General features: G+C 69.8%; 53 protein-coding genes and 2 pseudogenes (1 of these 55 cut by a window edge). 36 read left to right on the forward strand and 19 right to left on the reverse strand.

Translation table 11 applies throughout. From position 1 onward, the window contains the following. A pseudogene (locus tag J2P76_RS00005) lies at positions 1-603 on the forward strand (TRAP transporter large permease subunit); the annotation flags it as partial. On the opposite strand, the pseudogene J2P76_RS00010 reads toward J2P76_RS00005, so the two are convergent. Beyond that, positions 600-956 (reverse strand): annotated as a pseudogene (locus J2P76_RS00010) (VOC family protein); the annotation flags it as partial. The pseudogenes J2P76_RS00005 and J2P76_RS00010 overlap by 4 nt on opposite strands. A 330-nt stretch (positions 957-1,286) precedes the next feature. Here J2P76_RS00010 and J2P76_RS00015 point away from each other — a divergent pair. Next, a complete protein-coding gene (locus J2P76_RS00015; protein ID WP_207403566.1) occupies positions 1,287-2,768 on the forward strand; it encodes a SulP family inorganic anion transporter in 1,482 nt (493 codons plus the stop codon). Positions 2,769-2,813: 45 nt separating this feature from the next. On the opposite strand, the gene J2P76_RS00020 is transcribed toward J2P76_RS00015, so the two are convergent. Both J2P76_RS00020 and J2P76_RS00025 read right to left on the reverse strand, forming a co-directional pair. After that, positions 2,814-4,130: a M20/M25/M40 family metallo-hydrolase gene (locus J2P76_RS00020; protein WP_242697250.1), complete on the reverse strand. Its 1,317-nt coding sequence runs from the start codon at positions 4,128-4,130 to the stop codon at positions 2,814-2,816. A 131-nt stretch (positions 4,131-4,261) separates the two neighbouring features. Next, complete coding sequence (locus J2P76_RS00025; RefSeq protein ID WP_207403567.1) at positions 4,262-4,696, reverse strand: GNAT family acetyltransferase; 435 nt, start codon at positions 4,694-4,696, stop codon at positions 4,262-4,264. Between the two features lie 371 nt (positions 4,697-5,067). Between J2P76_RS00025 and J2P76_RS00030 the strand changes: the two genes are divergently transcribed. Together J2P76_RS00030 and J2P76_RS00035 are read left to right on the forward strand one after the other, a co-directional pair. Beyond that, positions 5,068-5,277 (forward strand): DUF3079 domain-containing protein, encoded by a 210-nt coding sequence (locus tag J2P76_RS00030; RefSeq protein WP_207403569.1) that lies wholly within the window; start codon positions 5,068-5,070, stop codon positions 5,275-5,277. A gap of 92 nt (positions 5,278-5,369) precedes the next feature. Beyond that, the gene (locus J2P76_RS00035) at positions 5,370-6,836 is read left to right on the forward strand and encodes an amidase (protein WP_207403571.1); all 1,467 of its coding nucleotides are present in this window, start codon (positions 5,370-5,372) and stop codon (positions 6,834-6,836) included. On the opposite strand, the gene J2P76_RS00040 is transcribed toward J2P76_RS00035, so the two are convergent. Beyond that, positions 6,833-7,552, reverse strand: a complete 720-nt coding sequence (locus tag J2P76_RS00040) for an aldolase (protein ID WP_207403573.1) — start codon at positions 7,550-7,552, stop codon at positions 6,833-6,835. The two genes, J2P76_RS00035 and J2P76_RS00040, sit on opposite strands and share 4 nt — an antisense overlap. 304 nt (positions 7,553-7,856) lie before the next feature. Between J2P76_RS00040 and kdpF the strand changes: the two genes are divergently transcribed. The 9 genes from kdpF (at position 7,857) to J2P76_RS00085 (ending at position 17,468) form a co-directional block, all read left to right on the forward strand. After that, positions 7,857-7,946 (forward strand): K(+)-transporting ATPase subunit F, encoded by a 90-nt coding sequence (gene kdpF, locus J2P76_RS00045; protein ID WP_207403575.1) that lies wholly within the window; start codon positions 7,857-7,859, stop codon positions 7,944-7,946. Next, the gene (kdpA, locus tag J2P76_RS00050; protein ID WP_207403577.1) at positions 7,946-9,673 is read left to right on the forward strand and encodes a potassium-transporting ATPase subunit KdpA; all 1,728 of its coding nucleotides are present in this window, start codon (positions 7,946-7,948) and stop codon (positions 9,671-9,673) included. The genes kdpF and kdpA overlap by 1 nt, the downstream gene beginning before the upstream one ends. Next, positions 9,670-11,784, forward strand: coding sequence for a potassium-transporting ATPase subunit KdpB (kdpB, locus tag J2P76_RS00055; RefSeq protein ID WP_431603369.1), 2,115 nt, complete (start codon positions 9,670-9,672; stop codon positions 11,782-11,784). Before kdpA ends, kdpB begins: the two co-directional genes overlap by 4 nt. A 22-nt stretch (positions 11,785-11,806) precedes the next feature. Beyond that, on the forward strand, positions 11,807-12,403 hold the full coding sequence (gene kdpC / locus J2P76_RS00060; RefSeq protein WP_207403581.1) for a potassium-transporting ATPase subunit KdpC: 597 nt from the start codon (positions 11,807-11,809) through the stop codon (positions 12,401-12,403). Between the two features lie 41 nt (positions 12,404-12,444). Continuing rightward, the gene (locus J2P76_RS00065) at positions 12,445-15,201 is read left to right on the forward strand and encodes a sensor histidine kinase (protein WP_207403584.1); all 2,757 of its coding nucleotides are present in this window, start codon (positions 12,445-12,447) and stop codon (positions 15,199-15,201) included. A gap of 9 nt (positions 15,202-15,210) precedes the next feature. After that, positions 15,211-15,903 carry a two-component system response regulator KdpE gene (kdpE, locus tag J2P76_RS00070; protein ID WP_207403586.1) on the forward strand — a complete coding sequence of 231 codons (693 nt, stop codon included), beginning with the start codon at positions 15,211-15,213 and terminating at the stop codon, positions 15,901-15,903. A 130-nt stretch (positions 15,904-16,033) separates the two neighbouring features. Continuing rightward, on the forward strand, positions 16,034-16,615 hold the full coding sequence (locus tag J2P76_RS00075) for a YceI family protein (RefSeq protein ID WP_207403587.1): 582 nt from the start codon (positions 16,034-16,036) through the stop codon (positions 16,613-16,615). 63 nt (positions 16,616-16,678) lie between these two features. Beyond that, on the forward strand, positions 16,679-17,071 hold the full coding sequence (locus J2P76_RS00080) for a phage holin family protein (protein ID WP_207403589.1): 393 nt from the start codon (positions 16,679-16,681) through the stop codon (positions 17,069-17,071). After that, positions 17,046-17,468 carry a hypothetical protein gene (locus J2P76_RS00085; RefSeq protein WP_207403591.1) on the forward strand — a complete coding sequence of 141 codons (423 nt, stop codon included), beginning with the start codon at positions 17,046-17,048 and terminating at the stop codon, positions 17,466-17,468. Before J2P76_RS00080 ends, J2P76_RS00085 begins: the two co-directional genes overlap by 26 nt. Here J2P76_RS00085 and J2P76_RS00090 read toward each other — a convergent pair. Next, entirely contained in the window at positions 17,465-18,076 is a 612-nt protein-coding gene (locus tag J2P76_RS00090; RefSeq protein WP_207403593.1) for a CGNR zinc finger domain-containing protein, read from the reverse strand. The two genes, J2P76_RS00085 and J2P76_RS00090, sit on opposite strands and share 4 nt — an antisense overlap. 80 nt (positions 18,077-18,156) lie before the next feature. Between J2P76_RS00090 and J2P76_RS00095 the strand changes: the two genes are divergently transcribed. The 7 genes from J2P76_RS00095 (at position 18,157) to J2P76_RS00125 (ending at position 22,097) form a co-directional block, all read left to right on the forward strand. Further along, complete coding sequence (locus J2P76_RS00095; protein WP_431603370.1) at positions 18,157-19,056, forward strand: alpha/beta fold hydrolase; 900 nt, start codon at positions 18,157-18,159, stop codon at positions 19,054-19,056. Positions 19,057-19,077: 21 nt separating this feature from the next. Next, on the forward strand, positions 19,078-19,752 hold the full coding sequence (locus J2P76_RS00100) for a thiopurine S-methyltransferase (protein ID WP_207403595.1): 675 nt from the start codon (positions 19,078-19,080) through the stop codon (positions 19,750-19,752). Further along, entirely contained in the window at positions 19,749-20,135 is a 387-nt protein-coding gene (locus J2P76_RS00105) for a DUF488 domain-containing protein (RefSeq protein WP_207403596.1), read from the forward strand. The genes J2P76_RS00100 and J2P76_RS00105 overlap by 4 nt, the downstream gene beginning before the upstream one ends. A gap of 71 nt (positions 20,136-20,206) precedes the next feature. Next, complete coding sequence (locus tag J2P76_RS00110) at positions 20,207-20,782, forward strand: helix-turn-helix domain-containing protein (RefSeq protein ID WP_207403597.1); 576 nt, start codon at positions 20,207-20,209, stop codon at positions 20,780-20,782. Positions 20,783-20,791: 9 nt separating this feature from the next. Next, the gene (locus J2P76_RS00115; RefSeq protein ID WP_207403598.1) at positions 20,792-21,328 is read left to right on the forward strand and encodes a GNAT family N-acetyltransferase; all 537 of its coding nucleotides are present in this window, start codon (positions 20,792-20,794) and stop codon (positions 21,326-21,328) included. A gap of 96 nt (positions 21,329-21,424) precedes the next feature. Continuing rightward, a complete protein-coding gene (locus J2P76_RS00120; protein WP_207403599.1) occupies positions 21,425-21,733 on the forward strand; it encodes a hypothetical protein in 309 nt (102 codons plus the stop codon). A gap of 13 nt (positions 21,734-21,746) precedes the next feature. After that, the gene (locus J2P76_RS00125; RefSeq protein WP_207403600.1) at positions 21,747-22,097 is read left to right on the forward strand and encodes a hypothetical protein; all 351 of its coding nucleotides are present in this window, start codon (positions 21,747-21,749) and stop codon (positions 22,095-22,097) included. On the opposite strand, the gene J2P76_RS00130 is transcribed toward J2P76_RS00125, so the two are convergent. The 3 genes from J2P76_RS00130 to J2P76_RS00140 all read right to left on the reverse strand — a co-directional run bounded on the left by J2P76_RS00130 (position 22,091) and on the right by J2P76_RS00140 (position 25,152). Beyond that, on the reverse strand, positions 22,091-22,990 hold the full coding sequence (locus J2P76_RS00130; protein WP_207403601.1) for a DMT family transporter: 900 nt from the start codon (positions 22,988-22,990) through the stop codon (positions 22,091-22,093). The genes J2P76_RS00125 and J2P76_RS00130 overlap by 7 nt on opposite strands. A 243-nt stretch (positions 22,991-23,233) precedes the next feature. Beyond that, positions 23,234-24,037: an AraC family transcriptional regulator gene (locus J2P76_RS00135; RefSeq protein ID WP_207403602.1), complete on the reverse strand. Its 804-nt coding sequence runs from the start codon at positions 24,035-24,037 to the stop codon at positions 23,234-23,236. Between the two features lie 2 nt (positions 24,038-24,039). Beyond that, positions 24,040-25,152, reverse strand: coding sequence for an NAD(P)H-dependent flavin oxidoreductase (locus tag J2P76_RS00140; RefSeq protein ID WP_207403603.1), 1,113 nt, complete (start codon positions 25,150-25,152; stop codon positions 24,040-24,042). 180 nt (positions 25,153-25,332) lie between these two features. On the opposite strand from J2P76_RS00140, the gene J2P76_RS00145 reads away from it, so the two are divergent. The 3 genes from J2P76_RS00145 to J2P76_RS00155 are packed head-to-tail and all read left to right on the forward strand — an operon-like array spanning position 25,333 to position 27,079. Then, positions 25,333-25,923: a hypothetical protein gene (locus tag J2P76_RS00145; protein ID WP_207403605.1), complete on the forward strand. Its 591-nt coding sequence runs from the start codon at positions 25,333-25,335 to the stop codon at positions 25,921-25,923. Then, complete coding sequence (locus tag J2P76_RS00150) at positions 25,920-26,507, forward strand: hypothetical protein (RefSeq protein WP_207403607.1); 588 nt, start codon at positions 25,920-25,922, stop codon at positions 26,505-26,507. The genes J2P76_RS00145 and J2P76_RS00150 overlap by 4 nt, the downstream gene beginning before the upstream one ends. After that, positions 26,504-27,079, forward strand: a complete 576-nt coding sequence (locus J2P76_RS00155) for a hypothetical protein (RefSeq protein WP_207403609.1) — start codon at positions 26,504-26,506, stop codon at positions 27,077-27,079. Before J2P76_RS00150 ends, J2P76_RS00155 begins: the two co-directional genes overlap by 4 nt. A gap of 13 nt (positions 27,080-27,092) precedes the next feature. Here the strand turns inward: J2P76_RS00155 and J2P76_RS00160 are convergent, their stop codons facing one another. The 5 genes from J2P76_RS00160 to J2P76_RS00180 form a co-directional block, all read right to left on the reverse strand. Beyond that, positions 27,093-28,376, reverse strand: coding sequence for a hypothetical protein (locus J2P76_RS00160; protein WP_207403611.1), 1,284 nt, complete (start codon positions 28,374-28,376; stop codon positions 27,093-27,095). Between the two features lie 78 nt (positions 28,377-28,454). Further along, positions 28,455-29,018: a GNAT family N-acetyltransferase gene (locus tag J2P76_RS00165; protein WP_207403613.1), complete on the reverse strand. Its 564-nt coding sequence runs from the start codon at positions 29,016-29,018 to the stop codon at positions 28,455-28,457. Between the two features lie 9 nt (positions 29,019-29,027). Next, positions 29,028-29,378 carry a VOC family protein gene (locus tag J2P76_RS00170; protein ID WP_207403615.1) on the reverse strand — a complete coding sequence of 117 codons (351 nt, stop codon included), beginning with the start codon at positions 29,376-29,378 and terminating at the stop codon, positions 29,028-29,030. A gap of 330 nt (positions 29,379-29,708) precedes the next feature. Next, a complete protein-coding gene (locus J2P76_RS00175; protein WP_207403617.1) occupies positions 29,709-32,258 on the reverse strand; it encodes a PEP/pyruvate-binding domain-containing protein in 2,550 nt (849 codons plus the stop codon). Further along, entirely contained in the window at positions 32,255-32,893 is a 639-nt protein-coding gene (locus J2P76_RS00180; protein WP_207403619.1) for a TetR/AcrR family transcriptional regulator, read from the reverse strand. The genes J2P76_RS00175 and J2P76_RS00180 overlap by 4 nt, the downstream gene beginning before the upstream one ends. A gap of 283 nt (positions 32,894-33,176) precedes the next feature. Between J2P76_RS00180 and J2P76_RS00185 the strand changes: the two genes are divergently transcribed. From J2P76_RS00185 to J2P76_RS00210, 6 genes are read left to right on the forward strand one after another with little or no spacing between them, the layout of a single operon-like run. After that, positions 33,177-36,935, forward strand: coding sequence for a nitrate reductase subunit alpha (locus J2P76_RS00185; RefSeq protein WP_207409062.1), 3,759 nt, complete (start codon positions 33,177-33,179; stop codon positions 36,933-36,935). Between the two features lie 9 nt (positions 36,936-36,944). Then, on the forward strand, positions 36,945-38,495 hold the full coding sequence (gene narH / locus J2P76_RS00190) for a nitrate reductase subunit beta (protein ID WP_207403621.1): 1,551 nt from the start codon (positions 36,945-36,947) through the stop codon (positions 38,493-38,495). A 4-nt stretch (positions 38,496-38,499) separates the two neighbouring features. Beyond that, a complete protein-coding gene (narJ, locus tag J2P76_RS00195) occupies positions 38,500-39,213 on the forward strand; it encodes a nitrate reductase molybdenum cofactor assembly chaperone (protein WP_207403623.1) in 714 nt (237 codons plus the stop codon). After that, positions 39,206-39,892: a respiratory nitrate reductase subunit gamma gene (gene narI / locus J2P76_RS00200; protein ID WP_207403625.1), complete on the forward strand. Its 687-nt coding sequence runs from the start codon at positions 39,206-39,208 to the stop codon at positions 39,890-39,892. Before narJ ends, narI begins: the two co-directional genes overlap by 8 nt. Before the next feature lie 14 nt (positions 39,893-39,906). Then, positions 39,907-40,653, forward strand: a complete 747-nt coding sequence (locus tag J2P76_RS00205) for a peptidylprolyl isomerase (protein ID WP_207403627.1) — start codon at positions 39,907-39,909, stop codon at positions 40,651-40,653. A gap of 33 nt (positions 40,654-40,686) precedes the next feature. Next, positions 40,687-41,928, forward strand: coding sequence for an MFS transporter (locus J2P76_RS00210; protein WP_207403629.1), 1,242 nt, complete (start codon positions 40,687-40,689; stop codon positions 41,926-41,928). A gap of 63 nt (positions 41,929-41,991) precedes the next feature. Here the strand turns inward: J2P76_RS00210 and J2P76_RS00215 are convergent, their stop codons facing one another. The 3 genes from J2P76_RS00215 to J2P76_RS00225 all read right to left on the reverse strand — a co-directional run bounded on the left by J2P76_RS00215 (position 41,992) and on the right by J2P76_RS00225 (position 45,121). Next, positions 41,992-43,068, reverse strand: coding sequence for an NADH:flavin oxidoreductase/NADH oxidase (locus J2P76_RS00215; RefSeq protein WP_207403631.1), 1,077 nt, complete (start codon positions 43,066-43,068; stop codon positions 41,992-41,994). A 2-nt stretch (positions 43,069-43,070) separates the two neighbouring features. Next, entirely contained in the window at positions 43,071-44,063 is a 993-nt protein-coding gene (locus J2P76_RS00220; protein WP_207403633.1) for a tripartite tricarboxylate transporter substrate binding protein, read from the reverse strand. 140 nt (positions 44,064-44,203) lie between these two features. After that, a complete protein-coding gene (locus tag J2P76_RS00225) occupies positions 44,204-45,121 on the reverse strand; it encodes a LysR family transcriptional regulator (protein WP_207403635.1) in 918 nt (305 codons plus the stop codon). A gap of 136 nt (positions 45,122-45,257) precedes the next feature. Here J2P76_RS00225 and J2P76_RS00230 point away from each other — a divergent pair, with 136 nt between their 5' ends. From J2P76_RS00230 to J2P76_RS00250, 5 genes are read left to right on the forward strand one after another with little or no spacing between them, the layout of a single operon-like run. After that, the gene (locus tag J2P76_RS00230; RefSeq protein ID WP_207403637.1) at positions 45,258-46,421 is read left to right on the forward strand and encodes an iron-containing alcohol dehydrogenase family protein; all 1,164 of its coding nucleotides are present in this window, start codon (positions 45,258-45,260) and stop codon (positions 46,419-46,421) included. Positions 46,422-46,453: 32 nt separating this feature from the next. Continuing rightward, positions 46,454-47,335 (forward strand): TauD/TfdA dioxygenase family protein, encoded by an 882-nt coding sequence (locus tag J2P76_RS00235; protein WP_207403644.1) that lies wholly within the window; start codon positions 46,454-46,456, stop codon positions 47,333-47,335. Beyond that, positions 47,332-48,255, forward strand: a complete 924-nt coding sequence (locus J2P76_RS00240) for a fumarylacetoacetate hydrolase family protein (protein WP_207403646.1) — start codon at positions 47,332-47,334, stop codon at positions 48,253-48,255. The genes J2P76_RS00235 and J2P76_RS00240 overlap by 4 nt, the downstream gene beginning before the upstream one ends. Before the next feature lie 45 nt (positions 48,256-48,300). Continuing rightward, on the forward strand, positions 48,301-49,284 hold the full coding sequence (locus tag J2P76_RS00245) for a tripartite tricarboxylate transporter substrate binding protein (RefSeq protein WP_207403649.1): 984 nt from the start codon (positions 48,301-48,303) through the stop codon (positions 49,282-49,284). A gap of 5 nt (positions 49,285-49,289) precedes the next feature. After that, entirely contained in the window at positions 49,290-50,441 is a 1,152-nt protein-coding gene (locus J2P76_RS00250; RefSeq protein ID WP_207403651.1) for an alpha-hydroxy acid oxidase, read from the forward strand. 179 nt (positions 50,442-50,620) lie between these two features. On the opposite strand, the gene J2P76_RS00255 is transcribed toward J2P76_RS00250, so the two are convergent. Further along, complete coding sequence (locus J2P76_RS00255) at positions 50,621-51,277, reverse strand: HD domain-containing protein (RefSeq protein WP_207403652.1); 657 nt, start codon at positions 51,275-51,277, stop codon at positions 50,621-50,623. Positions 51,278-51,415: 138 nt separating this feature from the next. On the opposite strand from J2P76_RS00255, the gene J2P76_RS00260 reads away from it, so the two are divergent. Next, complete coding sequence (locus J2P76_RS00260; protein ID WP_207403654.1) at positions 51,416-51,982, forward strand: TetR/AcrR family transcriptional regulator; 567 nt, start codon at positions 51,416-51,418, stop codon at positions 51,980-51,982. Positions 51,983-51,992: 10 nt separating this feature from the next. On the opposite strand, the gene J2P76_RS00265 is transcribed toward J2P76_RS00260, so the two are convergent. Both J2P76_RS00265 and J2P76_RS00270 read right to left on the reverse strand, forming a co-directional pair. Beyond that, entirely contained in the window at positions 51,993-53,492 is a 1,500-nt protein-coding gene (locus J2P76_RS00265) for a fumarate hydratase (protein WP_207403656.1), read from the reverse strand. Between the two features lie 25 nt (positions 53,493-53,517). Continuing rightward, positions 53,518-54,498 carry a tripartite tricarboxylate transporter substrate-binding protein gene (locus J2P76_RS00270; RefSeq protein WP_207403658.1) on the reverse strand — a complete coding sequence of 327 codons (981 nt, stop codon included), beginning with the start codon at positions 54,496-54,498 and terminating at the stop codon, positions 53,518-53,520. A 147-nt stretch (positions 54,499-54,645) separates the two neighbouring features. Between J2P76_RS00270 and J2P76_RS00275 the strand changes: the two genes are divergently transcribed. Beyond that, positions 54,646-54,736, forward strand: the 5' portion of a protein-coding gene (locus tag J2P76_RS00275; RefSeq protein ID WP_207403659.1) for a GntR family transcriptional regulator. 632 nt of this gene lie beyond the right edge of the window; the window shows 91 of its 723 coding nt (coding positions 1-91); it begins with the start codon at positions 54,646-54,648; the stop codon falls past the right edge of the window.

The following is a 54,736-nucleotide window of genomic DNA, read 5'->3' on the forward strand; positions in this document are numbered from 1 at the left end:
GACCTGCTCGAGACGATCGGGCAGGTGTTCGGTCCGCTGCGCGGGGGGCTGGCCATCGCGGTGGTGGTGGTGGGCGCGATGCTGGCGGCGACCACGGGGGTGGTGTCGGCCTCGGTGATCTCGATGGGGCTGATCTCGCTGCCGATCATGCTGCGCTACGGGTACGACAGGCGGCTGGCCTCGGGGGTGATCGCGGCCTCGGGCACGCTGTCGCAGATCATTCCGCCGTCGCTGGTGCTGATCATCCTGGCCGACCAGCTGGGCCGCTCGATCGGCGACATGTACCGCGCGGCGATGGTGCCGGGGTTTCTGCTGGCCGGGGCGTACATTCTGTACGTGGTGCTGGTGTCGATCATCCGGCCGTCGATGGCGCCGGCGCTGCCCGAAGAGGCGCGGGCGTTTCGCGAGCCCAACGGCTCGCGCGGGGGTCGCTCGCTGCTGGTGCTGATGCTGATCTCGGCGGGCTCGGCGTACGCGCTGACGCAGTGGCTGGAGAAGGCCTCGGCGCCGGTCGACGAGAAGGTGGTGCTCAGCCTGCTGCTGTGGGGGCTGACGGCGTTCGTGATCGCCATCGTCAACAAGGTGTTCAGGCTGGGGNTGTTGTAGCCATCGGGGTCGTACACAAACGCGCCGTAGTAATCGGCGTGGTACTCCGGGCGCAGCCCGGGCGCGCCGTTGTCGCGCGCGCCGGCCGCCAGGGCCGCCTGGTAGAAAGCCTGCACTTGTTCCACGCTTTGCGCGCGGAAAGCCACGTGTATGCGCGGGGTGGCGGGGTCTCCCTGGGCCAGCCAGAAATCGCCGCCGGGGTCGCCGCCGTCGTTCGGGTCGCCCGCGCCAAAACCGGCAACGCCGGGATGTTCTTTGCGGATGGCATAGCCCAGCGGGGCCAGGGCGGCCAGGTAGAACTTCCTGCTGGCTTCGAAGTTCGCGACAGTGATGCCGATGTGGTCGATCATGTGGGGCTCCTGGTGAAATCGCGCCAAGGCGGCAAGTTTCGTGCCCGCCCGCCGCAGGTGGGGCGCGGGGGGCAGTCATCTGGCGGAAACCCGGGCGCATGTACAATGCCGGCCTGCACTTTGCTTCCTTACGCCTCTACCCATGTGACATCGCCTGAATCTTCCACCTGAATAGCTATCGGGCGAAGGTTCGCGCGCCGGCTGTCGTCATGGCGCGCCGGGCAATGTCATGCTGCACAGGGTGCCGGGGCGCCCGGTGCGCCGCGGCAGGCCGGCTTCATCTCCGATGGTATCCGCTGCGCACAGGCAGCACCATCATCTTTCTATTCCATGACATTTTCCACATTGCGCCGGAATTGGCTCGGCAATGTCCGCGGCGACCTGCTGGCGGGCATCGTAGTGGCCTTGGCGCTGATTCCCGAGGCCTTGGCATTTTCGATCATTGCGGGGGTGGACCCCCAGGTGGGCCTGTACGCCGCCTTCAGTATCGCCGTGGTCTGCGCCATTGCCGGCGGACGGCCCGGCATGATCTCGGCCGCCACCGGCGCCGTGGCGCTGGTGATCGCCTCATTGGTAAAAGAGCACGGCGTGCAGTACGTATTCGCCACGGCGGTACTGGCCGGCCTGCTGCAGATCGGCGCGGGCCTGCTGAAGCTTGGGGTGCTGATGCGGTTTGTATCGCGCTCGGTGATTACCGGCTTCGTCAATGCGCTGGCCATCCTGATCTTCCTGGCGCAAATGCCGGAACTGATCGGCGCGCACTGGACGGTGTACGCCATGACCGCGGGCGGCCTGGCCATCATTTACCTGTTTCCGCGCCTGACCAGAAGCGTGCCGTCGCCACTGGTCTGCATTGTGGTGCTGACCGCCCTGTCCATGTGGCTGCAGCTGCCGATACGCACGGTGGGCGACATGGGCGTCTTTCCCGACCACCTGCCCGTGCTGGCGCTGCCCGCCGTGCCCATGACGTGGCAGACGCTGTCTATCATCTTTCCGTATGCCGTGACGGTGGCGGCGGTGGGCTTGCTGGAATCGCTGATGACAGCTTCCATCATCGACGACTACACCGACACTGCCAGCGACAAGAACCGCGAATGCCGGGGTCAGGGCCTGGCCAATATCGTGGCCGGCCTGCTGGGCGGCATGCCCGGCTGCGCCATGATCGGGCAGTCGGTCATCAATATGAAATCGGGCGGCCGCGGCCGGCTGTCCACTTTCGCCGCGGGCGCCGTGCTGCTGGTGCTGGTGGTGTTCCTGGGCCCGTGGGCCCGGCAGATCCCCATGGCCGCGCTGGTGGCCGTGATGATCATGGTGTCGATCAGTACCTTCAACTGGGCGTCGCTGCGCAATCTTGCCACCCATCCCAAGACCTCGTCGGCCGTGATGCTGGCCACCGTGGCCGTGGTGGTGGCCACGCACAACCTGGCGCTGGGCGTGCTGGTGGGGGTGCTGCTGAGCGCGGTGTTCTTCGCGTCCAAGGTGCGCGGCGTGCTAAGCGTCGATTCGCGCCTGTCCGGCGAGGACGGCTGCCGCGTCTATACCGTGCATGGGCAGGTGTTCTTCGCGTCGTCAGAGGCGCTGGTGTCCGAGTTCGATTTCAAGGAAGCCGTGCCGCGCGTGCGCATCGAGCTGGCCCGCGCGCATTTCTGGGACATTACCGCGGTCGAGTCGCTCGACCGCATCGTGCACAAGTTCAGGCGCAACGGCATCGACGTGCAGGTATCGGGCCTGAACCGCGCCAGCACCACCATGGTCGAGCGCTACGGTACCCATCACAGGACGGATGCCCCGGCGGACATGCCGGCCCATTAGCGGGGCCGGGCCCGCGCCGCCACGCGCGGGCCGGCGGCGGCGCTGTTACTGCATGCCCGTGGTGGCCAGGATGGTGCTCAGCGTGGTGCCCATGGCTTTCACCATCGGGCCTTTCTCGGCATCCAGCCATTCGTCCAGGGCATGGGCGCGGCCGTAGGTGCCGGGCGCCATGCGGCCCACGGTGATGGCGGGCACGCCCAGGCTCATGGGCAGGTTCGAATCGGTCGAGCTGCGGTTCAGGTTGGGTTCATAGCCGCCCGCCTTGATGGCCGATATGGCGTACTGCACGATGTCGGTATCGACCGCCGTGGTGCCGGCCGGGCGGTCGCCGATGGGGTCGAGCTTGAGCTTGATTTCGCCTTCCTTGGTCGAGCGCGCGAAGTTCTCGGTGGCCACCGCTTCGTTCACGATGGCCAGGAAGCGGTCTTCCACGCGCTTGAGCGCGCCGACATCTTCCGAACGCATGTCCACTTCCATCCAGGCGTCGACCGGAATCGAGTTGACCGAGGTGCCGCCGCCCAGGCGGCCGATGCTGTAGGTGGTCTTGGGGTGCGCGGGCACGGACATGGTCGAGAACGCGGTGGCGGCCTGCCCCAGCGCGTACATGGGGTTGACCAGGCCGAACGCGCCGAAACTGTGCCCGCCGGGCCCCTGGAAGGTAGCGCGGTAGCGCTTCGAGCCCACGCCGCCGTGGGTGACGCGCGCCACCGAGCCCGATTCGACCGAATAAAAAGCCTTGATCTTGCCCTGGTACTTGCCCTTGGTGAACAGGTAGCGCACGCCGCGCAGGTCGCCCGGGCCTTCTTCGCCCACGGTGCCCACGAACAGGATGTTGTCGCGGGTGCGAATGCCGGCGGCGTCCATGGCGCGCACATAGCCGGCCAGCACCGCCAGGCTCATGGTGTCGTCGCCGATGCCGGGCGCGGCCAGGCGGGTGCCGTCGCGCTTGACCTTGACGTCGGTGCCTTCCGGAAACACCGTATCCATGTGGGCCGACACAACCACGACCTGGTCGCCGCCCGCGGTGCCCGGGCGCAGGCCCAGCACGTTGCCTTCTTCGTCCTGCGTGACGTCTTTCAGGCCGCTGGCGCGCAGCAGTTCCGCGAACGCCTGGGCGCGCCTGGCTTCCTTGAAGGGCGGGGCGGGAATCTCGGTCAGGGTGATGCCGTCTTCGACAATGCGTCCGTGCTGCTCGTCGAGCACGGCCAGCGCTTTTTTATAGGCGTCGGACGACAGGATTTTCTGCACGGCCTGGTCGTGCGCCGCGCTGGATTGCACTGCTTCTTTGGCCAGCGCCGGCGGCGGCGCGAATGCCATCGATACCGCCCACACAACTGCAACACGCCGGATCTCTTGCAACATTGCTGTCTCTCCTCGGGTTGAAGGCGAGTTTGAACAGTGAGACAGTTTGTTTGTCTTGTCAATTATTTGCGGGGCGCGGGCGCGCAGCGGGCCGGCGCGCTACCGCTGTCCGGCCCGCCGCGCGGCACTCTCTAGCTATCGGGGATCAGGCGCTTGCCCAGGCTGATGACTTCGTCCTGCCGAAACGCCAGTTTCTGGTAGAACGCGATCACGGCCTCGTTGCCGCCGCGCACCAGCAGGTTGATCTTGGGGCAGCCCATCGCCACCAGCTGCCGTTCCACGGCCTGCATCAGCAGCGTGGCGTAGCCGCGCCGCTGGCAGCCGGGCGCCACGGCCAGGTAATTGACCCAGCCGCGGTGCCCGTCGTAGCCCGCCATTACCGCCGCCGCTACCGCGCCGTCAGCGGTGCCCACCAGGAACAGCTCGGGCTGCACCGTAAGCTTGCGGGCAATATCTTTGTAGGGGTCGTTCCAGGGGCGCGTCAGGCCGCAGTCGCGCCACAGCTGCACGACGGCGTGGGCATCCGATGGCTGGTACGGTCGGATGGAAAGCGCGGGTGGGTTCATGCTTCGTTCCTTTCAGGGGTCAGGGAAACGAAGGCCGGTCCGGATGCCTCGGGCACGGCGGAAACGCGCAACAAAAAGGCCACGAGGTATCGTGGCCTTCGGGATAAAACACCGCGGGGGTGTCTGGACAGCGCAAAGCCACTCAACGTCGACGTCGAAGGGTTCGTCGCGAAATCGCGCAGGCAAGCGGGGCAATGGCGTAATCCACGAGCAGCAGCATACAGGAATCGCAACGCTTTGCAACCTGCTTGACCGGCAACCCCGGCAAGGGGCGCACGTTCTTTCAGCAGATAACTATTGCGTTCGATCAAAGGGTAGCGGACCGGGCAGCAGTAATTTGATATCTGTTGTCGTAATTGGCGGGCCACGCCATGGCTAAGAAGTTTCCCCTGCACCCCAAGCACCCCGAGCGCGTCTGCTGGGGCTGTGACAAATACTGCCCGGCCGAGTCGCTGATGTGCGGCAACGGCTCCAGCCGCACCCTGCACCCCGCCGAACTGCTGGGCGACGACTGGTACACCGTGGGCGACTGGGGGCTGGAAGAACCCGCCAAGGCCGGCCAGGGCGAGCCGGCCGCGTAGCGCCGGCCCGGCAGCCGGCCGGGCGGCCGCCGCGATCCGGCGCCGGCCCGGCTCTATATACTGGGGCCTTCCGAACTCCGCGCAGGCCCGCCATGACCGCTTCCTTTGCTTCCCGCCAGCCGTCGGACATTATCGGCCTGGACGCCGTGGCATTGTCCGCGGCGATCAAGGCGCGCCAGGTATCGTGCGTGGAAGTTCTGCAGGCCAGCCTGGCGCAGATCGACCGCCTCAACCCCACGGTCAACGCGATCGTGGCCATGCAGGACCGCGACGCCCTGCGGGCGCAGGCCGGCGAGCTCGACGCGCAGCTGGCGCGCGGCGCCTGGCTGGGGCCGCTGCACGGGTTTCCGCAGGCGCCCAAAGACATCGCGCCGGCGCGCGGCATGGTCACCACCAAGGGTTCGCCCATTTACGCGGGGCAGGTCACGCAGGCCGACGCTATCGTGTACGAACGGATGCGGGCCGGCGGGGCGCTGTTCATCGGGCGCACCAACAGCCCCGAGTTCGGCCTGGGCGGCCATACCTACAACCCGGTCTACGGTATTACGTGCAATGCCTTCGATCCGGCCCGTTCGGCCGGCGGCAGCAGCGGCGGCGCGGGCGTGGCGGTGGCGCTGCGCATGCTGCCGGTGGCCGACGGGTCCGACATGATGGGGTCGCTGCGCACGCCGGCGGCCTTCAACAACGTGTACGGGCTGCGCACCACGCCGGGCTGCGTGCCGCACGGCCCCACCGAAGAAGTGTTCTTCCAGCAGTTCAGCGTCAGCGGCCCGATGGCGCGCAATGTGCCCGACCTGGCGCTGCTGCTGGCGGTACAGGCGGGTTTCGATGCGCGCCTGCCCCTGACGCGCCGGCGCGACGACCCGCGCGAATTCGTTACGGCGCTGGAACGCGATTGCAGCGGGCTGCGCATCGGCTGGCTGGGCGACCTGGGCGGCCATCTGGCCGCCGAGCCGGGCGTGCTGGACGTGTGCGCCGCCGCGCTGAAGCATTTCGAGGCCATCGGCTGCCGGGTCGAGGCGGCCGTGCCGGATTTCGACTTGCCGCGGCTGTGGCGGGCCTGGCTGGACCTGCGCAGTTTCACGTTTGCCGGCGGCAATGCCGGGCTGTATCACGACCCACGGACACGCCGCCTGCTCAAGCCCGAGGCCGTCTGGGAAATCGAGCGCGGGCTGGGCCTGTCGGGGCAGGACGTCTACCAGGCCGCGGTAGTGCGTAGCGCCTGGTACGGCGCCTTGCAGCAGTTGTTCGGGCAGTTCGATTTTCTGGTGCTGCCGGCGGCGCAGGTGTTTCCGTTCGAGGCCGGGCAGCACTGGCCCGCCAGCGTGGACGGCCGCGCCATGGATACCTACCACCGCTGGATGGAAGCCGTGGTGCCGGCCACCATGGCCGGGCTGCCGGCGCTGGCCGCGCCGGCGGGGTTCGGCGCGGGCGGCCTGCCGGCCGGCATCCAGATCATCGGGCCGGCGCAGCACGATCTGGATGTGCTGCAGATCGGCCTGGCCTATGACCGAGCCAGCGGCTACAGCAAGCTGGCCAGCCCGCTGCTTCAAGCTTAGCCCAGCTTGCGGCGCAACGCCTCGAAGAACAGGGTGGCCTGCAGCCGCTCGGACTGCATCTGCGCGGCCACCTTGGCGGCCATGGCCGCGCTGGCCGGCACCAGCGGCCGGCCGCTGGCCTGCGCCAGCACTTGCGCCTGGCAGGCGCGTTCCAGAAAGAACAGGTCGTCGTAGGCGTAGTCGATGCGTTCGGCACAGACCACCACGCCATGATTGCCCAGGAAGGCGATGTCGGCCGTGCCCATGGCGCGCGCGATGCGTTCGCCCTCGGCGCTGTCGAGCGCCAGGCCGTTGTACTGCGCGTCGATGGCCAGCCGGCCGTGGAACCGCATGGCGTTCTGCGACAGCGTGGTGTCCGGCGCGCGCGCGTCGGTCAGCGTCAGGGCCGTGGCGTGGGGCATGTGGGTATGCAGCACGCAGTGCTTGCCGGCGATGCGGTGGATGGCGGCGTGGATGAACATTGCCGTGGGTTCGACTTCGTGGCGCCCGGCCAGCTTGCGGCCCTGGGCATCGACCAGCACGATGTCGTCGGCCCGCACCTCGTCCCACATCAGGCCGCGCGGGTTCAGCAGGAACAGGCCGTCCTGGCCGGGCAGGGCCACGCTGAAGTGGTTGCACACGCCTTCGCCCAGGCCGTGATGGGCGGCCGCGCGCAGGGCCAGCGACAGGTCGGCGCGCAGGGCGGCCACGGCGGGGGAATGGAAAAGGTCGTTCATGGGGTGCGGGGCGGGGTTCGGGGTGGCGAGAGTCTACCAATTCCGCGGGCCCGCCGCGCCCGGCGCGGGCCGCCGGCCCATTTTTATATCTTGTTTATATCGGCCCCGCGAAACTTTATCCCGTTTTTATCCCCGCTTTTCTAAGCTGCGAAGCACATGCCGGCGCGGCGCCATCGCCGCCGCGCCGGCGGCTTTCCAGGGAGAAAAACGTGGATGTCTTGTACTTCGCCGTCTTTGCCGCCATGGCCGCCGCGCTGGCGGGCCTGCTGCAGTTCTGCGACGCGCTGCTGCCGGGAGACCGGCCATGAACGCCTTTTATAGCCTGGCCGGCGCGCTGGCCGCCTTCTTGTTCGTGTACCTGCTGGCGGCGTTGTTCAAGCCGGAGAAATTCTGATGAATAGCGGATTCGCCGGCCTGCTGGCCCTGTACCTGGGGCTGTTGCTGATCATCGCGCCATTCCTGGGGCGCTACATCCGCCTGGCCATGCAGGGCGGCACCCGGGCGACCGCATGGGGCGCGGCCGTCGAGCGGGGCATCTACCGGCTGGCGGGCGTGGACGCCGATGCCGGCATGGGGTGGAAGCGCTATGCCATGGCCGTGCTGCTGTTCAACGTGCTGGGCGTGCTGGCCGTGTATATCCTGCAGCGCGCGCAAGGCGTGCTGCCGCTGAACCCGCAGGGGCTGGGGGCGGTGGCGGTCGACTCGGCCTTCAACACTGCCATCAGTTTCGTCACCAACACCAACTGGCAGGGCTACGCGGGCGAAAGCACCATGAGCTACCTGACCCAGATGCTGGGCCTGACGGTGCAGAATTTCGTGTCGGCGGCCACCGGCATTTCGGTGCTGTTCGCGCTGGTGCGCGGGCTGGCCCGGCATGGCGGCGGCACGGTAGGTAATTTCTGGGCCGACCTGGTGCGCAGCACCTTGTACGTATTGCTGCCGCTGTCGCTGCTGCTGGCCCTGGCGCTGGCCAGCCAGGGGGTCATCCAGAACTTCGACGCGGCCCGCGACGTTTCTACGCTGGAGTCCCTGGCGGGCGCGGCCAATGCCGGCGCGCAGCACATCGCCATGGGGCCGGTGGCCTCGCAAGAGGCCATCAAGCTGCTGGGCACCAACGGGGGCGGGTTCTTCAATGCCAATTCCGCGCATCCGTATGAGAACCCCACGGCGCTGTCCAACCTGCTGCAGATGCTGGCCATTCTGCTGATCCCGGCCGCGCTGTGCTTCAGTTTTGGCGAAATGGTGGGAGACCGGCGCCAGGGCGCGGCCGTGCTGGCCGCGATGACCCTGCTGTTCGTGCTGTTTGCCGGCGCGACGGCGGGTTTCGAGCAGCAGGCCAATCCCATGCTGGCCCAGCCGGGCGTGGATGCCGGCGCGTCGGCGCTGGCGCCCGGGGGCAATATGGAAGGCAAGGAAGCCCGCTTCGGCATTGCCGCCAGCGCCCTGTTCGCCACGGTGACCACGGCGGCCTCGTGCGGCGCCGTGAACAGCATGCACGATTCGTACAACCCCCTGGGCGGGCTTGCGCCCATGCTGCTGATGCAGCTGGGCGAAGTGGTGTTCGGGGGCGTGGGCTCGGGCCTGTACGGCATGCTGGCCTTCGCCATTCTGGCGGTGTTCATCGCCGGCCTGATGATCGGCCGCACGCCCGAATACCTGGGCAAGAAGATCGAGGCCCATGAAATGAAGATGGTGTCGCTGGTGATCCTGGCGACGCCGCTGCTGGTGCTGCTGGGCACGGCGCTGGCCGTGCTGGCCGGGCCCGGCCGCGCCGGCGTGTTCAACCCCGGCGCGCATGGGTTTTCCGAGATCCTGTATGCCTTGTCGTCGGCGGCCAACAACAACGGCAGCGCCTTCGCGGGCTTGTCCGCCAACACGCCTTTCTACAACGTGCTGACCGGCCTGGCCATGTGGTTCGGGCGTTTCGTGGTGATCGTGGCGACGCTGTCGCTGGCCGGCTCGCTGGCGGCCAAGCGCCGCCTGGCCGCGGGCCCCGGCAGCATGCCCACCGCCGGCCCTCTGTTCGTGGTTCTGCTGGTGGGCGCGGTGCTGCTGGTGGGCGCGCTGACCTATGTGCCGGCCCTGGCCCTGGGGCCGGTGGCCGAGCAGCTGCAGCCTTGAATCCTTCATTCTGGAGAACAACGATGGCGATGCGCCACACTTCGGCCTGGCCGCTGCGCGCCGCCTTGCGCGACACCTTGCGCAAGCTGGCGCCGGCCGCCCAGTTCAGGAACCCGGTCATGTTCGTGGTGTACCTGGGCAGTATCCTGACCACCATGCTGGGCCTGGCGGCCCTGCGCGAACCCGGCGCCGGCGCCGGCGCCGGCTTCACCCTGGCGATCGCCGCCTGGCTGTGGTTTACCGTGCTGTTCGCCAATTTCGCCGAGGCGGTCGCCGAAGGCCGCGGCAAGCAGCAGGCGGCGGCGCTGCGGGACCTGCGTTCCACCGTGCCCGCCTATGTGCTGGAAGGCTGGAACGACGCCGGCGCGGCGGCGGCCGCGCCGGACGCCTGGCGCCGCGCGGCGGTCGAACGCGCCTCGGCGGATCTGCGCCGGCACGATGTGGTGCTGGTCGAGGCCGGCCAGGTCATTCCCGGCGATGGCCAGGTCGTGGCCGGTATCGCCTCGGTGGACGAAAGCGCCATCACCGGCGAATCGGCGCCCGTGATCCGCGAGTCGGGCGGCGATTTCTCGTCGGTGACAGGCGGCACGCGCGTGCTGTCGGACTGGCTGGTGGTACGCATCGCGGCCGACCCCGGACAGGGGTTTCTGGACCGCATGATCTCGATGGTGGAAGGCGCGCGGCGCCAGAAGACGCCCAACGAACTGGCGCTGACCATCCTGCTGGTGGGCCTGACGCTGGTATTCCTGCTGGTGGTGGCGACGCTGCTGCCGTTTTCCCTGTATTCGGTCGAGGCTGCCGGCGGCGGGGCGGTGGTGGGCCTGGCGGTGCTGGTGGCGCTGCTGGTGTGCCTGATCCCCACTACCATCGGCGGCCTGCTGTCGGCCATCGGCGTGGCGGGCATGAGCCGCATGATGCGCGCCAACGTGGTGGCAACCTCGGGGCGGGCCATCGAGGCGGCCGGCGACGTAGACGTGCTGCTGCTGGACAAGACCGGCACCATCACCTTTGGCAATCGCCAGGCGTCGGCCTTTCTGCCCGCGCCCGGCGTCGCGGCCGACGGGCTGGCCGCGGCGGCGCTGCTGGCCTCGCTGGCCGACGACACGCCCGAAGGCCGCAGCATCGTGGCGCTGGCGCAGCGTTCGCCGCACACCGCCCAGGCCGTGCCGGAAAACGTCGAGCGGGTGCCGTTCAGCGCCCACACGCGCATGAGCGGCGTGAACATCGGCGGCCGCCGCCTGCGCAAGGGCGCGGTCGACGCCATCGCGGCCTGGCTGGCGCAGCAGGGCGGGGCGCTGCCCGCCGCGGTGGCCCGCGCCGCAGACGACGTGGCGCGGCGCGGCAGCACGCCGCTGGCGGTCAGCGACGGCGCGCGCGCGCTGGGCGTGATCGAACTGAAGGACATCGTCAAGCCCGATATCCGCCAGCGCTTTGCCGCGCTGCGCCGCATGGGCATTCATACGGTGATGGTCACCGGCGACAACAAGCTGACCGCCGCGTCGATTGCCGCCGAAGCCGGCGTGGACGATTTCCTGGCGCAGGCCACCCCCGAGGCCAAGCTGGCCCTGATCCGCCAGTACCAGGGCCAGGGGCGGCTGGTGGCCATGACCGGCGACGGCACCAACGATGCGCCCGCCCTGGCGCAGGCCGATGTAGCGGTGGCCATGAACTCGGGCACCCAGGCCGCGAAAGAGGCCGGCAACATGGTCGACCTGGATTCCAACCCCACCAAGCTGATCGAGATCGTCGAGACCGGCAAGCAGATGCTGATGACGCGCGGCGCCCTGACGACCTTCAGCGTGGCCAACGACGTGGCCAAGTATTTCGCCATTATCCCGGCCGCCTTCGCCGCGGTGTATCCGCAGCTGGGCGCCCTGAACCTGATGCGGCTGGCCACGCCCGATTCCGCCATTCTGTCGGCGGTGATTTTCAACGCGCTGATCATCGTGGCGCTGATCCCGCTGGCGTTGCGCGGGGTGCGCTACCGCCCGCTGGGCGCCGCCGCGCTGCTGCGCCGCAACCTGCTGGTGTATGGCCTGGGCGGCCTGCTGGCGCCGTTCGCCGGCATCAAGCTGATCGACATGGCATTGGCGGCCCTGGGCTGGGCCTGAAGCAGGATACAGGAGCTTGATCATGCGTTTGTCATTCCGTTGCGCCGGCCTGCTGCGGCCCGCGCTGGTCATTTTCGTGGCCCTGTCCGCCTTGACCGGGCTGGCATATCCGTATGCGGTGACGGGCCTGGCCCGCTGGGCGTTTCCCCACCAGGCGGCGGGGTCGCTGGTCGAGCGCGGGGGCCGGGTGGTCGGGTCCGAACTCATCGGCCAGGCGTTCACGTCGCCCCGTTATTTCTGGGGGCGGCCGTCCGCCACCGGGCAGGGTCCCTACAACGCGCTGGCGTCGGGCGGTTCGAACCTGGGGCCGCGCAACCCGGCCCTGGCCGAAGCGGTGCGCGCGCGCGTGGCGGCCCTGCAGGCCGCCGATCCCGGCAACCGCGCGCCCATTCCGGCAGACCTGGTGTCCGCCTCGGGCAGCGGACTGGACCCGCACATCAGCCCGGCGGCCGCGCTGTACCAGGTGCCGCGCGTGGCGCGGCTGCGGGGTTTGCCGGCCAGCCAGCTGGAGCAATTGGTGCGGGCCCACACCAGCCGGCCCGTGCTGGGGGTGCTGGGCGAGCCGGTGGTCAATGTGCTGGCGCTGAACCTGGCGTTGGACCGCGCGGCGCCGCGCTGAGCGGCGGCGTATAGTAGCGGTGCCACCCGCCGCGCCCCGCCATGGTCGATCCCGAACAACGCCCCGATCCCGATCTGCTGCTGCGCACGCTGGACCAGGCCAGCCGCGAGGCCGAGCGCGGCAGGCTGCGCGTGTATTTCGGCGCCTCGGCGGGCGTGGGCAAAACCTACGCCATGCTGGCCGCCGCGCAGGCGCTGCGCGGGCAGGGCGCCGATGTCGTGGCCGGCATCGTCGAAACGCACGGCCGCCGCGACACCGCCGCGCTGCTCGACGGCATCGAGCTCCTGCAGCTGAAGGCGCTGCCGCATCGCGGGCGCGAGCTGGCCGAATTCGACCTCGATGGCGCATTGGCGCGCCGCCCCGGCCTGATCCTGGTCGACGAGCTGGCGCACGCGAATGCCCCTGGCGCGCGCCATGCCAAGCGCTGGCAGGATGTGCACGAACTGCTGGCCGCGGGCATCGATGTCTGGACCACCCTGAACGTGCAGCACCTGGACAGCCTGAATGAGGCGGTGGGCGGCATTACCGGCATACGCGTGGCGGAAACCGTGCCCGACCGCGTGTTCGATGCGGCCGACGAAGTCATCATGGTGGATATCCCCACCGACGAACTGCTGCGGCGCCTGCGCGAAGGCAAGGTCTACCTGCCCGAACAGGCCCGCCACGCGGGCCGGCATTTCTTCCGCAAAGGCAACCTGATCGCGCTGCGCGAACTGGCGCTGCGGCGCACCGCCGACCATGTCGATGACGATGTGCAGAGCTATCGGCGCGAACGCGCGATACAGGCCGTGTGGCGCACGCGCGAGGCCATCGTGGCCTGCATCGGCGCCGATGGCGACGCCGGGCATGTGGTGCGCAGCGCGCACCGGCTGGCGCAGGAACTGGAATGCGACTGGCATGTCATCACGCTGGATCGGCCGCGCCTGGCGCCGGCGCCGCAGGCGGCGCGCGACGCGCTGGGCCGGGCGCTGGCCCTGGCCGAAAGCCTGGGCGCCCGCACCGAAACCCTGCCCGGCGGCGACCTGGTGCAGGCCGTGGCGCGCTACGCGCGCCGCCACAACATGACCAAGGTGCTGGTGGGCCGCGGTGCGCAGGGCGCGGCGCAGCGGCCATGGCCCGCCGCCGGGCTGGCGGGCCTGCTGGCGCCGGGGTGGATCTGGCGCCGGCGCAGCTTTGCCGACGCGCTGGCTGCCGGATGCCCCGAGGTCGACGTGATCCGGCTCGGCGCGCCGCCGGCCGCCACGGCCGCCGCGGGCAGGAACATGCCCGCGGCGGCTCCGGCCGAACGGCCGGTGCGCCGCTACGGCGGCTATCTGTGGTCGGTGGCGTATTGCGGCGTGGCCGCGGCGTTGTCGGCCCTGGCGTTTCCCATGCTGCACCAGACCAACATCGTCATGCTGTTCCTGCTGGCGGTGGTGGCGGTGGCGCTGCGGCATGGCCGCGGCCCGGCCGCGTTGGCATCCCTGCTCAGCGTGGGGCTGTTCGATTTTTTCTTCGTGCAGCCGCTGGCCTCGTTCGCCGTTTCCGACGTGCAGTATCTGCTGACGTTCCTGGTGCTGCTGGGCGTCGGGCTGCTGATCGGCCAGCTGACCGCCGGCCTGCGCATGCAGGCGCGCGCCTCGGTCGAGCGGGCCGCCGAAACGCGCAGCCTGTACGAATTCGCGCGCGAGCTGTCTTCTGCGCTGCAGCCGCAGCAGATCGTGGCGGCGGCGGGGTCGTTCGTGCACGCGGCCTTCGGTGCGCGCTGCGGCCTGTACATACTGGGGCTGGACGAACGGCTGGCCGCCGCCTTGCCGCCGGGCCAGGACCTGCCGGCGCTGGATCCGGCGCTGGCGCAATGGGTCTACGATCATGGGCAGCCCGCCGGCGCCGGCACGGCCACGCTGTCGACCAGCCCGCTGCTGTACCTGCCGCTGAAGGCGTCGATGCGCACGCGCGGCGTGCTGGCTGTCGAGAACACCGGCAATGCGCCCTTTGGCATGCCCGATGCCCGGCGCCAGATCGACACCTACGCCACGCTGGTCGCCATTGCCCTGGAACGCCTGCATTATGTCGAGGTGGCCCAGCAGGCGCTGGTCAGCATGGAATCGGAAAAGCTGCGGCATTCCCTGCTGGCCGCCGTGTCGCACGACCTGCGCACCCCGCTGACCGGATTGCTGGGCATGGCCGAGACGCTGGCGCGCCACCCGGCGGGCCTGCCGCCCGAGGCCCGCGCTACCGTCGCGGCCATGCGGGCGCAGGCGCAGCGCATGCACGCGCTGGTGGTCAACCTGCTGGACATGGCCCGCCTGCAAAGCCACGCCGCGCCGCTGCGCATGGAATGGCAATCCATCGAAGAGCTGGCCGGCGCCGCGCTGGCGTCCATGCGCGAAGCCCTGGCCGGCCACCATGTCAGCGTGGCGCCGCTGTCGGCGCTGCCGCTGGTCGAATGCGATGGCGTGCTGGTCGAGCGGGTGCTGTGCAACCTGCTGGAAAATGCCGCCAAGTACGCGGCGCCGGGCGGCTCGATCCGGCTCGAAGCCCATCCCCGGGACGGCCAGCTGCACGTGTCCGTCACCGACGACGGCCCGGGTGTCGCCGCGGGCGACGAACGGCGCATCTTCGAGAAGTTCACCCGCGGCGCGCGCGAGTCCGCCACGCCCGGGGTAGGATTGGGCCTGGCCGTTTGCGAGGCCATCGTGCAGGCGCACCGCGGCCGCATCTGGGTCGAGCCGGCGCCCGGTCAGCCGCACGGGGCGCGCTTCGTGTTTACCCTGCCGCTGGGCGTCGCGCCGGCGGTGCAACCCGACATCGCCTGATGGGCCGCCATGTTCGACTACACGCCCCAGATCCTGCTGATTGAAGACGATCCGCACATCCGCCGCTTCGTGCGCACGGCGCTCGAGGGCGAAGGCTGCCAGGTGTTCGAAGCGGAAACCGTGCGGCGCGGATTGATCGAGGCGGGCACGCGGCAGCCCGATGCCGTCATCCTGGACCTGGGACTGCCCGATGCCGATGGAATGGTGCTGATCCGCGAGCTGCGCGGCTGGACCGAGGTGCCCGTGCTGGTGCTGTCGGCGCGCAGCGCCGAAGCCGACAAGATCGCCGCGCTGGATGCGGGCGCCGACGATTATCTGGCCAAGCCTTTCGGGGTCGGCGAACTGCTGGCCCGCCTGCGCGTGCTGCTGCGCCGCCACGGGCGCGGCGGCGCCGGCCAGCCTGCCGAAGCGGTGTTCGGGCCGGTGCGGGTCGACCTGGCGCGCCGGGAGGTGACGCGCGATGGGCGTCCGGTGCACCTGACGGTCATCGAATACCGTCTGCTGGCGCTGCTGCTGTCGCATCGCGGCAAGGTCATGACCCACCGGGAACTGCTGCGCGAGGTCTGGGGGCCCGCCCATGTCGAACAGGCCCATTACTTGCGCATCTACATGGGGCACCTGCGCCAGAAGCTGGAAGCCGACCCGGCCCAGCCGCGCTACCTCCTGACCGAAGTCGGCGTGGGGTACCGGTACGCGGGCTAGCTTTCCATCCGCGGTTGCGCCGCTCCCGGCCTGCAGGCATATTCTTACAATAACTTGAATATCCGTTCGCCGGTCCATGCACTTGGCGTGCGCGCATGGTGGCGCGCGCAGCCGCCTTCAGGAGCCTTTGATGAAGCCGATCTTTCCCCTGCTGTTTTCCGCCGCGGCCGCGTTGTGCCTGCCTGCCGCGGCGGCGCCCGTCACTTACGACATCGACCCTTCACACACGTATCCCAGCTTCGAGGCCGACCACATGGGCGGCCTGTCGACCTGGCGCGGCAAGTTCAACCAGACCTCGGGCGTGATCGTGCTGGACCGCGCGGCGCGCAGCGGCACCATCGACGTCACCGTGCAGATCGCTTCCATCGACTTCGGCCACGACGAACTGAACCGCCATGCCGTGGCGCCCGACATCTTCGATGCGGCGCGCTATCCCACCGCCACTTTCAAGGGCCGCTTTACCGAGTTCGACGGCGACCGCCCCGAAGAAGCCGTGGGCCAGTTCACCCTGCGCGGCGTCACGCGCACCCTGAAGCTGGACATCGACGACTTCAAGTGCATACAGCATCCGATGGAAAAGCGCGAAGCCTGCGGCGCCGATGTCTCGGCTTCGTTCAACCGCGGCGACTACGGGCTGGACTTCGGCCTGGACATGGGCTTCAAGCCGAAGGTCGAGCTCGAGATCCAGGTCGAGGCGCTGCGCCGGCCCTGACGCCCGGCGTCCGTGCGCGGGTATGGCGCTTGCTGCGCCGCGGGCTCCCTCCAAGGAGACAGCATGATTTCAGAACGACTGCGCCGGCTGCGCCACATCGCGGAATTCGCGGCCGACCGCTGCGGCGATTACCTGGAACTGGCGGGCATCGAGCTGTCGCTGTACCGTTCGGCCCTGGTTACCACGCTGCTCAGTTGCGTGGCGCTGCTGTTTTGCGCGCTGGGCACCCTGGCATTCGTATCGGTGGCCATCGTGGTCAGCTTCTGGGACAGCGAATACCGCGGGCTGGCGGCCTGGCTGGTGGCCGGCGCCTGGCTGCTGATCACCCTGGCCGCGCTGGCCGTCGCCAGCCGGAATGCGCCCAGGGCTTCGCCCTTTGCCGAACTGAGCCGCCAGGTGCGGCTGGATACCGCCGCCGCCCGGAGCCACTATGCCCAAGACCACCACCCAGGCTGACAAGCAGGCCCTGCTGGCCAAGATGGAGCGCGACCGGCGCGAGCTGGCCGATGCATTCGGCCGCGCGGCGGCGCTGGCGAACGCTCCGGGGGCCAAAGGATGGGCCTCGACCGCCGCGCTGGCGGCCGGCGCCGCGCTGGGCTGGCCGCGGTTCCTGAAGCAGCCGCTGCGCGCCATGGCCGCGGTGGCGGTGCGGGACCGGCTGGCCTCGGTGTTGAAGCGGCGCCACGTGCGGCGCGCCAGCGCCCCGCTGCCCGACGCCGAGGCCGCCAGCCTGGCGCAACGGGTGGCCGGCCTGCGCGCGGCCGCCGAGCGCTCGGCCGATGCACAGGAAATCGAAGCGCTGCGCCGCGAGCTCGACGAGCAGGTGCAGCGCCTGCGGTCGCGGCAGCCTTAGTGCGCCGTGGCCCGATAGTGGCGGCGCGCTTTGGCGCGGTTGCCGCAGGTGGCCATCGAGCACCAGCGCCGCCGGCCGCCGCGCGAAGTGTCCAGAAACAGCCAGGTGCAGGCCTCGCATTCGCGCAGGCGGGGCAGCAGCCCGTCGGCGATCAGGCCTTGGGCGGACAGCGCCAGCCGATGGCGCGGCAGTTCCAGGCCGGCGGCCTCGGCATCGACCTGCCAGGCCGGCTGGCGGCCGGGAAACAAGGGCAAGCTGGCCTGCTGCAGGGCCAGGCGGATGTCGTTCTCGAAACGCAGGCGTCCGGCTTCGGGCACGGCCAGGTCGCGGGCGACGGCGGACAGTACCGCATAACCGTTTTCGCGCTGTGCCATCAAGCGGTTCAATGCTTTGCCCGCGTCGCTGCCGCGCGCCAAGCGTTGCAGGCGGCGCTGTTCCGCGGGGCTGGCCAGGCCCGCCATGGCCAGCCAGTGCAGCGCATCGGCCCAGTCTTCGAAGGGCAAGGCATCGCGTGCCTTGGTGGAGCCGCCGCCGGTATTCAGGAAATCAAGGTAGGGATGCCCGCCGACAAAAGCCTCGGGCCGCCAGCGGGTATGGGATGCGGACATGTCGGTTAACCGTATTGACCAATTATAAAGGTTAGATTAAGGTGGCTGAAAAATAACTGTTTAAACGCATTTAAGAGGTTATGATGGATTTCGTCAAGCCCGGCGCGGCGCCTTTGCTCGCGCATCGTTTCGACTTCGAAGGGCAGGCCGTGCGCTACGGCGTGTGGGGGCAGGGCCGGCCGCTGGTGCTGGTGCACGGCACCCCGTTTTCCACCGCGGTGTGGCGCCGCATGATCCCGCTGCTGGCGCGCGGCAGGCAGGTGCATGCCTATGACCTGCTGGGCTACGGCCAGTCGGAGCAGCGCGCCGGACAAGACGTCTCGCTGGCGGTGCAAGGCCGCCTGTTCGCGGCGCTGCTGCGCCATTGGAACCTGGCGCGGCCCGACGTGGTGGCGCACGATTTCGGCGGGGCCACCGTATTGCGCGCGGCTCTGCTGGAAAGCTGCGCCTATGGCAGCCTGGCCCTGATCGATGCCGTGGCATTGGCGCCCTGGGGCTCGCCCTTTGCCCGCCATGCGCGCCAGCATCAGGCCGCGTTTGCAGGCATGCCGCCCTACATTCACGCCGCCATCCTGAAAACCTATATTCAAGGCGCCGCGCACCGGCCGTTGGACGAAGACACCATGGCGCTGTACACCCTGCCATGGACCGGAACCGTCGGCCAGGCCGCGTTCTATCGCCAAGCGGGCCAGGCCGACCAGCGTTATACCGACGACATCGAGCATCGCTATGCCGAGATCGACTGCCCCGTCATGATTCTGTGGGGCGAGGCCGACGCCTGGCTGCCGATCGAGCGTGGCCGCGTACTGGCGGCGCGCTTCCGGCAGGCCGATTTCCATTCTGTGCCGGGGGCGGGCCACTTGATGCAGGAAGATGCGCCCGAGGCCATCATGGCGCACCTGGCCGAATTCCTGGCGGCGGTTTCCCCGCCGGCGCGCCAGGCTGGCCAGGCGTCTCTACAATACGAGTCGACCCTGTAGACCCAACTTGTAGAGGCACGTATGGATGCGGATTTCTGGCTCGAGCGCTGGCGCGACGGGCGTACCCATTTTCACCAGGCCCACGTCACGCCGCTGCTGGCCAAATACTGGCCCACGCTGCAATTGCCGGCCGGCAGCCGGGTGCTGGTGCCGCTGTGCGGCAAGTCGCTCGACATGGTGTGGCTGGCGCAGCAGGGGCACCAGGTGCTGGGCGTCGAGCTTTCCTCGCTGGCGGTCGAGCAGTTCTACGCCGAGAACGGCCTGCAGGCCACGGTGCGCGAAGCCGGGCCGGGCAGGTATTACACGGCCGGCGCCATCAGCATTTATTGCGGCGACATCTTCGACCTGGGCGCCGATGTGCTGGGCGAGTGCGTGGGCGCCTTCGACCGCGCCGCGCTGGTCGCGCTGCCGGCCGCGATGCGCGCGCGTTATGCACAGCACGTGTATGGCCAGTTGGCCGATGCGTATCGCGGCTTGCTGATCACGCTGGACTACGAGCAAAGCCAGATGGACGGACCGCCGTTTTCGGTGCGCGACGACGAAGTGCAGGCCATTTATGCGGGCCATTCCGAAGCCGAGCTGATCGACCGCCGCGACATCCTGGCCAAAGAGCCGAAGTTCGCCGAACGCGGCCTGGCGCAGCTGGACACCCTGGTGTACCGGCTGCGGCGGAATTCTTCACGAGGCGGATCATGAGCGTCAGGATCGTAAGGCTGGGGTCGCCGCGCGCGGCCGGCGAGGGCCTGCGCATCGGCACGGTGCGCAGGCCGCCGCGCGGCGTGCCCAAGGCCGATTTCGCCCGCCGCGACTTCTACGACGTGTGGCTGCCCATTCTGTCGCCCAGCCCCGAGCTGGTCAGCCAGGCCCTGGCGGTGGCCACCGATGCCGAATGGCGCAAAGTGGCGCGCAAGATCCGCTCCGAACTCCACGGCGGCGAAGCGGGCAAGGTGCTGGACCTGCTCGCGGCTTTGTCGGCCACCGCCGATTTTTCCGTGGGCTGCTATTGCGAAGACGAGAACCGCTGCCATCGCAGCGTGCTGCGCGAGCTGCTGCGCGAGCGCGGGGCCACGCTGGCATAGCGCGCCGGCGCGGCCAGCGCCGCGCCGCACGGGGCTTGCCAGAATCTCATATTTGAGAGAATATCTCTTATATGGAAAATACTGGCAGCCCCGCAACCGACCCCATCGACCGCCAGATCGCGCAGCGCCTGCGGGCGTTGCGCGCCGAGCGCGGCTGGTCGCTCGATGAGCTGGCCCAGCGCAGCCAGGTCAGCCGGGCCACCCTGTCGCGCCTGGAAAACGCCGCGGTCAGCGCCACCGCCAGCGTGCTGGGCAAGCTTTGCGGGGCCTACGGCATGACCGTGTCGCGCCTGATGCGCCTGGCCGAAGCAGACTATGCCCCGCTGGTGGCCCGCGACGACCAGCCCGTCTGGACCGATGCCAGCGTGGGCTTCGAGCGCCGCTCGGTGTCGCCGCCGGCGCAGCGCCTGGCGGGCGAGGTGCTGGAATGCCGCCTGGCGCCCGGCGCGCGCATCGACTACGACAAGCCGCCCCGGCCGGGGCTGGAACATCATCTGCTGCTGCTGGAAGGCCGGCTGCAGGTCATTCTGGACGGCCAGCCGCAAGCGCTGCAGCCCGGCGATTGCCTGCGCTACCAGCTGGCCGGGCCCAACACCTTCATCACGCCCGCCCGCCACGGCGCGCGCTATCTGTTGTTCATTGTTTGAGAGACCACCGTGCAGACATCCATCGTGCTCGAAGCGCTGTCGCCCGACGAGGCCGCCGCCCACCTGGCCGAGCTTGGCGCGCTGTTGCACGCCTGCGTGCACGACGGCGCCAGCCTGGGCTTCATCCTGCCGCATGCGCCGGCGCAGGCCGAGGCTTTCTGGTCGGCCAAGGTGCTGCCGGCCATGCGCGACGGCACGCGCACCGTGCTGGTGGCGCGGGTCGGCGGCCGCATCGCGGGCACGGTGCAGCTGGATTGCGACATGCCGCCCAACCAGCCGCACCGCGCCGAGGTGCGCAAGCTGCTGGTGCACCCGCGGCAGCGCCGCCAGGGCATCGGGCGCGCCTTGATGCTGGGCCTGGAACAGCGCGCGCGGGCCCTGCGCCGCCGCCTGCTGACGCTGGACACGCGCACCGGCGACCAGGCCGAGCCGCTATATGCCGCGCTGGGCTACCAGCGCGCGGGCGTCATTCCGGAATTCTGCCTGGACGTCGCGGGGCAGCGCGTCGATTCGACCACCATCATGTACAAGCTGCTGCAAGGGTAAGCCCAGGCGCAGCCGTTGCGGCCCCGTGGCGGGCATGGCAATTGCGCCTGCCGGGCCAGGGGCGGCAGGCGCCGCCCTGCAAACCGGAGAATCGCCATGACGCAGGACGACAAGCAGCCGGACGCCAAGGCCGGCTCCCGCCGCACTTTGCCCCAGCCCGATCCCAACCGCGGCGCGCCGCGGCCGCGCCATGTGTCGGATGACGACCCGCCCCGTCCCGACATGGATCACCCGCCATCCGCGCGGGGCGGCGACCGTCCCGTTTTCGACCGCGGCACCGCCGCGGCGGATGCGGCGGCGCGCACAGGCGGCATTACCGATGAAGGCAATTTCACGCCCCCCGACACCGGCCGCGACGATCCGGGGCGCAAGGGCGGGCGCACGCCGCCACGCGGCGAAGACTGACAGGAGCCCGCGCATGCGCCCAGCTCTTGTCTTATTGCTGCGCGGCGGGCTGCTGGGGGGCGCGCTGGCGACGGCGGCCGCCTGCTGGGGCCACGATCACGGCGGCCAGGCGCCCCCGCGGCGGGAGCCGCCCGCAAGCCCCGACCAGCGGCCGTTGCTGCCAGAGCAGCAGAAAATGCACGAGTCCGGCCACAAGCAGATTCCCTCGCCGCGCCAGCCAGCCGAAGGCCGGAAGGGCGATGACGGCAGTGCCGCCGGCCCGGCGGCCCGCGGCTCGAAGGCGCAGCCCGGCGATGGCACCCAGCAGACTCGCCCGCCCGGCCAGGCGCCGGGTTCAGAGGCGCGCGGGGCGTTTCCTCACTGATGCCCCCGGCCGCGCGCCGCCGGACCCGGCTGCAGGGCCAGCATGAACACCGAAGCCAGCACGCAGGCAACGCCCAGCAGCTGGCGCGGCGTCACGGGTTCGCCCAGCACGCCGGCCGCCAACAGCAGCGCGGCGACCGGCGCCACGGCGGTGAACAGCGCGGCCTCGGCTCCGCTGACGCGTTCCGCGCCCGCATACCAGAGCAGGAAACCCGCCACCGTGGGCACTACCGCGTAGTAGGCCACGGCTGTCAGCGCGCCGGACGGCAGGCCGCCCGCCCAGGGGGCTTCGAGCAGCGCGGCGGGCGCCGCCACGGCCAGTCCCAGGGCGCTCATGCAGGCGGATTGGGCCAGCGGGCGCAGCGGCTGGCGCAGGCGCTTGTTCAGCAGGATGAACAGGCTTTCGCACACGATGGCGCCGAAGATCAGCAGGTTGCCCAGCCAGGACTGCGGCTGCCCGGGTCCTGCCTGCATGGCGATGAACAGCACCCCGGCCGCCGCCAGCGCGATGGCGGCCAGTGTGGCCGGCCGGGGCCGTTCGCCCAGCACCAGGGTGGCCGTGGCCGTGGACACCACGGGCATGGTGCCGATGATGATGCCGGCATCGGCTGCCGAGGTGTAGCGCAGCCCGAGGATCAGCAGGGCGGTGTAGCCCACGCTGCCCGCGCCGGCCTGCAGCAGCAGCACCAGGCCGTCGCGCCGGTCCGGGCGCGGCCAGGGCGTGCGCGTGCCGGCCATCAGGGCCGCGAACAAGGGCAGGGCCACGGCGAAGCGCAGCGCGGTGGCGGTAAACGGCGGCAGGCCCGCGGCGATCAGCTTGCTGGCCACCACCGTGCTGCCCACGGTGGCCATGGCCAGGGCCAGGTACAGATATCCCTGCGTGCGTCGTGTCATGGCTGCCGGTTCGTGTGGATCATGGCCGCAGCATAGAAGCGTGCCGGCGCGGGGTCTTGTACGTTATTGCAGGGTGCTGCCGCAGGCGCCGGACATCCATGGCACTGCCTTGAAGCGGAAGACGGCTATAGCCCAGGTGTCAGGCTCCGCCAGGTGCCTGACACCGCACTGTTGAGACAGTCGCTGCGCACTTCGGGTGTCTGGCACCTTGTATCTTGGCGCCTGGCACCTGCGCAGTCCGGATCAGGGGCGCGCGTAGGCGCCCGGGGTCAGGCCGTACAGGCGCACGAAAATGCGGGCCATGTGGCTCTGGTCGGCGAAGCCGCTGGCCGCGGCCGCGTCGGTCAGGGCGGCGCCGTGGCGGATCAGGCGGCGCGCCAGGGCGGCGCGGCGCTGTATCTGGTAGGCATGCGGCGTCAGGCCGGTGGCCCGGCTGAAGCCGCGCAGCACCTGGAAGCGGCTCAGGCCGCTGGCGCGCGCCAGGTCGGCCAGCGACAGCGGCGCGGCCGGGTCGTCGTCGATCAGGGCGCAGGCCTGGGCGATGGCCGCCGGCACCGCTGCGCAGCGGCTTGCCGCGGGCAGGTCGAGCGTGCCGGCCAGCAGCGCCAGCAGCAAGGATTCGCGCGCGGGCGTGGCCGCGCCGGCGCGCGTGGCCGTGGCGGCCGCATACAGGCGGTGAAAGCGGCCGGCCAGCGCGGCGTCCCGGATCACGGGCCGCGCGAATTCGCGCCAGCCGTGGCGGCCCGCGCTGATATCGGCCACGGCGTCCGCCACCCGGCCGGGCTCGACATACAGGATCATCCACTGCCGGCCGCCATCGCCGATGGGGCTGCCGTCATGGACTTCGCCGGGGTTGACGGTGATGAGATCGCCCGCGCCGGCCTGCACCATGCCCCGTCCGCTGCGGGACTGCTGCGCGCCGCGCGTGATCAGGCCGATGCCGAACTGGTCGTGCGTGTGGCGGCCGAACGCATGGCGCGAGTCGGCTTCGATGGCCTCGGCGCCCGCCAGGCCGCAGGGCACGCGCCGGAACTCGCCGCGCGCCATGATCAGCCGCGCGCGTTGCCGTAAGCGGCCAGCCCGCCCGCGGCGGCGGCCAATTCGTCTTTCAGGCGCCGCATCAGTTCAGCGGCCGGCAGGCCGCGCGACAGCGCCGCCGCCTGACCGGCCCACTGGGCGGCGAAGTCGGCGCTGCCGTGCGCCTTGGCGGCGGCGTTCAGGGCCTTGCCGGCGTCGTAGGTAAAGGGGTAGCCCGGCGTGGGCGGGCAGTCGGCGGCGGCCCCCAGCGCGGTCAGGCGGTTGGCGATGCCGCGCGCCGGCCGGCCCGAGATGGCGCGGGTCGAAATGGTGGAAACGGGGCCGGCCAGCAGGGCCTGGCGATAGGCCGGATCGGCCGCCGATTCGGGGCAGGACACGAATGCGGTGCCCAGCTGCGCGGCCTGCGCGCCCAGCGCCAGCACCGCCGCGATGCCGGCGCCGTCCATGATGCCGCCGGCGGCGACCACGGGCAGCGGGAATTGCGTGGCCAGCAGGCGCGTCAGCGCCAGGGTGCCCAGCTGTTCATCGTGTCCGTCGGGATGAAAGATGCCGCGGTGGCCGCCCGCTTCCACGCCCTGGGCCACGATGGCGTCCAGGCCCGCGTCGGCAATGCGCGCGGCCTCTTCGGGGCTGGTGGCGCTGGCCATCAGGTAGATGCCGGCCTGGCGTAGCGCGGCGATGCGCGCCGCGTCGGGCAGCCCGAAATGGAAGCTGACCACCGCGGGGCGCTCGGCCAGCAGCACGTCCAGCATGGCGTCGTCGGCCACGAAGCTGGTGTAGATCTCGCGCAGGGCGGCGGGCGGCTGGGCGCCGAATTCGGCGAAGGCGGGGGCCAGGTATTCGATCCAGCGGGCCTGGCGCGCCGCGTCGGAAACGTCGGGCGCATGGCAGAACAGGTTGACGCCGAACGGGCGCGCCGTAAGCGCGCGCGTCTGCGCGATGGCCTGGCGCGCGCCGTCGGCGTTGGTGGCGCCCAGGCCCAGCGAGCCCAGGCCGCCGGCATTGGACACGGCGGCGGCCAGGGCCGGCGTGCTGGTGCCCGCCATGGGCGCCTGGATGATGGGCGCCGACAGGCCCAGGCGGGCCATCAGGGCGGGGGCGGCGGTTGCGGAAGCAGTGGGCATGGGCGATTTCCGGTGGTGGAATTTGCAAGCAACGGTACTTGAATGCGGGCCGGCTGCAAAGCGCGCCGGCCCGCCATGCTGTACGTATCGAAACAATCCTGCAATTTACGCCATTGGGGGCGGGCAGCTACGATGCCCGACTGTCCAGCATTGCCCGCCCACTCGCACAGAGGAGCGCAGATGCGCACTGCATTCGGCAAGATCAAGACCAGGCTGGCCGCCGGCGTCGGTTCGACGGTGGCGGTGGGCGCCGCGGCGGTCTACAGCGTTTTCGGGGCCGGCCCGCCGCCGCCCGTGGCGCAGTACGGGGCCGGCAGCGCCATCGAGGCCGGCCGCTGGCGGGTGACGCCGCAGCGCGCCTGGGTCAGCCACAAGCGGGTCTACGGCGTGCCGATCAAGCCGGGCCAGCAGGCGCTGGTGCTCGAGGCCGATCTCAGCAACCGCACGCGAACGTCCACCGGCAGTTATTCCGATCTGCTGCGGCTGCAGCCCGTGCCGGGCGCCAAGCCGGAAGATCCGGTCGTCGCGCAGGTGCGCGATCCGCAGATCGCGCCCTTGCTGCATCCCGGCATGCCCGAGCGCGTGGTCTATGTCTGGATGATGCCCGGTTCGGCAACGCCGCCCGCCTCGCTGAGCGTCGATGTGGTGGCCGAGACCTACAAGCCGGTCGACAATCTGTTCGGCACGCCGGGCTGGTTCAACCCGGCGGTGATCGGCCGGGTGACGTTGCCGCTCGGCCAGCCGCCCGCCGGCGCGGAGCAGGCTTCGTGAAGCGCCGGCTGGCCACGCTGTTGCTGCTGATCGCGGCCGCGGCGGTGCTGTTCGCCATGCAGCGCAGCACGCCGCGCTATGACGAGCTGACCGGCCCGCTGGTCGTGTCCGGGCGCATGGGCCAGGCTGTGCGCACGCGCCTGTTCGACGCCAATGTCGAACGCGTGCAGTTCGCCCGCCGGCTGGTCTACCAACGCTTCGGCCGCGAAACCGAGCGCACGACATCGGGGCTGTGGGCCATTGTCACGGTCGAGCTGTCGGCGCGGTCGCGTTCGGTGAATGTGGGCCAGGCCAGCTGGGTCGGGCCGCGGGGCTTCCAGTATCTGCAGACGGACCGCCTGGCGCTGGCGCCGGGGCAGTCGCCGCCCGCGGCAGAGCCGGGCCTGCCGCGGCGCGCCCGGTACATTTTCGAGATCCGCCCCGACCAGGCGGGCGGCGCCGTGCTGCGATTGTCGGAGCGCTTTGCGCCGCGCCTGGACTCCGAAGCCCGCATCAAGCTGGACGCGCTGCCGCGCAAGGCCGATGGCGCGCTGGACATCATGGATACATTCGATATGAACCCGGCCCGCAAGGAACCGTCATGACCGGCCGCGGCGATGACCGCGGCGCCGGCGAAAAGCGCTGGCGGCGGCGCAGCATGGTCTTGCTGGTGATCCTGCTGCCGCTGGTGATGGCCTTCAGCACGCACGAGAACATCGAGCGCTGGTGGAAGAGCCGCGACCTGCTCGCGCGCGAGGTCGCGGCGGGCGAGCAGGCCGACTTCGGCGGCGCGCGCTGGCAGCTGCATGCGCTGCGCATGGCGCCGCTGCCGGCGGGCGGCAATATTCCCGGCCATGCCATGGGCGTGGTGGCCGATTTCCGCGTCCAGATCCAGGACGCGGACCTGCCCGGCAACTGGCGCGGCTGCACCATTGCGCTGCAGGACGGGCAGGGGCGCCGCTGGCTGCCTACCCATGTATTGCGATTGCCGCGCTCGGATGCGCAGGAATGTGTGTCGGCCATTTTCTCGGGCGCGAAGGCCGGCGCCACGCTGCGCATACGCCAGGCTTTCCTGGTGCCGCGCGAAGCCGCTGGCGTGCTGCGCGTGACCGTGTCGCTGCTGCAGCAGAAACCCCATTACCTGCGCTTCGCGCAGCATCCGCGGCTGGTGCAGTAGGCGCCGCGGGCGTTCAGGCGGGCTGTCCGGCCGCCGCGGCCGGCGCAGGGCGGCGCGCCGGCTGCCCGAACGCGGTTTCCAGAATGGCGGCCAGAAAGCAGATGCGCAGCGGCTCGATCAGCAGCCCGGTGGATGAGTCGCGGAACGGGCTGCCGAACAGCAGCGACAGGCCCTGGGCCAGCACTTGCCAGGTATCCAGGTCGTGCGGCCCGATCAGGTAGCTGGCGCCGCGCCACAGCCAGGCGCTGCTCCAGTCGATCAGCCGGTAGCCCACGATCAGCGTCACCAGCAGCACCACGCCGGCATTGAGCGTCAGCCGGATGCCGTTGGCCACCGGCAGGTAGCGCGAGCGGTAGCCGCCGATGAAGTGGGTAATGAAGTCGCGCAGGAACTTCGGGATGGCGCGGTAGCGTTCGCCGAAGCGTTCGACGCGGCGATGCATGCGCAGCAGTTCCTGGTCGCTGCGCACGTCATAGCCGTAGACTAGCGCCGCCATCACCAGCCAGACCACCGGCAGCAGCGCGTAGAAAAACAGGTTTACCAGCAGCGTGCCGGGCGTGGTTGCCAGGGATTCGACGGCCACCATCGGCGCCGCCCATGCCGTCGAGATGGGCGCGGCCGCCATGTCCAGGATGCCGCGCAGGCTATCCCACAGGCGGTGATTGGCCAGCCATTCCCACACATGGCTTTTCCAGCGGCTGATGACATACAGGCCGACCAGGATCCAGTTGGTTTCGCACACCACCACCACCACTTGCCAGACCGGCCGGCCGGTGGATTCGCGCAGCCGCTTGGCCAGCTTGCGCACCGCCCACGATATGGCCACCGACACCAGCAGCCAGCGCGAGTCGAGCGCGTCCAGGATCATGCCGTGCTCGCCGAAGGGATCCAGGTCGAGCGCCAGGCGCGAGTATTGCCGCACGGTGTTGCCCAGGAAGCCCCAGGCGGCGTAGTAGGCAAAGAAGGGCAGCAGCGCGATGGTGACCGCCGACAGCAGCCTGCGCGAACCGGCCTCTTCGGCGCCGGCATCGCCGCGCGCGGCGGCCTGCGCGGCGCGCAGGGCCGGCATGCCGGGCAGCAGCACCTGGAACATGGTCACGGTGACCACCAGCTGGGCCAGCGCAACCAGCGTCAGCATGGCCAGCCCGGCCAGGTGGTTGGCGAAGCCGGTGCGCACCGCCAGCAACAGCAGCACGTTGTGGGCCAGCACGCCGGCCAGCACCAGGGCCATCAGCTGTGGCCAGAAACGTCCCCACAGGCGAAACGTCAGTACGAACGGCGCGGCGATCCCCTGCATTCCGGTCCTCCCGTGGATGGAACCGGCGATCTTAGCAAGCAGCCGGGGCGCGGCGCTGTATCTTTTTCCTTCGGGATGTCAGGGCGCGGGCCGCATGCCGCGCGTCAGCGCGTAGATCCAGAAATCGCGCGGCTGTCCGCGCACCATGCGATAGTGCGTCAGCAGGCCCTCGGGCTTGAATCCGCAGCGCTGCAGGACGCGCTGCGAGGCCAGGTTGGAATCCAGCACCGTGGCCTGCACGCGCCACAGCCCCAGCGACTGCAGCGCCCAGCCGCTGACCGCCGCGCAGGCCCGCGAGGCGATGCCGCGATTCCACAGCGCCGGCGCCAGGTCGTAGGCGATTTCCGCCCGGCCGTGCGCGGCGGCGATTTCGTTGAACCCGATGGTGCCATGCAGCCGGCCGGTATCCGTGTCGCCGATGGCCAGCCGCACGCAATTGCCGGTGCCCGACAGGCAGGCGGCGATGAGCTGGTCCAGGTCGGACTGGCCCGCCAGTTGCCAGCTGGTATGGCGCGTGACGGTCTCGTCGCGCAGATAGGCATACCAATCCGCGGCGTCCTGCCGCCGCAGGCGGCGCAGCGCCAGGCCCTGCGAGCCGATGTCGGGCAGCGGCCCGCCGCTGAGAAACGGTTGCAGGTCCATGCCGCGCCTTCAGCGGTGCACCAGGATGTTGACCAGCTTGCCGAAGGGGTCGCGCACATAGAAGCGGCGCACGCCCCAGGGTTCGTCGGCGGGGCCGTATTCGATGGCGAAGCCGCCCGCGCGCAGGCGCCGCAGGGCTTCGTCCAGGTCGTCGACTTCGATGGAAAGATCCGGGGTGGGGGTGTCCGAGCCGCCCTGGGTGGCGACGCTGACCTGCACCGTCATGCTGCGCGGCGCGCCGTAGGTGGCAAGCCAGCCGTGATCCATCAGGATGTCCAGGCCCAGCGCGTCGCCATAGAACCGCTGGGCCGCCGCGATGTTGGTGGCGTGGATGTTGGCGACGATGCGCTTGACTTGCATGGGGGCTCCTGGGGCGGCCGCGCGCCGCGGCACGGCAGGCCGCGGACGTGGCGGGGGCTGTCTGCGTACGATACCGCAGCCGCAGCGGGGCCGCCGCCGCGGCGCCCTAGAAATACACCTGCGCGTTCAGGCTGACCGTGCGCGCCGGCGCCGGCAGGATGCTGTTTTCCGGATCCAGCCACATGGCGTTGCCCAGGTGTCTGACTCCCAAAGGGTGTCAGACACCGTGCTATTGAGACAGCCTCTGCACCCGTCGGTGTCCGGCACCCTGCGGGAGCCGGACACCTGCTGGCAACGCCCCCTGACCTGCACGCTGTGCGGGACTGCGCGTCAGGATGCGTGCCGGCCCAGCCGTTTCACCAGGCCCTGCGTGCCGTCGACCTGCACGGTTTCGCCCGCCTGCAACTGCCCGAGAATGCCGGGCATGTTGGCGACGGCCGGGATGCCGAACTCGCGCGCGACGATGGCGCCGTGCGACAGGTAGCCGCCCGTTTCCATGATGAGCGCGCCCGCTTTCAGGAACAGCGGCGTCCAGGCCGGGTCGGTGGACGGCACCGCCAGCACGTCGCCCGCGGCCATGCCCAGGCCGTCGGCGGGGCTGCGGGCGATGTGGATCCGGCCCTGCGCCTGCCCGCTGCCAACGGGCGTGCCCTGCCAGGCGCCGGCCCGGCCGCCGGGCGCCGCGGGCGCCTGGTCCGGCGGGGCAGCCGCGGCGGGCGGGGCATCGGCGGCGGCAATGACGGCCGGCTCGGCTTGCGCGGCCCAGTCTTGCAGGCGCATGCGCCGCTGGGCGGCGCGGCTGGCGGCGGCGGCGGGCGCCAGCCGCTCTTCGGCCAGGGCCTGGAGCTCGGCCGCGGTCAGGTTGAAGATGTCGTCGGGGCGCTGCAGGCCATCGGTGCCGCTGAAGCGCCGCGCCAGCGCCAGCGCGTCGCCGCGCAGCACTTCCAGGTAGGCGGCCAGCGCGCTGCGCGCCGCTTCGCGGTGCCTGCTGTCGGCCTGCGCCGCCTGCAGCAACCGACGGGCCAGCGGCCGCAGCCACAGCGGCAGCGCGCCGCGCACGCGCTGCCAGGCCTGCGTGCCGGCCTGCTGCTGGCGCAGGCGCAGGGCGGCGTCGTCGTAGCCGAGCAGGCCGGCGATGTGGTCCAGCAGGTAGCCGGGGGATTCGCGCCAGCGCGGGCTGCGCAGATAAGTTTCATACAGGCCGCGGTGGCCATGGCGTTTCAGGAAAGCGCTGAAAGCCTGCCGGAACGGGCTGCTGCGGGCCAGCTGATGCCGCCATTCGGCACTATGCCGGCCGGGCTGGCGCAGCCAGGCCAGCGCGGGGCCGTCGGCGGCGGCGATGCGCGCCAGGTCCAGCAGTTCGTAGGCCTGCTGCGCCGTGACGCTGGGCGGGCCGCCCGCCATCAGGGCCGCGGCCAAGGCGTGGCCCTGGCCCGGGCAGTACTTGTCGATGAGCTGCACCAGGTTGTACAGCGTGCCGCCGCCCGAGCCCTGCAGAAAGAACAGGTCGTCGGCGCCGCGCACTGCCGCGAATCGCTGGCGCAGGCGCGCGCCCCAGGCCGCGGGCGTTTCCGGCAGGGGCTGCGCGCGCCAGCCGGCGGCCTGCCGCAAGGCGCTTGCCAGCACCGCCGGCGCGGCGCGGCGCTGCCGGCCTGCCGCGCGCAGATAGCGCAGCAGGCGCAGACCGCGCGCGCAGCGCTGGCGCAGCGATGGCGCCGGCACGGTAATTTCCGGTTGTTCGCCGCCCAGCAGCCGGTTCATGTCGCGCGGCGCAATGCCCAGCGCGTCGTAGCCTTCCCATTGCATCAGCGAGGTTTGCAGATACAGGCGCCCGTAGAACAGCGCGGCGTGCGCGGCGCCCGGCAGGACGGGGTAGCCGGCCAGTTCGTAGCCGCGCGTAAGCATGCGGTCGGCCATCGCGCGGCACAGGGTCCAGTCCAGCGGCGACAGGGGGTCGGGAAGAATTTCGCGGGTATTGCCGCGCGACCAATAGGCGGGCTGCCCGGCCAGTGCCGCATAAGTGCGGTGCGCCCGGGTGGTCACCGGCCGGGCCTGCACGATCCAGTGGCGCCGGCCGTCCCAGGCCCATTCCAGGTCGTAGCCCGCCTGGGCGTAGTCGAGCGCGGCCGCGGCGTCGCGTGCGATCTCGCCCAGCGACACCGCCTGCGCCGGCGTCAGCACGGGTTGCGCGGCCCGCGCGGCAGGCAGGGGCAGCAGTTCGGTGCCGCCGCCGGGCGACACCGCGGTGTGGCGCGCTTTGGCGCCCAGCCGCCGGCCCGCCAGGCGCAGGCTGCCGTCGACGCGGTCTTCCTGCAGCCGGTATTCGTCGCCGTCGGCCTGGCCGCTTACCAGTGCTTCGCCCAGGCCCCAGTTGGCATGGATGACGAGCTGGTCGTCGCGGCCCGAGACCGGGTCGCAGGTGAAGATGATGCCGGCGGACTCGGCCTGCAATAGAGGCATTACGACCACCGCCATGCCGGCCGCCGCATCGGCCAGCCCCAGGCGCTGCCGATACGCCCGCGCCTGGGGTGTCCAGGCGGAATCCCGGATGTCGCGCACGGCCTGCAGCACGGCCGCCTGGCCGCGCACGTTCAGCCGCGACAAATGGATGCCGGCGAACGAAGCGCCGGCCGAATCTTCCATCGGGGCCGACGAACGCAGGGCCAGCGGCAGGTCTTGCCAGCCGCGGCGCTCGAGCTCGGCGGCCAGTGCGGCCTGCATGTCGGCCGGCACCGCGACGCCCGCCTGCGCGGCAATGACAAAACCCGGCGGCACCGGCACGCCCAGGCTGGCCATGCGCCCCAATTGCCAGCCCTTGCCGCCGGCTATCGCCGGGCCGGCCTGGGCGGCGGCGGCCCAGTCGAGCAGCAGGGCGCTCATGTGCGGCGCGCCCTGGGCGCCGCCGCGACGCCTCCCAGGAAGACGCCGAGTGTGGCGTCGAACTCGCGGCGCAGCGTGCCGCCCTGGCCGCCGAGCCAGCGGGTCAGGGTGGCCAGGTACATGTACTGGAACATGTGCGCCAGCTGCGCTGGCGGCAGGTCGGCGCGCACTTCGCCGGCCTGCTGGCCGGTCTCGATCAATGCTTCCACGATCCGGTCCAGCCCGCTGCGCGGCGCCGCGGCGCCCGCGCCTACATCGGCATATGCCAGCCGGAAACGCAGATAGTGCGGCAGGTAGGCGCGATGCGACTCGGCCCAGTGGCTGGTGGCCTGCAGCAAGTACGCCATGCGCGCGGCAAAGCCGGGCAGCGCCCGCATGGCCTCGAGCAGTCCGGGCGCGTGCCCCGCCAGGTCGCGGTGCACGTGATACGCCAGCAGCGCCTCTTTGACCGGAAAGTGGTTGTACAGCGTGCCCTTGGCCACATCCGCCTGCGCCGCAATCTGTTCCATCGTGACCGCGTCATACCCCAAGGCCTCGAACAGCCGCAGCGCGGTGTCGGCCAGATGATCCAGCGTCTGCTGCCGCTTGCGCTCACGCCGCCCCGGCCTGGGCGTGTCGGTATCCAGCTCAGTCATGTTTGCCACTTTTTAATATACGATGAGCAAAATTATACGTCGTTCAAAAATAAATGAAAGCGGCGCCACAAGAACCAATTTCCCCCTGCAACAGAGCCAATCCCCAGAACTGTTGCCAATATTGACGCCATCTTGCATACGCTGTACGGTAGTCCGACATTGTCTGCAGGCTGATCGTCGATAAGGAAACTTCGATGGCATCTCTCCAGTGCAAGCTCCCCAGGCCGCCCCCCAGCCGGCCCAGCGCGTCGTAGCCCCTGCCAACGCCATCTGGAGCCTGACCGTGAGCCATTTCGTCGACCGCCTCAAGTACTTCACCCGTGCCAAAGAGTCATTCGCCGATGGGCACGGCAGTGTTGTCCAAGAAGACCGCAGCTGGGAAAAGGCCTATCGCGACCGGTGGCAGCACGACAAGATCGTGCGCTCGACCCACGGCGTGAATTGCACGGGCTCCTGTTCCTGGAAAATCTACGTGAAGGGCGGCATCGTCACGTGGGAAACCCAGCAGACCGACTACCCCCGCACGCGCGCCGGCATGCCCAACCACGAGCCGCGCGGCTGTTCGCGCGGCGCGTCGTATTCGTGGTACCTGTACAGCGCCAACCGCATCAAGTACCCCATGCTGCGCGGCCGCCTGGCGCGCCTGTGGCGCGAGGCCCGCAAGACCATGGCGCCGCTGGCGGCATGGGAACACATCTGCGCCACCCCGGGGCTGGCCGACGAATACAAGCGCGTGCGCGGCATGGGCGGGTTCGTGCGCGCCACCTGGGACGAAGTCAACGAGCTGGTGGCCGCCGCCAACGTACACACGGTCAAGCGCTACGGGCCCGACCGCGTGGTGGGGTTCTCGCCGATCCCGGCCATGTCGATGGTGTCGTTCGCGGCCGGCAGCCGGTATCTGTCGCTGCTGGGCGGCACCATTCTCAGCTTCTACGACTGGTATTGCGACCTGCCGCCGTCCAGCCCGCAAACCTGGGGCGAACAGACCGACGTGGCCGAATCGGCCGATTGGTACAACTCCAGCTTCATCATGCTGTGGGGCTCGAACGTGCCGCAGACGCGCACGCCCGACGCCCACTTCATGGTCGAGGCGCGCTACCGCGGCGCCAAGATCGTGTCGATCTTTCCCGACTACGCCGAGGGGGCGAAGTTCGGCGACCTGTGGCTGCACCCCAAGCAGGGCACCGACGCCGCGCTGGCGCTGGCCATGGGCCATGTGATCCTGAAAGAATTTCACCTCGAGGGCAAGAGCGAATACTTCCGCGAATACTGCCGCCGCTATTCCGACATGCCCTTCCTGGTGCGCCTGGTGCGGCAGGGCGACCGGTATGTGCCCGAACGCATGCTGCGCGCCGCCGATTTTCCGGACGGGCTGGGGCAGGCCAACAACCCGGCCTGGAAGACCGTGGCTTGCGACGACGCCACCGGGCAGGTGGTGGTGCCGGCCGGGTCGATCGGCTTTCGCTGGGGCCAGCAGGAAGGCGGCGACCAGGGCAAGTGGAACCTGGAAGCCAAGGACGCGCAGGGCGGCGCGGTAACGCTGCGCCTGTCGCTGGTGGGCAGCCACGACGACGTGGTGCCGGTGGCGTTCCCGTATTTCGGCGGCCGCCAGCACGATTACTTCCAGGGCACCGACCACGCCGAGGTGCTCGAGCGCAACATGGCGGTGCGCCGCCTGCAGACCACCGAGGGCGAGGTGCTGGCCGTGACGGTGTACGACCTGCTGATGGCCAACTACGGACTGGACCGCGGGCTGGGCGGCGCCAACGTGGCCGCCTCGTACGACGACGACGTGCCCTATACGCCGGCCTGGCAAGAGCGCATCACGGGCGTCAAGCGCGACGACGTCATCACCGTGGCGCGGCAGTTCGCGCTGAACGCCGACAAGACCCAGGGCAAGTCCATGGTGATTCTGGGGGCGGGCCTGAACCACTGGTATCACATGGACATGGCCTACCGCGGCATCATCAACCTGGTGGTGATGTGCGGCTGCGTGGGGCAGTCGGGCGGCGGCTGGTGCCACTATGTGGGCCAGGAAAAGCTGCGGCCCCAGACCGGCTGGACCACGCTGGCGTTCGGCCTGGACTGGTGCCGTCCGCCGCGCCACATGAACGGCACGTCGTTCTTCTACGCGCACACCGACCAGTGGCGCTACGAGCGGCTGAAAGTGTCCGAGATCCTGTCGCCGCTGGCCGACCCGGGCGCGTTCCAGGGCTCGCTGATCGATTTCAACGTGCGCGCCGAGCGCATGGGCTGGCTGCCGTCTGCGCCGCAGCTGCAGACCAACCCGCTGCAGGTGGTGCGCGACGCGCGCCAGGCGGGGCAGGAGCCCGCGGCCTACGCCGTGCAGGCGCTGCGCGACGGGCGCCTGAAACTGTCCTGTGAAGACCCCGATCATCCCGACAACCATCCGCGCAACATGTTTGTGTGGCGTTCCAACCTGCTGGGTTCGTCGGGCAAGGGCCACGAATATTTCCTGAAGCACCTGCTGGGAACCGAGCACGGCGTGCAGGGCAAGGACCTGGGCCAGGCCGGCGAAGACAAGCCGCAGGAAGTGGCCTGGCATGACGAGGCGCCGCGCGGCAAACTCGACCTGCTGGTGACGCTGGACTTCCGCATGTCCACCACCTGTGTGTATTCCGATGTGGTGCTGCCCACCGCCACCTGGTACGAAAAGAACGACCTGAACACCTCGGACATGCATCCGTTCATCCACCCGCTGTCGGCCGCCGTCGACCCGGTGTGGGAATCGCGCAGCGACTGGGAAATCTACAAGGGCATCGCGCGGGCGTTCTCGGCCATCGCCGAGACCGAACTGCCCGCCGCGCAAGACCTGGTGCTGACGCCGCTGCAGCACGACAGCCCCGCCGAACTGGGCGACCCGTACGACGTGCGCGACTGGAAGCACGGCCAGGCCGAGATGATTCCCGGCAAGACCATGCCGTCGATGGCGGTGGTAGAGCGCAACTACCCGGGCCTGTACAAGCAGTTCACGTCGCTGGGGCCGCTGACGCGCAAGCTGGGCGTGGGCGGCAAGGGCATCAACTGGCCGGCGGGTGACGAATGCGACCTGCTGGCGCAGCTGAACTACCAGGTGGACGAGCAGGGCGTCAGCCACGGCCTGCCGCGCCTGGACACCGACATCGACGCGGCCGAGACCATCCTGGCGCTGGCGCCCGAGACCAACGGCCACGTGGCGGTGAAGGCCTGGCAGGCGCTGTCGGCCATGACGGGCCGCGACCACGCGCACCTGGCGCTGCCGCGCGAGCACGAGAAAATCCGCTACCGCGACCTGCAGGCGCAGCCGCGCAAGATCATCTCGTCGCCGACCTGGTCGGGGCTGGAATCGGATCATGTCAGCTACAACGCCGGCTACACCAATGTGCATGAGCTGATTCCCTGGCGCACCCTGACAGGCCGCCAGCAGCTCTACCAGGACCACACCTGGATGCGCGCCTTCGGCGAAGCGCTGTGCGTGTACCGCCCGCCGGTGGACACCAAGTCGATCACGCCCATGCTGGAAGAGCGCTACGGCAATGGCAACCCCCAGGTGGTGCTGAACTTCATCACCCCGCACCAGAAGTGGGGCATCCATTCCACCTACACCGACAACCTGATCATGCTGACCCTGTCGCGCGGCGGGCCGATATTGTGGGTGTCGGAAAAAGACGCCGCCCGCGCCGGCCTGGTGGACAACGACTGGATCGAGGCCTACAACGTGAACGGCGCCCTGGTGGCGCGGGTGGTGGTCAGCCAGCGCGTGCCCGAAGGCATGACCATGATGTACCACGCGCAGGAAAAGATCGTGAATGTGCCTGGCTCGGAAATCACCGGCGCGCGCGGCGGCATCCACAATTCGGTGACGCGCGCGGTGCTCAAGCCCACCCACATGATCGGCGGCTACGCCCAGCTGTCGTACGGGCTGAATTACTACGGCACGGTGGGTTCCAACCGCGATGAATTCGTGATCGTGCGCAAGATGAACCAGATCGACTGGCTGGAAAGGCCGCGTGCGGCCCAACCCGAAACCCCCCACGTCTAGGAGACAGGCATGAAGGTGCGTGCGCAAATCGCAATGGTGCTGAACCTGGACAAATGCATCGGCTGTCATACCTGTTCGGTCACCTGTAAAAACGTCTGGACCTCGCGCGGCGGCATGGAATACGCCTGGTTCAACAATGTGGAAACCAAGCCCGGCATCGGCTACCCCAAAGACTGGGAAAACCAGAAGCGCTGGAACGGCGGCTGGAAACGCACGGCGGCGGGCAAGATCGAGCCGCGCCAGGGCGGCAAGCTGCGGCTGCTGGCCAATATCTTCGCCAATCCCAACCTGCCCGAGATCGACGACTACTACGAGCCGTTCACGTTCGACTACGAGCACCTGCACAACGCGCCGGAACTGCAGGCCGCGCCCACGGCGCGGCCGCGCTCGCTGATCACCGGCCAGCGCATGGAAAAGATCGAGTGGGGCCCCAACTGGGAAGAGATCCTGGGGGGCGAGTTCTCGAAGCGCTCTCAGGACTACAACTTCGAAGACGTGCAGAAAGACATCTACGGGCAGTTCGAGAACACCTTCATGATGTACCTGCCCCGGCTGTGCGAACACTGCCTGAACCCCAGCTGCGTGGCCAGCTGTCCGTCCGGGTCGATCTACAAGCGCGAGGAAGACGGCATCGTGCTGATCGACCAGGACAAGTGCCGCGGTTGGCGCATGTGCGTGTCGGGCTGCCCGTACAAGAAAATCTACTACAACTGGCAAAGCGGCAAGGCCGAAAAGTGCATCTTCTGCTATCCGCGCATCGAGGCCGGCCAGCCCACCGTGTGTTCCGAAACCTGCGTGGGCCGCATCCGCTACCTGGGCGTGCTGCTGTACGACGCCGACCGCATCGAGCAGGCCGCGTCCGTACAGGACGAGAAAGCCCTGTACGAGGCCCAGCTGGGCGTGTTCCTGGATCCGGAAGACCCGGCCGTGATCGCGCAGGCGCTGGCCGACGGCGTGCCGCAGGGCTGGCTGGACGCGGCGCGCCAGTCGCCCACCTACAAAATGGCGGTGCAGTGGCGCATTGCCTTCCCGCTGCATCCCGAATACCGCACGCTGCCCATGGTGTGGTACGTGCCGCCGCTGTCGCCGATCCAGTCGGCAGCCAATAGCGGCCACATCGGCGCCTTCGGCGAAATTCCCGATGTGCGCTCGCTGCGCATCCCGCTGCGCTACCTGGCCAATATGCTGACCGCCGGCGACGAGGCGCCGGTGGCGCTGGCGCTGGAGCGCCTGCTGGCCATGCGCGCCTTCATGAGGGCCCGCACGGTCGACGGCGAAGAGCGCGGCGACATCCTGAGCCAGGTGGGTTTAAGCACGGCCCAGGTCGAGGACATGTACCGCTACCTGGCCATCGCCAACTACGAAGACCGCTTCGTCATCCCGACCTCGCATCGCGAGTATGCCGAAGACGCCTTCGACATGCGCGGCGGCTGCGGCTTCTCGTTCGGCAATGGCTGTTCCGACGGCGTATCGAAGGGCAGCCTGTTCGGCAACAAGCCGCGCGGCAACGAGCAGCAGGTGGTGTTCATGGAAGTGCAGCGCGACAAAGTGGCGGGGTAGCGCAATGACGACCCAGCCTTCCGCCGCCGCGCCCGGCGTGTCCGTCTACAGCGTGCTGTCGGCCCTGCTGGCGTATCCCGACGCCGACCAGCTGGCGGCGCTGCCCGAGTTGCGCGCCGCCCTGGACGCGCCGCGCCGCGCCCAGCTGGCCCCGGTGTTCGACCTGCTGGGCGGCAACGGCGACCTGATCGCCCTGCAGGAACAGTATGTGGCCACCTTCGACCGGCGCCCGGCGCATTCGCTGCACCTGTTCGAGCATATCCACGGCGAGTCGCGCGACCGCGGCCAGGCCATGGTGGACCTGCGCGAGGAATACCTGCGCCACGGGCTGCTGCTGGACACCAGCGAGCTGCCCGACTACGTGCCGCTGTTCCTGGAATTCCTGGGCCAGATCGCGCCCGCCGACGCGGCGGCGCTGCTGGGCGACGCCATTCATGTGCTGGCGCGCATCGGCGACAAGCTGGCCGAAAACGGCAGCCCCTACGCGGCGGTGTTCGGCGTGCTGCGCACGCTGACCGACATCGTGCCCCGGCAGCTGCCCGAGCCGCCGGAAGGCGAGATGGAAGAAACCATGGTCACCTTCGGCCCCGGCGCCGACGGCACCGAGCCGGCGCTGCGCGCCCGCGGCCAGGCGGCCCAGCCCGTGCACTTTTACGAAACCGACCCCCGGCGGACGCAGGCGGCGCCCCAGGCCGCGCAAGGAGAGCGACATGGCTGATCATGTGCACTATTTCTTCTTTGGCGTGTACCCGTACATTGCCCTGGCGGTATTCCTGCTGGGCAGCCTGGCGCGCTTCGAGCGCGAACAGTACACCTGGAAAAGCGATTCCAGCCAGCTGCTCAAGCGCGGCGCGCTGCGCTGGGGCAGCAACCTGTTTCACCTGGGCATCATCGCGCTGTTCTTCACCCACCTGGTGGGCCTGTTGACGCCGCCGGCGGTGTACCACGCGCTGGGCCTGTCCACGCATGCCAAGCAGGCCATGGCCGTGTTCGTGGGCGCGATACTGGGCATCGTATGCATGGTGGGCCTGCTGATCCTGATCTACCGGCGCATTTCCGAGCCCCGCCTGCACGCGACCTCGCGGTTTTCCGACTGGCTGACGCTGTTCTGGATACTGATCGTGCTGTCGCTGGGCCTGCTGTCCATCCTGACCTCGGCCAAGCACGAAGACGGCGCGCTGATGGTGCTGCTGGGCGAATGGGCGCAGCGCATCGTCACGTTCCGTTCGGGCGCCGCCGACATCATGCAAGGCGTGCCCTGGGTGTACCAGTGGCACATGGTGCTGGGCATGACGCTGTTCCTGATCTTTCCGTTCACGCGGCTGGTCCATGTATGGAGCGGCTTCGCCTCGGTGGGCTACCTGACCCGGGCCTGGCAGCTGGTGCGGTCGCGCTGACCGGAGGGACGGACATGATCTCGGTGAACGGCGTTGCCATCGACGAAACCCGGCTGCAGGCAGAACTGCCGCGCCACCAGCACGAACCCGACCCCGAGCAGAGCGCCAGCCATGAGCTGGTGCTGCGCGAACTGCTGCTGCAGCGGGCCCGCGCCCTGGGCGTGGCCCAGGGCGACGACGATGCCGCGGTGCGGGCGGTGCTGGCCGCCGAAGTGCGCACACCCAAGGCCGACCAGGCCGCCTGCCGCCGCTACTACGAACAGCATCCCGGGCAGTTCATGAGCGGGGCGCTGGTCGAAGTGTGGCACATCCTCTTCCAGCTGACGCCGCGGGTCGACCCGCAGCGCCTGCGCGCGCGGGCCGGCGAGGTGCTGCAGGAAGTGCATCGCGCCGCGCCCGACGCCTTCGCCGGCTATGCGCGCCAGTATTCCAACTGCATGTCGGCCCAGGAAGGCGGCCGGCTGGGCGATATCGGCCGCGGCGATACGCTGCCCGAGTTCGAGCAGACCGTGTTCGCCATGCCGGCCCACACGCTGCTGGATCGCCTGGTGCAGACGCGCCACGGCTTCCATATCGTACGCACCGGCCGCAAGGTCGAAGGCACGCTGATGGCATTCGACGCCGTGCACGCGCGCATCGCCGCCTGGCTGGCGCAGGCCTCGGAACGCCGCGCCACGCACCAGTACCTGCAATGGTTGGTGGGCCAGGCGCGCATCGAGGGCCTGGACATGCCCGGCGCCGACTCGCCGCTGCTGCAGTAAGCCGATTCCCTTCCGTCTCGACTGGAGAGCTCGATGAGCAATCACCCCAGGGCCTACGCGGTGTTGTACAGCAGCACGTTTGCTTTCATGGTCTGCTTCGTGGTGTGGATGATGTTCGGCGTGCTGGGTATCCGCATCCGCCAGGAACTCGGGCTGAACGCCTTCCAGTTCGGCCTGCTGACGTCCACCCCGGTGCTGACCGGCGCCGTCTTCCGCCTGCCGCTGGGTATATGGACCGACCGCTACGGCGGACGGGTGGTGATGACGGTGCTGCTGGTGGGCTGCGCGATCCCGGTGTACCTGGTCAGCTACGCGCAGGAGCTGTGGCAGTTTCTGCTGATCGGCCTGTTCCTGGGGCTGGTGGGGGCCTCGTTCGCGGTGGGCACGCCTTATGTGTCGCGCTTTTTCTCGGCCGAGCGCAAGGGCTTCGCCATGGGGTTCTTCGGCGCCGGCACGGTGGGCGCGGCGGTCAACCTGTTCATCACGCCGGTGCTGCTTGAAACCTACGGCTGGCGGGCCGTGCCCAAGATCTACGCGGTGGCGCTGCTGGTGACGGCGGTGCTGTTCTGGTTCGTGGCGGCGCCCGATCCCGGGGCCGGCAAATCCGGCGGCAAGTTGCTGGACCAGTTCAAGGTGCTGAAGAACCCCCGCGTATGGCGCTACTGCCAGTATTACTCGATTACCTTCGGCGGGTTCACCGCGCTGTCGTTGTGGATTCCCCAGTATTTCCAGGCCGAATACGGCCTGGCCCTGGTGGCCGCCTCGGCGCTGGCGGCCGGTTTTTCCCTGCCGGGGGCGGTGCTGCGCGCTGTGGGCGGCGGCCTGGCCGACCGCTACGGCGCGCACAAGATGACCTGGTGGTGCCTGTGGGTGGCCTGGATATGCCTGTTCATCCTGTCGTACCCCAACACTACGCTGACAGTGCAGACCCTGCACGGCTCGGAGTCCTTCCACATCTACCTGCCGATCTGGCTGTTCACGCTGCTGCTGTTCGTGCTGGGGGCGATGTTCGCCTTCGGCATGGCTTCCACGTTCAAGTACGTGGCGGACGATTTCCCCGAGAACATGGGCGTGGTGACCGGCATCGTGGGCCTGGCCGGCGGGCTGGGCGGGTTCCTGCTGCCGCTGTTGTTCGGCGCCATGGCCGACGCGCTGCAGATCCGCTCCAGCTGCTTCATGCTGCTCTACGGCGTGGTGTGGGTGTCGCTGATCGTGATGTACCTGGGCGAGGTAAGGCGGGTGGAGATCTCGGGCGAGGTGGCGCCGGAACGCTGATTCCGGCCGTCGCCAGGTGTCTGACACCCTGCGGGTGTCAGACACCTGATAATACCGGCAGGCTCAAGTCCGCGCCGACACCGCCCGCAGGTATTGCACCGGCCATTCCGCCTGCGCGTCCAGCTCGGCCGCCGCCCGCAGCGGCCAGTAGGGGTCCCGCAGCAGTTCGCGCGCCAGCAGCACCATGTCGGCGCTGCCATGGCGCAAGATCTCTTCGGCCTGCGCGGCCTGGGTAATCAGCCCCACCGCGGCGGTGGCAATATCGGCTTCGCGGCGGATCTGGTCGGCAAAGGGCACCTGGTAGCCCGGCACGGCCTGCCCCTGCGAGCCCGGCACGATGGATCCGCTGGAGCAATCCACCAGGTCCACGCCCAGGGCCTTCATGCGCCGCGCCAGCTCCACCGACTGCGCCACGTCCCAGCCGCCTTCCAGCCAGTCGGTGGCCGACAGCCGCACGAACAGCGGCAGGTCGCGCGGCCAGGCTTCGCGCACCGCGGCCGCCACCCGCAGCGGCGCCCGCGCGCGCCCGTCGAACGAGCCGCCGTAGGCGTCGGTGCGCCGGTTGCTCAGGGGCGACAGGAACTGGTGCATCAGGTAGCCATGGCCCATGTGCAGCTCTACCACCTGCATGCCGGCGGCGCGGCTGCGCTGCGCCGCCGCGGCGAAATCGTCGACCACTTGCGCGATGTCGGCCTCGCTCATTTCGGCGGGCAGCGGATAGACATCGTTGAAGGGCACGGGGCTGGGCGCGCGCACCGGCCAGCCGCCCTGTTCCGGCGGCACGGCCTGGCGGCCCTGCCAGGGCACTTGCGTCGAGCCCTTGCGGCCGGCGTGGGCCAGCTGGATGGCGGGCACCGCGCCCTGTTCGGCGATGAATTGCGCAATGGGCGCCAGCGCGGCCGCGTGCGCGTCGCTCCAGATACCCAGGTCGGCCGGGCTGATGCGGCCCGCGGCCGACACGGCCGAGGCTTCCACCATGACCATGCCCGCGCCGCCCACCGCGCGGCTGCCCAGGTGCACCAGGTGCCAGTTGCTGGCCAGGCCGTCGCGGCACGAATATTGGCACATCGGCGCCACGCCGATGCGGTTCTTGAAGACGACGCTGCGCAGTTGCAGCGGGGTAAACAACAGACTGGGCATGCTCAGTTCACTGTAACGTGGGCGTTGTGCACGACTTCGCGCCATTTGGCGGTTTCGCTGGCCAGGTACTTGCCGAACTCGGCCGGCGTGCCGCCGCGCGGTTCCAGCCCCATTTCGGCAAAGCGTTTGCTCAGCGCATCGCCGCGCAGCGCGCGGTTGATTGCCTGGTTCATGGCGTCGACCACCGCGGCCGGCGTGTCGCGCGGCGCCACCATGCCATACCATGGCGTCACATCGTACCCGGGGGCGCCGGCTTCGGCCAGCGTGGGCACATCGGGCAGCACCGGCACGCGCCTGGGGCTGGTAACGCCCAGCGCGCGCACCTGGCCCGATTCGATGCGCGGCAGGGCCGCGCCCACGCCGTCGATCATGACGGCCACCCGGCCGGGAATCAGGTCGCTGTAGGCGGGGGCGGTGCCTTTGTACGGCACGTGCGCCATGTCCATGCCCGTCATGTAGCGCAGCACTTCGGTGGCCAGGTGCGCCGAACTGCCGGCGCCGGCCGATGCATACGACAGTTCGCCGGGATGCGCCTTGGCATACGCGATCAGTTCGCCCAGCGTCTTGAACGGCGACTGCGCGCTGGCCAGCAGCACGTGCGGCGCCGCCGCCACCAGCGCCACCGGCGCGAAATCGCGCAGGTTGTCGTACGGCAGGTTCTTGTGCAGGCTGGCGTTCACCGCCAGCACGCTGAACGGCGCCATCATGTAGGTATAGCCGTCGGGCGTGGCCTTGGCGGTGGCGTCGGCGCCGATGATGCCGCTGGCGCCGGGCCGGTTTTCCACGATGACCTGCTGGCCCAGTTCGCCCGTCAGCTGTTCGGCCACCGCGCGCGTCATCAGGTCCAGCGTGGCGCCGGCCGAAAAGGGCACGATGATGCGTATGGGGTGCTCGGGATAAGCGGCGCGGGCGGCGGGCAGCATGGCGCCGGCAGCCAGCAGACAGGCGCAGGCGCGCAGCAGGCGGCTCCACGGCCGCGAGGCGTGTGTATTCATCTTGGCTCCTCTTAGTGGGGCTCCGGCGGAATGCCGGGGCCGTGCGCCTGTGGCCGGCGCTGTTCTCCGGCGGCAGTATAGGAACGCGTCCGGCCCCGGCATAGGGCCGGATCAAGAACTTGATGTTTCCGCTGTGGAAACTATGGCGGCCCGACGCCGGTCCAGTCGGGCCGCCTGAACCATTCCTTCAGGAAGTCCAGGAAGGTGCGCACCCGCAGCGGCAGGTTGCGCCGGCTGGGAAACACGGCGTAGATGTCCAGCCCGGTGGGCCGGTACGCCGGCAGCACGATGTCGAGCCGCCCATGCCGGATGTCGTCGGCCACCATGTAGGTGGGGTGCATCGAAATGCCGTGGCCCAGCAGCGCCGCGTGGCGCAGGGGTTCGCCGAAGTTGGCGCGGATGGTGCCGCCCACGCGCACCGAGTACGGCTTGCCCTTGGCGTCCCGGAAGGTCCAGGTGTTGGTGGGCGCCTTCAGTGCATGCACCATGCAGTCGTGCGCGGCCAGGTCGGCCACGCCGGCGGGGCGGCCGCGCCGCTTCAGGTAGGCGCGGGTGGCCACCAGCACCTGGGGCGCCACGGCCAGCCGATGCGCCATCTGGCTGGTGTCTTTCAGGCCCGAAGCAATGCGCACCGACATGTCCAGCCCTTCGGCCACCAGGTCGGTGCGGCCGTCGTCCAGGTACAGCACCACCTGGATGTCGGGGTGCGCGGCGGAAAACGCCGTGATCACCGGCACCAGGTGGAACGCGCCGAACGACGGGGGCGTGCCCACCCGCAGCATGCCCTTGGGCTCTTTGGCCGAGCGCCGCGCCGCGGACTCGACGTTCTCGACGCGCTCGAGCAGTTCGCGGCCGTTTTCCAGCAAGGCCAGCCCGGATTCGGTCAGGCTGACGCTCTTGGTGGTGCGCATCAGCAGCTGCACGCCCAGGTGGTGCTCCAGCCAGTTCACGTGCTTGGTCACGTTGCCCTTGGCCATGCCCAGGCGCTGCGCGGCCCCCGAGAAGCTCAGGCCCTGGGCCACTTCGATGAACACTTCAATGCAGCGCAGCTTGTCCATGGCGGCGTCCGTTTGTTTTCAATCGGGAAACGATGATTTTCCGATCCGATTCTATCCCGGCCGGGCGGGCGTCGATACACTGCCCTTCGATTGCCGATGCCGGATTGCCGGCCGCTGTATCCCGACGATGCCGACCATGCCGAGTGAACCCGACCGCTATATCCACCAGGCCCTGCGCACCCGCCTGGTGTTCGGCCCCGGCGTGCTGGCCGAGGCCGGGCGGGAACTGGCCGCGCTGGGCTGTCGCCGGCCGCTGCTGCTGACCAGCAGCCGGGCGCGCGCCATGCCGGCCTACGCCGCGTTGCGCGCCGCGCTGGCCGGCGCCGACTGCGCCGAAAGCGGCGACGTGCCCGCGCATTCTTCGCCAGAAACGGTGCAGGCCGCGGCGCGCGAGCTGGCCGCGCACGGCGCCGACTGCCTGGTGGCCTTCGGCGGCGGCAGCGTGGCCGACACGGCCAAGGCGGCCGCCCTGCTGGCGGCCGAAGGCGGCGAACTGGCCGCGCATGCCTCGCGCTTCACGCCGCCCGCCACTGTCCATATGCCGCCGCTGCTGCGCCCCAAGCTGCCCATTCTGGCGGTGCCGCTGACGGCATCCGGCGCCGAGGCCACGCCGTCATTCGGTATCCGCACCGACGCGGGCGAAAAGCTGCTGTTCTGGGATGCGCAATTGGCCAGCCGGGTAGTGCTGCTGGACCCGCAACTGAACGCGGCCATGCCCGCCGCGGTCATGCTGGAGACCGGCATGAACGCGCTGGCCCATTGCATCGAGGGCCTGTATTCCAGGCAGGGTTCGCCCATTGCCACGGCATTGGCCCTGGACGGCGCGCGGCGGCTGCGCGGCGCGCTGCGCCGGGTGGCGGCCAGCCCCGGCGACGTGCATGCGCGCGGCGAGCTGCTGGGGGCCGCGCACGTGGCCGGCATGGTGCTGGCCTCGGCGCGCAGCTGCCTGCACCACGCCTTGTGCCATGTGCTGGGCGCCAGCAGCGGAGCGGCCCACGGCGCCCTTAATGCGGTGATGCTGCCGCATGCGCTGCGCTACAACCTGCCCGCCGCGCGCGAGCCGCTGGCCGCGCTGGCGGCGGCCTGGTCGGCCGGCGCGCAGGCCGAGGCCGCCATCGGCCAGGTGGCCGCGCTGCAGGCCGAGCTTCGGGTGCCGCGGCGGCTGCGCGACCTGGGCATCGCGCGCGGCCTGCTGCCGCAGGTGGCCCGGCGCGCGCTGCGCGAGCGCGGCCTGGCCTGCAACCCGCGTCAGGTGGGCGGGGCCGACGAACTTGAAGCCTTGCTGGATGCCGCCTGGTAGCGGCGCCGGCCAGTTCTATTACGGAGAGAGCAATGTTGAACGTCGTCGAAAGCGGATACAGCCTGGGCGCGCGGGTGGAAGGCCTGGACTTGTCGCGGCCCATGGCGCCAGAGACCTTCCGGCAGGTTGAAAGCCTGCTGGGCCGCTACGGAGTACTGAGTTTTCCCCGCCAGGCCCTGACGCCGGCGCAGCTGAAAGCCTATGCGCAGCAGTTCGGCACGCTGGAGGTCAACGTGGCCAACAGCTACCAGGAGCCCGGCCTGCCCGAGGTGATGATCCTGTCGAACAAGGTCGAGAACGGCAGGCCGGTGGGCCTGGCCGACGCCGGGCAGGACTGGCACACCGACATGTCGTACAGCCGCATGATCGCCTTTACCAACATCCTGTACGGCATCGAGATTCCGATGCGCGACGGCGAACCGCTGGGCTGCACCGAGTTCTGCAACATGCACGCCGCCTACGACGAACTGCCCGATGCGCTGAAGCAGAGGCTGGACGGCATGACGGTGCTGCACGATTTCAACAAGTTCTGGGAACGCATGCGCCAGGAAAAGGGCAGCACCCGTCCGCCCCTGACCGAAGCGCAGCGCCGCGCCAAGCCGCCGGTGTCGCACCCGGTTTTCCTGACGCATCCCATTACCGGGCGCAAGGTGCTGTACGCCAACCCCGGCTATTCGATGCGCATCAACGAACTGCCGCCCGACGAAAGCGACCGCACGCTGGAATTCCTGTTCCGGCACCAGCTGCAGGACAAGTTCCGCTACCGGCACCGGTGGAGCGTGGGCGATGTGCTGATGTGGGACAACATGGGCACCATCCACAACGCGGTGGCCGACTATGCACCGCACGAGCATCGCCTGATCAAGCGCTGCCAGGTCATGGCCGACCGATTTTTCGGCGAGGTGGCGCCATGAAGCTGGTCAGCTATCGCGGCGCCGGCGGCCGGCCCGCCGTGGGGGCCGTGCGCGACGGCCGCGTGCTGGACCTGGGCGGCTGGCTGGGCGATGTGGTGCCCGATGCCGCCGCGCAGGCCTGCCTGGCGCAGGCGGGGCTGCTGCCGGCCGCGCACGGCATGCTGCGGCTGCTGCAGGGCGGCCCGCGGGCGCTGGACGATTTGCGGCGCCATCTGGCCGGCCGGCCCGCCGACGATGGCGGACCGCGGCTGGCCGACATCGAACTGCTGGCGCCGGTGCCCCGCCCGGGCAAGATCGTGGCGGTGGGGCGCAACTACGCCGATCACGCCAAGGAAACCGGCGTCGGCCCATTCGAACAGCCCCGCATCGTCAGCAAGCTGCCGTCCAGCGTGTGCGCGCCGGGGCAGGCCGTGCCGCGGCCGGCCGGCGTGGCCAAGCTGGACTTCGAGGCCGAACTCGCGGTGGTGATCGGGCGCCCGGCGCGCGCCGTGGCCGAGTCCGACGCGCTGGCCTGCGTGGCGGGCTATACGGTGCTGGACGATGTCAGCGCGCGCGAATTCCAGTTCGACGTGTCGCCGGCCCAGACCACGTTCGCCAAAAGCATGGACAGCTTCGCGCCCATGGGGCCGTGGCTGGTCACCGCCGACGAGGTGGGCGACCCGCAGGCGCTGACGGTGCGCAGCTGGCTGAACGACGAACTGATGCAGCAGGCCAGCACCGCCGACATGCTGTTCCCGGTGGCGACGCTGATCGCCTATGTGTCGCGCTACATGACGCTGGAGCCGGGCGATGTGCTGGCCACCGGCACGCCGGCCGGCATCGGCGCGTTCCGCGACCCGCCGCGCTATCTGCAGCCGGGCGACCGGCTGCGCATGGAGGTGTCGCGCGTGGGCGTGCTGCAGCACTCGATCGCGCCCTGACCAGGTAGTACCTGCATAACACCAACAACCACCAAGGAGAGACCCATGAGCAGACCCATCATCCGGGCGGCCTGCGCCGCCCTGTTCGCCGCCGCGGCGCTGCCCGCCGTGCCGGCCTCGGCCGACAGCTATCCCACCCAGCCGGTGCGCATGATCGTCGGCTTCGCGGCGGGCGGCCCCACCGATGTCATCGCGCGCCTGCTGGCGCAGGACATGAGCCAGACGCTGGGCCAGTCGGTGGTGGTGGAAAACAAGACCGGCGCCAATTCGCTGATCGCCACGCGCGAGGTGGCGGAGGCGCCCGCCGACGGCTATACCGTGCTGTTCGCCTCGCTGTCGCACAACGTCAATTGGCTGCTGCTGGGGGACAAGGCCGGCTACGACCCGCTGAAAGACTTCGCGCCCATTTCCAACGCGGCGTCGCTGCCCATGGTGGCGGTCACCGCCTACGATTCGCCGATCCGTTCGATGCAGCAGCTGATCGACCAGGCGCGCGCCAAGCCCGACAGCATCAGCTATGGCTCGGCCGGCAACGGCGGCTCGGCCCACCTGGCCGCCGCCATGATGGGCACCATGGCGCACCTGAAGATGCTCCACGTGCCGTTTCGCGGCAATGGCCCGGCGCTGACCGAGGTGATGGCCGGGCGAGTGTCGTTCATGTTCTATCCCATTATCGGGGTGGCCGAGAACGTGCAGGCCAAGCGCGTGCGCGTGCTGGCGCTGGGCAGCCCCGAGGCCCGCGCGGATTTTCCCGGCGTGCCGGCTATGTCCGACATCGGCTTTCCCGACTTCCAGGACACGGCGCCGTGGGTCGGCCTGCTGGCGCCGGCCGGCGTGCCCGATGCGGTGGTGCGGAAGCTGAACCAGGCCATGGTGCACGCGTTGAAACAGCCGCAGATCCAGTCGCGCCTGAAAGACCTGGGGGCGCTGGCCATCGGCGACAGTCCGCAGCACTTCCGCGACTTTCTGCTGCAAGACCAGAAGCGCTGGGCCGCCGTGATCAAGGCGGCCGGCATTTCGGCCCAGTAGGCGCCATGGCCACAGCAGCAAGCCGCGCCCAGAGTATCGAAGACTTGCGGCGCATCGCGCGGCGCCGCCTGCCGCGCGCCATCTTCGATTTTTTCGATGGCGGCGCGGAAGACGAGCTGGCGCTGGCGGGCAATTGCGCCGCCTTCGCCAGGCTGCGCCTGGCGCCGCGCGCGCTGGTGGATGTGTCGCAGGTGCAGACGCAGGCCGACGTGCTGGGCGGCCCGGCGGCGCTGCCGCTGGCGGTGGCCCCTACCGGCGCCGTGGGCTATGGGCGCCCGGGCGGCGACATTGCCATCGCGCGCGCCGCGGCAGCTGCGGGCGTGCCGTACACCTTGTCGACCTCGGCCACCGCGTCGATCGAGCAGATTGCCCGGGCGGCGCCAGGCCGCCTGTGGTTCCAGGCGTACATTTTGCGCAACCGCGAATTGCTGGACGCGCTGATCGCCCGCGCCCGCGCCGCCGATTATGAAGCGCTGATGATCACGGTAGACCTGCCGGTGGGCGGCAAGCGCGAGCGCGATGCCCGCAATCACCTGTCGTTTCCGTTCCGCTATACCGCGCGCAATGTGCTGGACTTCGGCAGCCGGCCCGCCTGGGCGCTGGCGATGCTGCGCCGCGGCCTGCCGGTGATGGAAAACCTGAAGGGGCTGGAGGCGCCGGCCGCCAGCGCGACCCGGCTGGCTTCATCGGTGGGCCGCAGCTACGATCCTTCGTTCGACTGGAGCCGCCTGCGGGCCATTCGCGACGCGTGGCCGCGCAAACTGATCGTCAAGGGCATCCTGCGCCCCGACGATGCCGAACGCCTGGTGGCGCTGGGTTGCGACGCGGTGGTGGTGTCCAACCATGGCGGGCGCCAGCTGGACAGCGCCGCGGCCACGCTGGATGCCTTGCCCGCCGTGGTGCGGGCCGTGAATGGCCGCGTGCCGGTGCTGGTGGACGGCGGCGTGCGGCGCGGCGCCGACCTGCTGAAAGCGCGCGTGCTGGGCGCGCAGGCGGTGCTGGTGGGCCGCGCCACGCTGTGGGGCGCGGTGGCCGCAGGCCAGCCCGGCGCCGAGCGCGCCCTGGCCATCCTGCGCGACGAACTGCAGCGCACCATGCAGCTGTGCGGCGCACAGAACGTGGCCGACATCGGCGCCGATCTGCTGTTCCAGCCTTGATGCGCCGCCCAGGTGTCAGGCTCCGCAAGGTGCCTGACACCGAAGTAAGCCGCAGCCGTCTCAGTCGTACGGTGTCCGACACCCTGCGGGAGCCAGACACCTAGACACCTAGACACCTGGCCGCAATCCTGGCACAGCAGGACGTGGCCGGCGGCCGGTGACAAGCGGTAATGGCGGCCCTACGCGGCAGCGTCGGCGCCCCACTCTTGCACGAAAGTATCGCGGAACGCGCGCAGCCAGGCCAGCCGCGATTCGGCCAGGGTGCGCGCGGCCGCCGTGTGCATGGCGGCGGGCAGGGCGGCCAGCTTGACTTCGATGTGGTCCAGCGCATAGGCGCGGTCGTCCAGCGGACGCGCCCGCGCCAGCGGGTCGGCGGGATGCGCGAAGGCCGAGCCCATGCGGCCGGCCGTGTAGAACAGTCGCGCCAGGCCCACTGCGCCCAGCGCGTCGAGCCGGTCGGCATCCTGCACGATCCTGGCTTCGATGGTGGTGGGCGCGATGCCGGCCGAAAAACTGTGGGCCTCGATGGCGTGCGCCACCGCATCCAGCCTGCCGGCGGGAAAGCCGGCGCGCGCCAGCTGATCGCGCGCCTGCGCGGTGGCCATGCGCGAAGCCTGGGCGCGTTCCGGATGGTTCTTGGGAAGATTGACGAGGTCGTGCAGATAGCACGCGGCCTGCACCACCAGCGGGTCGGCTTCGGGATGGCTGGCCAGCAGGTTGCGCGCCAGCTGCCAGACGCGGTGCAGGTGGTTCAGGTCGTGCGCGCCGTCGTCCTGGCTGTCCGCCGTGGCAATGGCGATCAGGCGGGGCGTCCAGGCGGCAAGAAGATCGGGCATGAAGCGTTCCAGTCAGGGGGACAGAACCCGCGATGCTGCGGGCGAGCCGCAAGCATACGCTGCCCGCGGCCGAAGGCCGGCCGCGTCCGGGATGACCCCGGCTTGACCCCCAATCTACTAGTAGGTAACAATCGCGGCATGAATACCGCCACTACCCGCGAACAGCTCCTGGGCCATGCCCAGGCCCTTATCCGGCAGCGAGGCTACAACGGCTTCAGCTACCGGGACCTGGCCGACCGGGTGGGGGTCAAGACGGCCAGCATCCATTATTACTTTCCCTGCAAAGACGACCTGCTCATCGAGGCCATCGACAACTATGCCGCGCACGTCGCCGGCCTGGTGCAGGGCATCGACGCCACGCTGCCCGCCAAAGAGCGGCTGGACCGCTACGCGGCGCTGTTCGAGGGCGGGCCCACCGATCAGGTGTGCCTGTGCGGCATGCTGGCGGCCGATTTCGCCTCGCTGTCCGACCGGGCGCGCCAGTCGCTGCAGGGGTTCTTCTGCATGCACGAAACCTGGCTGGCCCAGGTCATCGCCGATGGCCAGCGCGACGGCACCCTGAAGTGGTCGGGCTGCCCCGACGCCGCCGGGCGCTGCCTGTTCGCGGCATTCCAGGGCGCTCTGATGGGGTCGCGCCTGTTCCAGAACCCGGCCCGGCTGCACGACGTCGTGGCTTCGGTGCAGGGCCGGCCCGCGGCCCACTGATCCCTGTCGCCTAGTCCGGCCTGATGCCGATGCGGCGGTGCGCGCAGCGGCCCTGCGCGTCCACCGCCACGGTCACCGGCATGTCGCGCACTTCGAATTCATAAATGGCTTCCATGCCCAGGTCGGCAAAGGCCACCACGCGCGCGGCCTTGACCGCGCGCGCCACCAGATAGGCGGCTCCGCCCACCGCGCTCAGGTAGGCGGCCCGCGCATCGCGGATGGCGTCGACGGCCTGCCGGCCGCGCTCGGCCTTGCCGATGGTGACCAGCAAGCCTGTCTGCGCCAGCAGCTCGGGCATGAATTTGTCCATGCGCGTGGCGGTGGTCGGGCCGGCGGGGCCGACCGCTTCATCGCCGACCGCATCGACCGGCCCCACGTAATACAGGGCGCGGCCGCGCAGCGCCACCGGCAGGGGCGCGCCCTGGCGCAGCAGGTCGGACAGCCGTTTATGCGCGGCGTCGCGCGCGGTCAGCAGGCGCCCCGACAGCAGCAGCTGCTGGCCGGCGCGCCAGCCGGCCACCTGCCGCGGCGTCAGGGCGTCCAGGTCGACGCGCGTGCCGGCCAGCGGCATGGCGTCGGGGATGCCGTCCCACAATGCCGGATCGGCCGGCGTGAACACCGCCGGGCCGGCGTCGCCCTGTTCGAACGACACGTGACGCGTGGCGGCGCAGCCCGGCACGATGGCCACCGGCAGCAGCGCGGCATGCGAGGGCAGGGCCGCTACCTTGACGTCCAGCACCGTGGTGTCGCCGCCCAGGCCCTGGGCGCCGATGCCCAGCGCATTGATGCGCTGGTACAGGTCCAGGCGCAACTGCTGCTGCGCGTCGGCGGCGCCGCGCGCCTGCAGGGTATGGATGTCGATGGGCTGGAACAGGGCCTGCTTGGCCGCCTGCATGGCCTGTTCGGGCGTGCCGCCCACGCCCACGCCCAATACGGCCGGCGGACACCAGCCCGCGCCCATGCCGGGCAGCTGGGCCACCACCCAGTCGGCCACCGAATCGCTGGGGTTCAGCATCGCATAGCGCGCCTTGGCGTCGCCCCCGCCGCCCTTGGCGGCCACGGTGATGTCCAGGCGGTCGCCCTCTACCAGCTCGACCTGCACGATGGCCGGGGTGTTGTCGCGCGTATTGGCTCGCCGGCCCAGCGGGTCGCGGATCATCGAGGCGCGCAGCGGGTTGGCGCGGCAGGTGTAGGCGCGCGCCGCCGCCCGGTCGGCCAGCGCCTGCAGGCTGGGCGTGCGAGGCTGCCCGGCGGCCTGGATGCGCACGTCCATGCCCATTCTGAAATACACGTGCGCCAGGCCCGTGTCCTGGCAGACGGGCCGCCGCGCCTGTGCCGCCAGTTTGCTGTTGACCAGCAGCTGCAGCAGGGCGTTGGCGGCCGGGGCATGCGTCTCGGCCTGGTAGGCGCGCTTGAGCGCCTGGACGAAATCCGCCGGATGGTGGTGGCTGATGAACTGCAGCGCGTTGGCGATGCTGTCGACAATGTGCTCGGCCTCGATAAGACGCATGCGCGGACTCCGGTAAGCGTGGCGCCTACTGCAGGCTGATGCCGGCTTTCTTGATGACCTGGGCCCAGCGCGCGCCTTCGTCTTTCGTGTGCTGCTGCAGGGCCTGCGGGGCGTAGTCGCCGTCGGCCAGCAGCAGGATGCCCTGGTCGCTCATCTGGCGGGTGAAGTCCTGGTTCTGCATGGCCCGGCGATACGCGGCATACAGGGTGTCGATCATCTTCGGCGGCGTGCCGTGCGGCGCGTACAGGCCATACCAGGTCGACACCTGGAAGCCCGGGATGGCCTGCGCGCCGATGGCCGGCACGCCGGGAAACTGCGCCATCGGCTTGGCCGCGGTCAGCCCCAGCGCGCGGACCTTGCCGCCGCGCGTTTGCGGCAGCGAGGTGTTGGTCTGGTCGAACATGGCGTCCACCTGCCCGCCCATCAGGTCGTTCAAGGCCGGCCCCGCGCCTTTGTAGGCAATGGGCGTGATCTCGATATCGGCCTGGCTGGCGAACAGCGACGCCACCAGGTGCGAGGTCGAGCCCACGCCGGCATTGCTGAAGTTCAGCTTGCCGGGGTTGGCCTTGCCGTGCGCGATCAGCTCCTGCACGCTGCGATAAGGCGAATTGGCGCCCACCAGCAGCACCAGCGGGGTGTCCGGAAAGCGGAATACGGCGTCGAAGTCCTTGACCGGGTCGTACGGCAGGCGCGGGTACAGCGTAGGCGCGGCCGCCATGTAGCCGATGTGCCCCACCAGGAAGGTGTAGCCGTCCGGCGTGGCGCGCGCCACGCGGGTGGCGCCGATGGTGCCGCCCGCGCCCGGCACGTTTTCGATCAGGATGGTCTGCTTGAGCTGCTTCGAGACTTCGTTGGCGATATTGCGCGCCATGGCATCGGTGGGGCCGCCGGCCGAGAAGGGCACGATCCAGGTGATGGCGCGGTCGGGATAGGCGGCATCCGCCGCCAGGGCGGCGGGCGGGGTCAGGACGAACGCGGCCGACAGGGCCGCAAGCCATTTATTCACTGTTGTCTCCGGGTTATAAATGTACGATCTATAGTAAAAGTACGTACATATTAAAAGGCCGCGGAGCCAACGTCAACCTGTGCCGGCCAGGCCCGCCGGCCGGGCGGCAGCAGATAGAATGGCGTGTCGTCCCTACCTTGCCGCCTCATGCCGATCTCGCTCTATACCCGGATATCCGAAGAACTTGCGCGCCGCATCGCGAACCACGAATATCCAGTGGGCAGCCTCATCCCCGCCG

The sequence above is a fragment of the Bordetella petrii genome, assembly GCF_017356245.1.
Taxonomy (GTDB): domain Bacteria; phylum Pseudomonadota; class Gammaproteobacteria; order Burkholderiales; family Burkholderiaceae_B; genus Bordetella_A; species Bordetella_A petrii_D.

Excerpts from the sequence above, each read along its gene's own strand:
- J2P76_RS00015 (WP_207403566.1), top strand. The coding sequence starts at position 1,287 with ATGACATTTTCCACATTGCGCCGGAATTGGCTCGGCAATGTCCGCGGC.
- J2P76_RS00020 (WP_242697250.1), bottom strand. The coding sequence starts at position 4,130 with ATGTTGCAAGAGATCCGGCGTGTTGCAGTTGTGTGGGCGGTATCGATG.
- J2P76_RS00025 (WP_207403567.1), bottom strand. The coding sequence starts at position 4,696 with ATGAACCCACCCGCGCTTTCCATCCGACCGTACCAGCCATCGGATGCC.
- J2P76_RS00030 (WP_207403569.1), top strand. The coding sequence starts at position 5,068 with ATGGCTAAGAAGTTTCCCCTGCACCCCAAGCACCCCGAGCGCGTCTGC.
- J2P76_RS00035 (WP_207403571.1), top strand. The coding sequence starts at position 5,370 with ATGACCGCTTCCTTTGCTTCCCGCCAGCCGTCGGACATTATCGGCCTG.
- J2P76_RS00040 (WP_207403573.1), bottom strand. The coding sequence starts at position 7,552 with ATGAACGACCTTTTCCATTCCCCCGCCGTGGCCGCCCTGCGCGCCGAC.
- kdpF (WP_207403575.1), top strand. The coding sequence starts at position 7,857 with ATGAACGCCTTTTATAGCCTGGCCGGCGCGCTGGCCGCCTTCTTGTTC.
- kdpA (WP_207403577.1), top strand. The coding sequence starts at position 7,946 with ATGAATAGCGGATTCGCCGGCCTGCTGGCCCTGTACCTGGGGCTGTTG.
- kdpC (WP_207403581.1), top strand. The coding sequence starts at position 11,807 with ATGCGTTTGTCATTCCGTTGCGCCGGCCTGCTGCGGCCCGCGCTGGTC.
- J2P76_RS00065 (WP_207403584.1), top strand. The coding sequence starts at position 12,445 with ATGGTCGATCCCGAACAACGCCCCGATCCCGATCTGCTGCTGCGCACG.
- kdpE (WP_207403586.1), top strand. The coding sequence starts at position 15,211 with ATGTTCGACTACACGCCCCAGATCCTGCTGATTGAAGACGATCCGCAC.
- J2P76_RS00075 (WP_207403587.1), top strand. The coding sequence starts at position 16,034 with ATGAAGCCGATCTTTCCCCTGCTGTTTTCCGCCGCGGCCGCGTTGTGC.
- J2P76_RS00080 (WP_207403589.1), top strand. The coding sequence starts at position 16,679 with ATGATTTCAGAACGACTGCGCCGGCTGCGCCACATCGCGGAATTCGCG.
- J2P76_RS00085 (WP_207403591.1), top strand. The coding sequence starts at position 17,046 with ATGCCCAAGACCACCACCCAGGCTGACAAGCAGGCCCTGCTGGCCAAG.
- J2P76_RS00090 (WP_207403593.1), bottom strand. The coding sequence starts at position 18,076 with ATGTCCGCATCCCATACCCGCTGGCGGCCCGAGGCTTTTGTCGGCGGG.
- J2P76_RS00095 (WP_431603370.1), top strand. The coding sequence starts at position 18,157 with ATGATGGATTTCGTCAAGCCCGGCGCGGCGCCTTTGCTCGCGCATCGT.
- J2P76_RS00100 (WP_207403595.1), top strand. The coding sequence starts at position 19,078 with ATGGATGCGGATTTCTGGCTCGAGCGCTGGCGCGACGGGCGTACCCAT.
- J2P76_RS00105 (WP_207403596.1), top strand. The coding sequence starts at position 19,749 with ATGAGCGTCAGGATCGTAAGGCTGGGGTCGCCGCGCGCGGCCGGCGAG.
- J2P76_RS00110 (WP_207403597.1), top strand. The coding sequence starts at position 20,207 with ATGGAAAATACTGGCAGCCCCGCAACCGACCCCATCGACCGCCAGATC.
- J2P76_RS00120 (WP_207403599.1), top strand. The coding sequence starts at position 21,425 with ATGACGCAGGACGACAAGCAGCCGGACGCCAAGGCCGGCTCCCGCCGC.
- J2P76_RS00125 (WP_207403600.1), top strand. The coding sequence starts at position 21,747 with ATGCGCCCAGCTCTTGTCTTATTGCTGCGCGGCGGGCTGCTGGGGGGC.
- J2P76_RS00130 (WP_207403601.1), bottom strand. The coding sequence starts at position 22,990 with ATGACACGACGCACGCAGGGATATCTGTACCTGGCCCTGGCCATGGCC.
- J2P76_RS00135 (WP_207403602.1), bottom strand. The coding sequence starts at position 24,037 with ATGGCGCGCGGCGAGTTCCGGCGCGTGCCCTGCGGCCTGGCGGGCGCC.
- J2P76_RS00140 (WP_207403603.1), bottom strand. The coding sequence starts at position 25,152 with ATGCCCACTGCTTCCGCAACCGCCGCCCCCGCCCTGATGGCCCGCCTG.
- J2P76_RS00145 (WP_207403605.1), top strand. The coding sequence starts at position 25,333 with ATGCGCACTGCATTCGGCAAGATCAAGACCAGGCTGGCCGCCGGCGTC.
- J2P76_RS00155 (WP_207403609.1), top strand. The coding sequence starts at position 26,504 with ATGACCGGCCGCGGCGATGACCGCGGCGCCGGCGAAAAGCGCTGGCGG.
- J2P76_RS00160 (WP_207403611.1), bottom strand. The coding sequence starts at position 28,376 with ATGCAGGGGATCGCCGCGCCGTTCGTACTGACGTTTCGCCTGTGGGGA.
- J2P76_RS00165 (WP_207403613.1), bottom strand. The coding sequence starts at position 29,018 with ATGGACCTGCAACCGTTTCTCAGCGGCGGGCCGCTGCCCGACATCGGC.
- J2P76_RS00170 (WP_207403615.1), bottom strand. The coding sequence starts at position 29,378 with ATGCAAGTCAAGCGCATCGTCGCCAACATCCACGCCACCAACATCGCG.
- J2P76_RS00175 (WP_207403617.1), bottom strand. The coding sequence starts at position 32,258 with ATGAGCGCCCTGCTGCTCGACTGGGCCGCCGCCGCCCAGGCCGGCCCG.
- J2P76_RS00180 (WP_207403619.1), bottom strand. The coding sequence starts at position 32,893 with ATGACTGAGCTGGATACCGACACGCCCAGGCCGGGGCGGCGTGAGCGC.
- narH (WP_207403621.1), top strand. The coding sequence starts at position 36,945 with ATGAAGGTGCGTGCGCAAATCGCAATGGTGCTGAACCTGGACAAATGC.
- narJ (WP_207403623.1), top strand. The coding sequence starts at position 38,500 with ATGACGACCCAGCCTTCCGCCGCCGCGCCCGGCGTGTCCGTCTACAGC.
- narI (WP_207403625.1), top strand. The coding sequence starts at position 39,206 with ATGGCTGATCATGTGCACTATTTCTTCTTTGGCGTGTACCCGTACATT.
- J2P76_RS00205 (WP_207403627.1), top strand. The coding sequence starts at position 39,907 with ATGATCTCGGTGAACGGCGTTGCCATCGACGAAACCCGGCTGCAGGCA.
- J2P76_RS00210 (WP_207403629.1), top strand. The coding sequence starts at position 40,687 with ATGAGCAATCACCCCAGGGCCTACGCGGTGTTGTACAGCAGCACGTTT.
- J2P76_RS00215 (WP_207403631.1), bottom strand. The coding sequence starts at position 43,068 with ATGCCCAGTCTGTTGTTTACCCCGCTGCAACTGCGCAGCGTCGTCTTC.
- J2P76_RS00220 (WP_207403633.1), bottom strand. The coding sequence starts at position 44,063 with ATGAATACACACGCCTCGCGGCCGTGGAGCCGCCTGCTGCGCGCCTGC.
- J2P76_RS00225 (WP_207403635.1), bottom strand. The coding sequence starts at position 45,121 with ATGGACAAGCTGCGCTGCATTGAAGTGTTCATCGAAGTGGCCCAGGGC.
- J2P76_RS00230 (WP_207403637.1), top strand. The coding sequence starts at position 45,258 with ATGCCGAGTGAACCCGACCGCTATATCCACCAGGCCCTGCGCACCCGC.
- J2P76_RS00235 (WP_207403644.1), top strand. The coding sequence starts at position 46,454 with ATGTTGAACGTCGTCGAAAGCGGATACAGCCTGGGCGCGCGGGTGGAA.
- J2P76_RS00240 (WP_207403646.1), top strand. The coding sequence starts at position 47,332 with ATGAAGCTGGTCAGCTATCGCGGCGCCGGCGGCCGGCCCGCCGTGGGG.
- J2P76_RS00245 (WP_207403649.1), top strand. The coding sequence starts at position 48,301 with ATGAGCAGACCCATCATCCGGGCGGCCTGCGCCGCCCTGTTCGCCGCC.
- J2P76_RS00250 (WP_207403651.1), top strand. The coding sequence starts at position 49,290 with ATGGCCACAGCAGCAAGCCGCGCCCAGAGTATCGAAGACTTGCGGCGC.
- J2P76_RS00255 (WP_207403652.1), bottom strand. The coding sequence starts at position 51,277 with ATGCCCGATCTTCTTGCCGCCTGGACGCCCCGCCTGATCGCCATTGCC.
- J2P76_RS00260 (WP_207403654.1), top strand. The coding sequence starts at position 51,416 with ATGAATACCGCCACTACCCGCGAACAGCTCCTGGGCCATGCCCAGGCC.
- J2P76_RS00265 (WP_207403656.1), bottom strand. The coding sequence starts at position 53,492 with ATGCGTCTTATCGAGGCCGAGCACATTGTCGACAGCATCGCCAACGCG.